At 46.4% G+C, this 56082-nt stretch carries 59 protein-coding genes (2 of these 59 only partly in view); 34 read left to right on the top strand and 25 right to left on the bottom strand.

The window, feature by feature from the left end; all coding sequences use genetic code 11:
* Nucleotides 1-959: the 3' portion of a catalase gene (locus CYJ37_RS22355; protein WP_101551979.1), read on the top strand. 1087 nt of this gene lie to the left of the window's left edge; only the last 959 of its 2046 coding nucleotides appear in the window; its start codon lies beyond the left edge, outside the window; the stop codon is at nt 957-959.
* Nucleotides 960-1002: 43 nt separating this feature from the next.
* Here the strand turns inward: CYJ37_RS22355 and CYJ37_RS22350 are convergent, their stop codons facing one another.
* Nucleotides 1003-2253, bottom strand: a complete 1251-nt coding sequence (locus CYJ37_RS22350) for a GGDEF domain-containing protein (protein ID WP_101551977.1) — start codon at nt 2251-2253, stop codon at nt 1003-1005.
* A gap of 418 nt (nt 2254-2671) precedes the next feature.
* Here CYJ37_RS22350 and CYJ37_RS22345 point away from each other — a divergent pair, with 418 nt between their 5' ends.
* The gene (locus tag CYJ37_RS22345) at nt 2672-2872 is read left to right on the top strand and encodes a cold-shock protein (RefSeq protein WP_009792392.1); all 201 of its coding nucleotides are present in this window, start codon (nt 2672-2674) and stop codon (nt 2870-2872) included.
* A 94-nt stretch (nt 2873-2966) separates the two neighbouring features.
* Here CYJ37_RS22345 and CYJ37_RS22340 read toward each other — a convergent pair whose 3' ends face one another.
* Complete coding sequence (locus CYJ37_RS22340) at nt 2967-4223, bottom strand: cytochrome P450 (protein ID WP_094768171.1); 1257 nt, start codon at nt 4221-4223, stop codon at nt 2967-2969.
* A gap of 172 nt (nt 4224-4395) precedes the next feature.
* Complete coding sequence (locus CYJ37_RS22335) at nt 4396-4905, bottom strand: SRPBCC family protein (RefSeq protein WP_101551975.1); 510 nt, start codon at nt 4903-4905, stop codon at nt 4396-4398.
* 230 nt (nt 4906-5135) lie between these two features.
* On the opposite strand from CYJ37_RS22335, the gene CYJ37_RS22330 reads away from it, so the two are divergent.
* From CYJ37_RS22330 to CYJ37_RS22320, 3 genes are all read left to right on the top strand, one after another.
* Nucleotides 5136-5762 (top strand): metal-dependent hydrolase, encoded by a 627-nt coding sequence (locus CYJ37_RS22330; protein ID WP_009792389.1) that lies wholly within the window; start codon nt 5136-5138, stop codon nt 5760-5762.
* A gap of 158 nt (nt 5763-5920) precedes the next feature.
* Nucleotides 5921-6496 (top strand): LemA family protein, encoded by a 576-nt coding sequence (locus CYJ37_RS22325; RefSeq protein WP_094768056.1) that lies wholly within the window; start codon nt 5921-5923, stop codon nt 6494-6496.
* The gene (locus tag CYJ37_RS22320; protein ID WP_101551973.1) at nt 6496-7236 is read left to right on the top strand and encodes a TPM domain-containing protein; all 741 of its coding nucleotides are present in this window, start codon (nt 6496-6498) and stop codon (nt 7234-7236) included. The genes CYJ37_RS22325 and CYJ37_RS22320 overlap by 1 nt, the downstream gene beginning before the upstream one ends.
* A 246-nt stretch (nt 7237-7482) precedes the next feature.
* On the opposite strand, the gene CYJ37_RS22315 is transcribed toward CYJ37_RS22320, so the two are convergent.
* Together CYJ37_RS22315 and CYJ37_RS22310 are read right to left on the bottom strand one after the other, a co-directional pair.
* Nucleotides 7483-8157, bottom strand: coding sequence for an AlkZ-related protein (locus tag CYJ37_RS22315; protein WP_101551971.1), 675 nt, complete (start codon nt 8155-8157; stop codon nt 7483-7485).
* Nucleotides 8154-9113 carry a DUF2268 domain-containing protein gene (locus tag CYJ37_RS22310; RefSeq protein WP_101551969.1) on the bottom strand — a complete coding sequence of 320 codons (960 nt, stop codon included), beginning with the start codon at nt 9111-9113 and terminating at the stop codon, nt 8154-8156. Before CYJ37_RS22310 ends, CYJ37_RS22315 begins: the two co-directional genes overlap by 4 nt.
* A 138-nt stretch (nt 9114-9251) precedes the next feature.
* Here CYJ37_RS22310 and CYJ37_RS22305 point away from each other — a divergent pair, with 138 nt between their 5' ends.
* Nucleotides 9252-10070: a sugar nucleotide-binding protein gene (locus CYJ37_RS22305; protein ID WP_101551967.1), complete on the top strand. Its 819-nt coding sequence runs from the start codon at nt 9252-9254 to the stop codon at nt 10068-10070.
* A 30-nt stretch (nt 10071-10100) separates the two neighbouring features.
* Here CYJ37_RS22305 and CYJ37_RS22300 read toward each other — a convergent pair whose 3' ends face one another.
* Nucleotides 10101-11537 (bottom strand): carbon starvation CstA family protein, encoded by a 1437-nt coding sequence (locus tag CYJ37_RS22300; protein WP_101551965.1) that lies wholly within the window; start codon nt 11535-11537, stop codon nt 10101-10103.
* Between the two features lie 299 nt (nt 11538-11836).
* Here CYJ37_RS22300 and CYJ37_RS22295 point away from each other — a divergent pair, with 299 nt between their 5' ends.
* From CYJ37_RS22295 to CYJ37_RS22285, 3 genes are all read left to right on the top strand, one after another.
* Entirely contained in the window at nt 11837-12397 is a 561-nt protein-coding gene (locus CYJ37_RS22295) for a CBO0543 family protein (protein ID WP_101551963.1), read from the top strand.
* A 110-nt stretch (nt 12398-12507) separates the two neighbouring features.
* On the top strand, nt 12508-13206 hold the full coding sequence (locus tag CYJ37_RS22290) for an HAD family hydrolase (protein WP_101551961.1): 699 nt from the start codon (nt 12508-12510) through the stop codon (nt 13204-13206).
* Nucleotides 13175-13636, top strand: a complete 462-nt coding sequence (locus tag CYJ37_RS22285) for a DUF4275 family protein (protein WP_257964288.1) — start codon at nt 13175-13177, stop codon at nt 13634-13636. Before CYJ37_RS22290 ends, CYJ37_RS22285 begins: the two co-directional genes overlap by 32 nt.
* 54 nt (nt 13637-13690) lie before the next feature.
* On the opposite strand, the gene CYJ37_RS22280 is transcribed toward CYJ37_RS22285, so the two are convergent.
* Nucleotides 13691-14086 (bottom strand): DUF2512 family protein, encoded by a 396-nt coding sequence (locus CYJ37_RS22280; protein WP_009792377.1) that lies wholly within the window; start codon nt 14084-14086, stop codon nt 13691-13693.
* Between the two features lie 205 nt (nt 14087-14291).
* On the opposite strand from CYJ37_RS22280, the gene CYJ37_RS22275 reads away from it, so the two are divergent.
* Both CYJ37_RS22275 and CYJ37_RS22270 read left to right on the top strand, forming a co-directional pair.
* Nucleotides 14292-14510 carry a hypothetical protein gene (locus CYJ37_RS22275; RefSeq protein ID WP_009792375.1) on the top strand — a complete coding sequence of 73 codons (219 nt, stop codon included), beginning with the start codon at nt 14292-14294 and terminating at the stop codon, nt 14508-14510.
* Nucleotides 14511-14566: 56 nt separating this feature from the next.
* Nucleotides 14567-15298, top strand: coding sequence for a ZIP family metal transporter (locus CYJ37_RS22270; protein WP_101551957.1), 732 nt, complete (start codon nt 14567-14569; stop codon nt 15296-15298).
* A gap of 81 nt (nt 15299-15379) precedes the next feature.
* On the opposite strand, the gene CYJ37_RS22265 is transcribed toward CYJ37_RS22270, so the two are convergent.
* Entirely contained in the window at nt 15380-16099 is a 720-nt protein-coding gene (locus CYJ37_RS22265) for a DUF3784 domain-containing protein (RefSeq protein ID WP_101551955.1), read from the bottom strand.
* Nucleotides 16100-16209: 110 nt separating this feature from the next.
* Nucleotides 16210-17886 carry a glycosyl hydrolase family 28-related protein gene (locus CYJ37_RS22260; protein ID WP_009792372.1) on the bottom strand — a complete coding sequence of 559 codons (1677 nt, stop codon included), beginning with the start codon at nt 17884-17886 and terminating at the stop codon, nt 16210-16212.
* A 271-nt stretch (nt 17887-18157) separates the two neighbouring features.
* Here CYJ37_RS22260 and CYJ37_RS22255 point away from each other — a divergent pair, with 271 nt between their 5' ends.
* The 6 genes from CYJ37_RS22255 (at nt 18158) to CYJ37_RS22230 (ending at nt 24260) form a co-directional block, all read left to right on the top strand.
* The gene (locus CYJ37_RS22255) at nt 18158-18991 is read left to right on the top strand and encodes an extradiol ring-cleavage dioxygenase (protein ID WP_009792371.1); all 834 of its coding nucleotides are present in this window, start codon (nt 18158-18160) and stop codon (nt 18989-18991) included.
* The gene (pepV, locus tag CYJ37_RS22250) at nt 18984-20393 is read left to right on the top strand and encodes a dipeptidase PepV (RefSeq protein WP_101551953.1); all 1410 of its coding nucleotides are present in this window, start codon (nt 18984-18986) and stop codon (nt 20391-20393) included. The genes CYJ37_RS22255 and pepV overlap by 8 nt, the downstream gene beginning before the upstream one ends.
* Before the next feature lie 212 nt (nt 20394-20605).
* Entirely contained in the window at nt 20606-22045 is a 1440-nt protein-coding gene (locus tag CYJ37_RS22245; RefSeq protein ID WP_101551950.1) for a PstS family phosphate ABC transporter substrate-binding protein, read from the top strand.
* A 110-nt stretch (nt 22046-22155) separates the two neighbouring features.
* The gene (locus CYJ37_RS22240) at nt 22156-22494 is read left to right on the top strand and encodes a DUF6054 family protein (protein ID WP_009792368.1); all 339 of its coding nucleotides are present in this window, start codon (nt 22156-22158) and stop codon (nt 22492-22494) included.
* 99 nt (nt 22495-22593) lie between these two features.
* Complete coding sequence (locus CYJ37_RS22235; protein WP_101551948.1) at nt 22594-23304, top strand: hypothetical protein; 711 nt, start codon at nt 22594-22596, stop codon at nt 23302-23304.
* Nucleotides 23305-23540: 236 nt separating this feature from the next.
* The gene (locus CYJ37_RS22230; RefSeq protein ID WP_009792366.1) at nt 23541-24260 is read left to right on the top strand and encodes a YebC/PmpR family DNA-binding transcriptional regulator; all 720 of its coding nucleotides are present in this window, start codon (nt 23541-23543) and stop codon (nt 24258-24260) included.
* A 45-nt stretch (nt 24261-24305) separates the two neighbouring features.
* Here CYJ37_RS22230 and CYJ37_RS22225 read toward each other — a convergent pair whose 3' ends face one another.
* Entirely contained in the window at nt 24306-24761 is a 456-nt protein-coding gene (locus CYJ37_RS22225; RefSeq protein ID WP_101551946.1) for a DinB family protein, read from the bottom strand.
* A 170-nt stretch (nt 24762-24931) separates the two neighbouring features.
* On the opposite strand from CYJ37_RS22225, the gene CYJ37_RS22220 reads away from it, so the two are divergent.
* Entirely contained in the window at nt 24932-25327 is a 396-nt protein-coding gene (locus tag CYJ37_RS22220; RefSeq protein ID WP_101551944.1) for a VOC family protein, read from the top strand.
* A 36-nt stretch (nt 25328-25363) separates the two neighbouring features.
* Here CYJ37_RS22220 and CYJ37_RS22215 read toward each other — a convergent pair whose 3' ends face one another.
* From CYJ37_RS22215 to corA, 3 genes are all read right to left on the bottom strand, one after another.
* Nucleotides 25364-26233, bottom strand: a complete 870-nt coding sequence (locus tag CYJ37_RS22215) for a hypothetical protein (protein WP_101551943.1) — start codon at nt 26231-26233, stop codon at nt 25364-25366.
* Between the two features lie 763 nt (nt 26234-26996).
* Nucleotides 26997-27704 carry a hypothetical protein gene (locus CYJ37_RS22210; protein ID WP_101551941.1) on the bottom strand — a complete coding sequence of 236 codons (708 nt, stop codon included), beginning with the start codon at nt 27702-27704 and terminating at the stop codon, nt 26997-26999.
* 24 nt (nt 27705-27728) lie between these two features.
* Nucleotides 27729-28679: a magnesium/cobalt transporter CorA gene (gene corA / locus CYJ37_RS22205; RefSeq protein ID WP_009792360.1), complete on the bottom strand. Its 951-nt coding sequence runs from the start codon at nt 28677-28679 to the stop codon at nt 27729-27731.
* Between the two features lie 208 nt (nt 28680-28887).
* Between corA and CYJ37_RS22200 the strand changes: the two genes are divergently transcribed.
* Nucleotides 28888-29157, top strand: a complete 270-nt coding sequence (locus tag CYJ37_RS22200) for an IDEAL domain-containing protein (protein WP_009792359.1) — start codon at nt 28888-28890, stop codon at nt 29155-29157.
* Between the two features lie 166 nt (nt 29158-29323).
* Nucleotides 29324-31558 (top strand): bifunctional diguanylate cyclase/phosphodiesterase, encoded by a 2235-nt coding sequence (locus CYJ37_RS22195; protein ID WP_101551939.1) that lies wholly within the window; start codon nt 29324-29326, stop codon nt 31556-31558.
* Between the two features lie 37 nt (nt 31559-31595).
* Here the strand turns inward: CYJ37_RS22195 and CYJ37_RS22190 are convergent, their stop codons facing one another.
* Together CYJ37_RS22190 and CYJ37_RS22185 are read right to left on the bottom strand one after the other, a co-directional pair.
* Nucleotides 31596-32339, bottom strand: coding sequence for a MerR family transcriptional regulator (locus CYJ37_RS22190; RefSeq protein ID WP_101551938.1), 744 nt, complete (start codon nt 32337-32339; stop codon nt 31596-31598).
* A 179-nt stretch (nt 32340-32518) separates the two neighbouring features.
* Nucleotides 32519-32890: a winged helix-turn-helix transcriptional regulator gene (locus CYJ37_RS22185; RefSeq protein WP_022543312.1), complete on the bottom strand. Its 372-nt coding sequence runs from the start codon at nt 32888-32890 to the stop codon at nt 32519-32521.
* A 174-nt stretch (nt 32891-33064) separates the two neighbouring features.
* Between CYJ37_RS22185 and CYJ37_RS22180 the strand changes: the two genes are divergently transcribed.
* Entirely contained in the window at nt 33065-34276 is a 1212-nt protein-coding gene (locus tag CYJ37_RS22180; RefSeq protein ID WP_009792355.1) for an MFS transporter, read from the top strand.
* A 33-nt stretch (nt 34277-34309) separates the two neighbouring features.
* Nucleotides 34310-35152: an aldo/keto reductase gene (locus CYJ37_RS22175; protein WP_165352678.1), complete on the top strand. Its 843-nt coding sequence runs from the start codon at nt 34310-34312 to the stop codon at nt 35150-35152.
* 44 nt (nt 35153-35196) lie between these two features.
* On the opposite strand, the gene CYJ37_RS22170 is transcribed toward CYJ37_RS22175, so the two are convergent.
* Complete coding sequence (locus CYJ37_RS22170; RefSeq protein ID WP_257964287.1) at nt 35197-36627, bottom strand: vWA domain-containing protein; 1431 nt, start codon at nt 36625-36627, stop codon at nt 35197-35199.
* A gap of 206 nt (nt 36628-36833) precedes the next feature.
* Here CYJ37_RS22170 and CYJ37_RS22165 point away from each other — a divergent pair, with 206 nt between their 5' ends.
* Nucleotides 36834-37382 (top strand): glutathione peroxidase, encoded by a 549-nt coding sequence (locus tag CYJ37_RS22165; protein ID WP_009792352.1) that lies wholly within the window; start codon nt 36834-36836, stop codon nt 37380-37382.
* A gap of 44 nt (nt 37383-37426) precedes the next feature.
* Here CYJ37_RS22165 and CYJ37_RS22160 read toward each other — a convergent pair whose 3' ends face one another.
* Entirely contained in the window at nt 37427-38020 is a 594-nt protein-coding gene (locus tag CYJ37_RS22160; protein WP_009792351.1) for a hypothetical protein, read from the bottom strand.
* A gap of 134 nt (nt 38021-38154) precedes the next feature.
* Between CYJ37_RS22160 and CYJ37_RS22155 the strand changes: the two genes are divergently transcribed.
* Both CYJ37_RS22155 and CYJ37_RS22150 read left to right on the top strand, forming a co-directional pair.
* Entirely contained in the window at nt 38155-38835 is a 681-nt protein-coding gene (locus CYJ37_RS22155; RefSeq protein WP_101551936.1) for a response regulator transcription factor, read from the top strand.
* Nucleotides 38832-39827, top strand: a complete 996-nt coding sequence (locus tag CYJ37_RS22150; protein ID WP_101551934.1) for a sensor histidine kinase — start codon at nt 38832-38834, stop codon at nt 39825-39827. The genes CYJ37_RS22155 and CYJ37_RS22150 overlap by 4 nt, the downstream gene beginning before the upstream one ends.
* Nucleotides 39828-39862: 35 nt before the next feature.
* On the opposite strand, the gene CYJ37_RS22145 is transcribed toward CYJ37_RS22150, so the two are convergent.
* Together CYJ37_RS22145 and CYJ37_RS22140 are read right to left on the bottom strand one after the other, a co-directional pair.
* Nucleotides 39863-41785, bottom strand: coding sequence for an FtsX-like permease family protein (locus tag CYJ37_RS22145; RefSeq protein WP_180827418.1), 1923 nt, complete (start codon nt 41783-41785; stop codon nt 39863-39865).
* The gene (locus tag CYJ37_RS22140; protein WP_101551930.1) at nt 41772-42536 is read right to left on the bottom strand and encodes an ABC transporter ATP-binding protein; all 765 of its coding nucleotides are present in this window, start codon (nt 42534-42536) and stop codon (nt 41772-41774) included. The genes CYJ37_RS22145 and CYJ37_RS22140 overlap by 14 nt, the downstream gene beginning before the upstream one ends.
* A gap of 134 nt (nt 42537-42670) precedes the next feature.
* Here CYJ37_RS22140 and CYJ37_RS22135 point away from each other — a divergent pair, with 134 nt between their 5' ends.
* Nucleotides 42671-43105 carry a DUF2383 domain-containing protein gene (locus CYJ37_RS22135; RefSeq protein ID WP_101552144.1) on the top strand — a complete coding sequence of 145 codons (435 nt, stop codon included), beginning with the start codon at nt 42671-42673 and terminating at the stop codon, nt 43103-43105.
* A 298-nt stretch (nt 43106-43403) separates the two neighbouring features.
* Here CYJ37_RS22135 and CYJ37_RS22130 read toward each other — a convergent pair whose 3' ends face one another.
* Together CYJ37_RS22130 and CYJ37_RS22125 are read right to left on the bottom strand one after the other, a co-directional pair.
* Nucleotides 43404-44897, bottom strand: a complete 1494-nt coding sequence (locus CYJ37_RS22130) for a peptide MFS transporter (RefSeq protein ID WP_009792349.1) — start codon at nt 44895-44897, stop codon at nt 43404-43406.
* Between the two features lie 363 nt (nt 44898-45260).
* Nucleotides 45261-45968: a nitroreductase family protein gene (locus CYJ37_RS22125; protein ID WP_009792347.1), complete on the bottom strand. Its 708-nt coding sequence runs from the start codon at nt 45966-45968 to the stop codon at nt 45261-45263.
* Nucleotides 45969-46191: 223 nt separating this feature from the next.
* Here CYJ37_RS22125 and CYJ37_RS22120 point away from each other — a divergent pair, with 223 nt between their 5' ends.
* Complete coding sequence (locus CYJ37_RS22120; RefSeq protein WP_094768079.1) at nt 46192-46542, top strand: hypothetical protein; 351 nt, start codon at nt 46192-46194, stop codon at nt 46540-46542.
* Nucleotides 46543-46597: 55 nt separating this feature from the next.
* Here CYJ37_RS22120 and CYJ37_RS22115 read toward each other — a convergent pair whose 3' ends face one another.
* The 3 genes from CYJ37_RS22115 to CYJ37_RS26940 form a co-directional block, all read right to left on the bottom strand.
* Nucleotides 46598-47032, bottom strand: a complete 435-nt coding sequence (locus CYJ37_RS22115) for an RrF2 family transcriptional regulator (RefSeq protein WP_374703165.1) — start codon at nt 47030-47032, stop codon at nt 46598-46600.
* Nucleotides 47033-47161: 129 nt separating this feature from the next.
* Nucleotides 47162-48820, bottom strand: a complete 1659-nt coding sequence (locus CYJ37_RS22110) for a glutamine--tRNA ligase/YqeY domain fusion protein (RefSeq protein WP_009792344.1) — start codon at nt 48818-48820, stop codon at nt 47162-47164.
* A 246-nt stretch (nt 48821-49066) separates the two neighbouring features.
* On the bottom strand, nt 49067-49387 hold the full coding sequence (locus CYJ37_RS26940) for a hypothetical protein (protein ID WP_141195024.1): 321 nt from the start codon (nt 49385-49387) through the stop codon (nt 49067-49069).
* A 52-nt stretch (nt 49388-49439) separates the two neighbouring features.
* Between CYJ37_RS26940 and CYJ37_RS22100 the strand changes: the two genes are divergently transcribed.
* Nucleotides 49440-50345 (top strand): hypothetical protein, encoded by a 906-nt coding sequence (locus tag CYJ37_RS22100; protein WP_094768081.1) that lies wholly within the window; start codon nt 49440-49442, stop codon nt 50343-50345.
* 39 nt (nt 50346-50384) lie between these two features.
* On the top strand, nt 50385-50579 hold the full coding sequence (locus CYJ37_RS22095; protein ID WP_009792341.1) for a hypothetical protein: 195 nt from the start codon (nt 50385-50387) through the stop codon (nt 50577-50579).
* A gap of 182 nt (nt 50580-50761) precedes the next feature.
* Here CYJ37_RS22095 and CYJ37_RS22090 read toward each other — a convergent pair whose 3' ends face one another.
* Nucleotides 50762-50947: a hypothetical protein gene (locus CYJ37_RS22090; RefSeq protein ID WP_009792339.1), complete on the bottom strand. Its 186-nt coding sequence runs from the start codon at nt 50945-50947 to the stop codon at nt 50762-50764.
* Nucleotides 50948-51120: 173 nt separating this feature from the next.
* Here CYJ37_RS22090 and CYJ37_RS22085 point away from each other — a divergent pair, with 173 nt between their 5' ends.
* The 5 genes from CYJ37_RS22085 to CYJ37_RS22065 form a co-directional block, all read left to right on the top strand.
* A complete protein-coding gene (locus tag CYJ37_RS22085) occupies nt 51121-51864 on the top strand; it encodes an alpha/beta hydrolase (RefSeq protein WP_101551928.1) in 744 nt (247 codons plus the stop codon).
* A 237-nt stretch (nt 51865-52101) separates the two neighbouring features.
* A complete protein-coding gene (locus CYJ37_RS22080) occupies nt 52102-53259 on the top strand; it encodes an MFS transporter (protein WP_050767264.1) in 1158 nt (385 codons plus the stop codon).
* 181 nt (nt 53260-53440) lie between these two features.
* Complete coding sequence (locus CYJ37_RS22075; RefSeq protein WP_101551927.1) at nt 53441-54637, top strand: class I SAM-dependent rRNA methyltransferase; 1197 nt, start codon at nt 53441-53443, stop codon at nt 54635-54637.
* A gap of 69 nt (nt 54638-54706) precedes the next feature.
* On the top strand, nt 54707-55228 hold the full coding sequence (locus tag CYJ37_RS22070) for a general stress protein (RefSeq protein ID WP_009792335.1): 522 nt from the start codon (nt 54707-54709) through the stop codon (nt 55226-55228).
* Between the two features lie 284 nt (nt 55229-55512).
* Nucleotides 55513-56082, top strand: partial view of a dynamin family protein gene (locus tag CYJ37_RS22065; RefSeq protein WP_101551925.1) — the 5' end (the start) only. Its footprint extends 2157 nt past the window's final position; 570 of the gene's 2727 nt are visible here — the first part of the coding sequence; it begins with the start codon at nt 55513-55515; its stop codon lies off the right edge, out of view.

The raw sequence follows: 56082 nt of genomic DNA, 5'->3' as shown, positions 1-56082 counted from the left end.
ATACTGATACACAGCTCCTTCGTCTGGGAGGGCCAAACTTCCATGAGATACCGATTAACCGCCCGGTTTGCCCTTTCCATAACAACCAGCGGGATGGTTTCCACCGGCAGACCATCAACAAGGGACCGGTGAGCTATCATAATAACTCAATCGCCAATAATACCCCTTCTCCTGCGTCAGAGGAAGAGGGCGGGTATGTTCATTACCAGGAGAAGGTCGAGGGTCGCAAGGTAAGATCGAGGAGCGATAGCTTCAAGGACCACTTTTCACAGGCGAAGCTTTTCTGGAACAGTATGAGCGGACCGGAAAAGCAGCATATCATCGATGCGTTCAGCTTTGAACTCGGCAAAGTGAAGAGCAAGTCGATCCAGCAGCAGGTTGTGGACATGTTTGCAAATGTCGATCTTGAAATGACAAGAGAATTTGCAAAAAATATCGGAGCAGTCCCTCCTGAAGAGGGCGGTTCTGCTGTAACAAAATCCTCGCCTGCACTCAGCCAGGAAAAAACGAAGAAGCTCCCTGCAACACGAAAGGTGGGAGTCATTGCCGCTGATGGATTTAATGGAGAAATCATGAAGGTACTGGAAGCCTTGAAGGCAGAAGGCATTATGCCCGTCATAATCAGCAGCAGGCTCGGGACGATTAAAGGCTCTGATGGTAGCGAGCTTGAAGTCCAAGATACATTCCTTACCACTGAATCTGTCTTGGTGGATGCCATATATGCCGCAGGAGGCAGTGGCGGGACAAAGAAATTTCAGCAGGATGCAGCCTATTTCATCCATGAGGCCTTCGCTCACTATAAGCCGATCGGAGCGACTCATGAAGGCAGGAACTGGCTTGAAAACAGAGGTAAAAACAATGCTGCAGGAATTGTACTTGGAGATGGAGCGGAAAGCTTCGCAGAGGAGTTTATCCAGGCAATTGCCCAGCACCGCTTTTGGGAGCGGGAGCTGGTATAAAAGGAAAGCAGCGGAACATGATTCCGCTGCTTTCTTTGTAATGCTAAGACCCTATAGCTTCCAGGCTGACTAAACCGTTCTTGGCCGAAACACGGTTCCTGCCAAGATCTTTTGCCTGAAAAAGCAGCTGGTCTGCCAGGATATAGGCTTTTTCCATTGGAGTTTCTGTGTTCACCTTCCCATAATAAAGACCGAAAGAGGCTGTATAGCCTATCTGAATCCTTTTTCCGTGGAAATCGGCTTCAGCCGGCTTTTCCAAAAGCCCCCGGTTAATATCTTCAATCAGCTTGCTGCATTGATTAAAGTTCCTGCCGCGGAGGAAAAGAGTGAATTCCTCTCCGCCGCTCCGGATAAGGACATCTTCCTCTGTGAGCACCCCTTTCAGGCAATCCGCAAAATGCCTGATAACGCAGTCGCCTACTGCGTGGTTATAAGAGTCATTGATCAGTTTAAATTTGTCTATATCGGCCACTATGATCCCAACCGTTTCCTGGGCCTTGTCCAATTCCTTCATTTTCTGATCCATGAAGGCGCGGTTATGGACACCTGTGAGAAAGTCGGTATATGCCATCTGCTCAAATTTATCGCGCTCATATTTATGCTGTGCACTCTGTGACTTGGAAAGGAAAGACCGGCTCACAAGATAATTCAGCAGGAACAGGCCAAGGAGCATATCCCATTTCCCTTGCTGGAGGAAAAGAAGGAGGAATCCGTTTGTAAAAGCGATCTTTCCCATATCAAGGACACTCCTGCTTTTTATAAAATCGATTGCCTCCCTGCGCGTATTGATTTCTCCAAGGAACGAGAAGAAAATGATCAAATAAAGGTCAGACAGGATGGCTGTCACGGTAATAAGCAGCAGCATCAGCAGCCAGAAGCCGAATGGGATGCCTTCCATCCTGGGATACAGAGATTGAAAGATGAAATAGGCAATGCTGTTATTCAGCGTAAAGGCACCGATATTGTAAAAGGTATGGACGAATTCATCAGGATCTGCTGTTTTGGTCTTCACTTTTGTAAAATAAACCGTAAAGCGATAGAGCGTCTCGAATATCAGCAGCCCTGCCGGCCCGGCGAAAAGTCCGAATGAAAGGCTGTAGGTAATGCCATAGTCAATGGTCGAGCTGCCCAGCTTGCTGTGTATCCTAAGATGGAAATAAGAAATAGAAAAGATCCAATAAAAAGCAAGGGCCAGGAGATATAGATTCATCTCCGGAACCGTCCAATCCGATTGGGAAGCAACAGCAAGTGAGGTGAAGAAAATAAAAAAGATAAATAATCGCGCCTTTAGCATAATTGGTATTTGGACCCCTTCCCCGCGATTGTTATAAAAAAATCGGTCTTAAAAAGTCAAACAGCTTAATTGCCACAAACCTATTTTCTAATTATATAGCAATTTAAAAATTCAGAACATAAAAAAAACAAATATTACATGATTTTCCCAACTAGAATAGAAGGGTGCCAGGCACGGCAGATGGACATTTGTCCAACTAGGGCCTGGCACATAAGAAAATTGTCGAGATTTATCGGATTGTTACCGTTTCCATTTTTTTAACGAATAAATTTGCTTATCCTTTGTTAATCTGTTATCATAAAGTGAAATTATTTTTGTTCGGTATATAAGGAAAGAACAGTTTTGATACTTTTCGCCTTGATAACTTTGAGCAAGAATAGTAATACAATGTGTGTTTACACGCAAGGAGGCAACAAACATGGCTACAGGTAAAGTTAAATGGTTTAATGCAGAAAAAGGATTCGGATTCATCGAAACTTCAGAAGGTCAAGATGTATTCGTTCACTTCTCAGCTATCCAAGGCGAAGGTTTCAAAACTCTTGACGAAGGTCAAGAAGTTTCTTTCGACATCGAAGAAGGTCAGCGCGGACCTCAAGCTTCTAACGTAGTTAAAGGCTAATACGCAAAGAATGGGCACTCAATTGAGTGCCTGTTTTTTTTCGGCAAAAAGGAAAGGACACCCGCCCTATAAACGGCGGAGTCCTCTTTAACGGTCATTTCCTTTTAATATTGCTCATAATAAAGCCGCTCTCTGGAAATGTCGGCATCCTGGAAAGGCTGAAGCTCAAGTCCTGATTCTCCGGAACAGAATAGTCGATCTCGTTCACGAGGAAGTCAAGGCTTGCTTTCATAACCTCAATCGTTATGCCTTCTCCGGGACAGCGGTGGCCTTTCGAGGCATCGCCGCCGCCTTGAGGGATCAGGTCAAAAAGGCTGCCGTCCCAATTTCCGAAACGCTCCGGCCGGAATTCGTACGGTTCCTCCCAAAGCAGCGGGTCATGGTTGGTTCCGTAAATGTCGAGAAGGACAAGCATCCCCTCTTTGAATTCCGCCTCATTCCAGATGAAGTCTTTGCGTACAATCGCTCCAAGGAACGGACCGAAAGGATAAAAGCGCCGCACTTCCTGGACAAACATTTCAAGCTCGCTGCCGCTGCGGGTCTGCAGCATCTCCTTATAGCGGGGATGACCGTGAAGGGCAAGGGCAGAAAAGGCAATGAAAGTCGAAATGGCAACAATCGGGCGGAGAACATTGATGAGCTCGACAGCGGCCATTTGTGAATCAAGATGAGTCCCATCCAGATTTTTGTGGAAGGCCATTTCATACAGGGCAGTACCTTCTTCTGCAGCCAGCTTTCCATCTCTGACATCCTCGATAAGACCCCGTATCCAGTCTTCTGAGCTGCCCCTCGCATGCCTGCCTTTCCAATGGCGGGGACCAACCGCCCCGAAGGCGTCTACCATATCGGCAAACTCTTCAGCTCTCTCTTTTTCATCCTCCTGCTTCAGCGGGACACCCGCCCATGCACAGGCTGTGCGGCAGAGAATAACCTTTGCTTCTTCCATCAGCACAACTTCACGGCCGTCTTCCTGCCATTTGGCTGCCGCTGCCTTCCATTCATTCATGACCATCCCGGCAAGCCTTTTTTGGTGGGGAGGCGTCATCAGGGACATGAACAACAGTTTCCGGTGGATATGGGCGTCACCGTCCATCGTCTGGATGGCATTTTCACCAAACAATGTTTTTTGTATCCGTTTGGGAGCTGCCCCGTTTCTTTTGAAACGGTCTGTATCATAGAATAGCCGAGCCGCTTCTTGTCCGCTCATGCAAATCACCTTTTGCCCGAGCAGCCGGGCTTCAAAAAGCTCTGTTCCGTACCGTTCTTTTCTGTTAGGAATAAATTCGTAGCCTTCCTTCATTAAAGTAAGGCTGTTATCAAGACTTTTATCATGAGGAATCTGCCCGTTCATGGCCATCAGCATCTGCTCCTTTGTATACCTGCATTTGTCTTGTATTATTTTTCACTAATTGCAGGCGGTTAAACACCGGGCTTAAGTTTCTTTAATAGAAACTTCTGAAACCCGGCAATATTGTTTGCGGGAACAAAAAAACTCCCCATCAAGTAATGGGGAGAATGACAGATTATTTAATCATCCTTAAGTATTCATCCAGCTGGCTGAAGGTGCTGGAGTATTCCTGGTGCAAACCATCAAGTGCAGCTTCAAAGCTGCGCTGCTCATGTTCTTCAGGATTTAGAGGGGACGCGAACAGCTCTATCTCGGTTTGATCCTCCGAACTGAGGAAGCCTACATGATTGACCACTTCAAGAGGCCATCCGGAATTAAAAGGAGCGCGGACAGCACTCCCTTCTTCATCTGAAAATGAATTTATAAATACGAGCTTATCCGGAGGAGAAATTTCATCAAAGATGAACCGGCCCCATATTTCATATCCTTCGGGAGACTTTTGGCTATAGTGGAACATTCCTTTTGGATGGAGTTCCAGCATGGTGACCTTCATGGCATAACCTTTTGGGCCCCACCAGTTCTTGAGGTGCTCTGCTTCTGTCCATGCTTTGAATACAAGCTCGCGCGGCGCATCGAATTTCCTTGAAACCACTAGCCCGGTTCGGGTATCTTTTAGCATTGTCATGTCCTCCTCCTTTGAAATATTCAGCCGAGGGAGGTGGGAAATAGAAGCTGCGAAGTCTGGCCCGGCCATAATTATACTATTCTAAATATACGTTAAAAGAATGAAAGCTGTAAATTTATTTATCAAAAATGAAGTTATATTTTTCCTGGAAAAGACTAATTCCCTATGCAATCATATGTTCTATTATGCTAGTATAATAAGTAACTTATAAAAAAAGACAGGATGACAGCATGAACGGAACAGCGCATATGACAGTCGGGGCCGTCATTGGATTTATGGCAGCAAATGCCGTGCAATCAAGCCCTGCGGAAACTCTTGTACTAGTGGGGATCGGCACAGCTTCAGCCCTCTTGCCGGATGCCGATATCGACGGCAAGCTCAGCAATAAAATTACGATATCACATAAAGCAATCCGCTCGATTGCCCAGACGATAGGGCTTTTGATGTGTTTGTACAGCTTTCTTGAAGGAGGAGATCAGGAGCGCTGGCTCGGAATGGGGGCTGGTGCAGCCATTGTAATCCTGGCATCCTTCATCACGAAGAGGAGGATGCTGACGGTTACAGGAATCGGGATAGCGGCCGGCGGCTTGTCTCTTCAGGAAAGCTGGCTTTTGCTTTTGGGCATATACATCATTGCAGCATCATTTGTCTCCCATAGGACCTACACGCATTCAGCGGCTGGCCTGATTTTCTTTGGGGTGATTGCCTATCAGCTCGATAGCTCCCTTGGGATAGAAGGAGTCTTTAAGACCTGCATGGCTGCCTATGCGAGCCATCTTATCACCGATATGAAGTTTTTACCTTTTAACAGGCGCGGCATTAAATTATTGCTGCCATTTTCATCAAAAGAGATATGAAGAAGCAGTCCTGAAGGGGGCTGCTTCTTTTTATAAGCTGGAAAGTTATATCCTGAAAATGCCATCTTTCATTCCCTTCTTGAAAGTTTAGCTTTCCGGAAAAGAAGGAAAAATAATGTTCAAGCAGATAAATCATCTATGAATTGGAAGTGGACAACTTGAAAAAGGGTTTTGCAGGGATAGCGATTGCCGTTGTAGCCTTAGTCATCATTTTTATGATGCTGGGATCCAGCTATAATGGATTTGTAAATGCCGAGGAAGATGTGGACAAAGCGTATTCTCAGATCGAGAACCAGCTTCAGCGAAGGCTGGATCTGATCCCAAACCTCGTTAATACAGTCAAAGGATATGCAGCACATGAGAAGGAAGTCATCCAATCCATCTCTGATGCCAGGGCGAGGCTGGCAGGCGCAAGGACGCCGGAAGAAGAAGCGACGGCCAATACCGAGCTTTCAAATGCATTGAGCAGGCTGCTCGTTGTGGTCGAGAACTACCCGAATCTGAAGGCGGACAAGCAATTTACGCAGCTGATGGATGAACTTGCCGGAACAGAGAACCGGATATCGGTGGCACGCCAGGATTATAATGAGCAGGTAGGAAGCTACAACAAAAGAATTAAAAGGTTCCCCGGTGCGATTGTTGCCAATGTGACCGGCTTTGATGAGAAAGAATACTTCCGGGCCGATCCAGCTGCCGAAGAAGCGCCTGAAGTTGATTTTGGGGGCAATGAGTAATGATCCGGCATCGGGCATTCCCTTTTGTTCTGGCCCTTCTCCTGCTGTTCATCTCTGCAGGCGCAGCACACGCTGAAGAAAACGGAATTCCCGCCCCGTCCGGGGATATATATGTCCAGGATTTTGCAGATGTCCTAAGCCTGGAGCAGGAAAATGAAATACGGGCCCTCGGGCGCTCTCTTGAAGACCGGACCACTGCCCAGGTAGCAGTCCTGACAGTGGAAACAACCGGGGGAAGGCCAATTGAGGAATACGCGAACCAGGCATTCCGGCAATATGCAATCGGCAGTGCCGAAGAAAACAATGGCGTCCTGCTTGTTCTTGCCATGAAGGACAAAAAAGCCCGGATTGAAGTCGGCTATGGGCTGGAGGGCCGGATACCTGACGGCAAAGCCGGAAGGATACTTGATGAAATGACGATTCCGCTGCTCCAGGCCGGACAGCCGGGGCAGGCTGTCCTTGACACATATAAAGCACTTGCCGGCGAAGCCGCAGCGGAGTATGGCCAGGGCCAGGGTACAGCACAGCCTGCAGGAGAGCAGGGCACAGGCATTCCTTCCTGGCTATTATTTATTATTATCGTCGGGGTCATTGTGCTGGATTTCATGTTCTTTGGCGGTACACTGACCTATATTCTTCTTTCTGTCATTTCGCGGGGCGGAGGAAGAGGCGGCGGAGGCGGACCACGCGGCGGCGGGGGAGGCTCATCCGGCGGCGGAGGTGCCAGCAGGGGCTGGTGAGAGAGAAAAGAAGGGCTGCTTGCGTGTGATTTTGCCGATTCGGTAGAAAAAGTCAGGAAATAATCAAAAAAACACCGGCTTTAAGTGAATGAATCCTTCAATCGGTAAATTCAAGCACCGCTCTGATTCTAAACCACTCACATTCAACCGCTGCAAACACGTCTTAAGGCTAACCCCGAGCTTTAGACGAACAGATTAATAAAAAGCCGGAAACTATGAATGATTAGTTTTCGGCTTTTCACCATTTTAGGATAATATTTTTGAAATCTTCTTCATCGCTTCGTCCGGGCAGAAACCGGAGAAATGCTGCAATAGTTTTTCTCTGGCATCCTCTCTGCTGATAGCGAGGCGCTCAATCCCGTTTTTCTCCAGCCAGCTTTCCATCGTTTCATAGGAGGTGCTGTTCCATCCGTTCGTTTCCCCTGCTTCATTTTGTTTTTCCTTTATTCCGGAAATGACAATATCCATGCTTCCCTGCAGTTCCTGCAATCCTTGGTCGAAAGCCTTTTTGTGCTCTTTGCCAAGCATGTTCGCCTCTTTCCGCAAAAGGCGTGTATCAATTCCTTCCTGTGAGCGGATAAGGCTGTACAGAGTCAGCGCTTCTTTTGAAAGCTCCCCCTTATGGTATCTTTCTTCAGGCCCATCGTTTTTTCCCAGAACAGCGAGAAAAAGAGGTACCCAGTCTTTTGAAATGAAAACTGCCTTTTTACTGATGAACTTTCCGTAAGCGGCAATCCCTTCCCCCGCAAACCGGGTCCGCCATGTCCAAGGGTCTGAATCTCCCCCTGCATGCCAGCTTACAGGATCCGTAATGGTATTGAGCGCCGGGTATCCCGGAATGAGGGGAGCCAGCGGCAGCAGGCCTGTCTCCTTGATGATGACTGCTGCTTCATTAAATTCCACTGCTTTGTAATCTTTCATGATTCAGCTTCCTCCTTTGGATAATATCTTTCTATGTATCTGCCTTTTTTCAATATTTCATCAGGCGAAGCGGCTGTCCACTCTTCGACGGTGCTGCCTGTTTCTTCAATGTAGGCTTTCACGATTTTGTATCCTTCGCTGTAGCCGTAATGGAGGGGAAGGGGGCCACCGCCATTAAGCACTTCAAGTGATCGGCTAAAGTCAGCCTTATGGAGGTCGTCTCTCACCTTATTCCAGAAAACTGGAGCTGCCTTTGTATCGAGGGGGAGGCTGGTCATTCCCGGATATACTGTTTCTTCAAACATGACGGCTTTTCCCTCAAAAACAAGGTTGTCCAAAACTGTATTCTGATGAGAACTCTCAAAATGCTGCTCTGTCCATGTGCTGTGATGGTATTCATGGGATATTGAACTTTTGATCATGCGATCAGAAGAATTATAATCACTATAATAAAAAATAATCCTGCCTGCACCGGTGGCCACCATGGTTTTAACCATTGTGTTGTCTGTCGGAAAAATGCACACATTGATGTCTTTAGTGGATGGGAGAATTTCAGAAGATTTTTCGAGCGCTTCTTTAATCAGGGAGTCCAAACGCTCTTTGTTCATTGAATTTATTACTTTTTTAAGGGTGCCTGGAAATTTGTTCACCTGATAATCCTGGATTTCCTCTGCCATATGAGGGTAATCAAGGTCTGTAAAACATTCCTTTTCAATAGGCTTAAGAATTTTTTCTTCATAAAGTGCCTGCCGTTCCTGGCGTGGTGTCTGTTCAAGATTATCCAGATAATCTTCATAGAGGTACTGTGCATGGACAATGTTGAAATTCTGGTTTCCGCCATCATTTTTGAAGGATGAGACGACCGGCTTAGTTGCTTCATCGGCCTCTTTTTCACATCCGGCAAGAACTGCAGAAATGAGTATGAGAGTAACCAGCGTAAGGAGGGGCTGTTTCATCACTGGTACCTGCCTTTCTGTTAAATTAGGATATAAATATTATAGTTTAATTTGGAAAAAATTACATGGTGTATCCCGTATCTCCTTTCACCTTGAAAACGTTAAGCATATGTCCAGGAAAATGATTGGAGGCCGATTATGAAAAAACTGCTCATTTTAGGAGCCAGCGGGCTTATAGGAAAAGCTTTGGCGGAACAGGTAAGGGAGGATTTTAAGATTTATGCTACTTATCATTCTGCGGTGAATAGAACTGTGTCCGAGAGGGACATTCAGCTTGATGTCGGTGACCCTGGTGCTGCAGGGAGCCTGATTTCATCCATCAGGCCGGATATCACGGTTTCCTGCTTAAGGGGGGACTTTTCCGCTCAGCTGAAGTTCCATCAGGAGCTTGCGGAAGCAATGAAGGATGGAAACTCCATGCTTTATTATTTTTCAACAGCCAATGTTTTTGATGGGGATTTTTCAAAGCACCATAACGAGAATGATATGCCTCAATCACAGACCGATTATGGCCGTTTTAAGATCCGGTGTGAAAGCATGCTGCAGGGGGTTCTGGGGGAGAGGGCAGCGATCATCCGGATTCCTGCAATATGGGGGAAGAAATCTCAAAGGTTAAGCCATCTTAAAGATGCGCTTCAGAAGAAGGAAGGGATGGAGGCTTACACTCATCTGGCATGCAATCATTTAACGGATGTGCAGCTGGCGAGGGCGGTGAGTTATATGATGGAGAACAGGCTGAAGGGAATCTTCCATTTAGGAACAAAAGATATGCTTTCGCAGTTTGCATTTGCCGCCAGGCTGGCAGAGCGTCTGCCAGGAAATCAGGAGAGTATCCGGCCTGTCATTTTCAAGGACGAACATAACAGCTATCATTTTGGCCTTGAGTCCATCAGGCAGGATATTCCTCCGCATCTGGTATTCTCTCATGACGATATGATCGAAGAATTATTGAAGTAAACAAAAAAGGGCCGAGGCCCTTTTTGTAGTTTATGCCGCGCGGAAATCCTTGCTGTTCACCCGCAGCTGGCGGTATTTGAATATCTGGCTGATATACCAGGCGAGCACGGCGGCCGCCAGCGAGAAGCCAATGATCATGGACAGCCGGTAATCCATCCCCAATCCTTCCGGTGCGTAAAAAATATACGTGCAGACGACGCCTGTCATAAACAGGGCCGGCACCCCGCAGATCCAGTGAAAGCGGCTGTTCTTCAGAAGGTATACAGTGCCTGTCCACAGCATGACGGTAGCAACCACCTGATTGGTCCAGCCCACATATCTCCAGAGGAAAGTGTAGTCAATGGTTGCCAGGAACAGAGCCGGCACTGCAACCAGCACGGTTACCAGAAGAATCTTGATTTTGCTTTCCATATTAAAGAATTTGGCAAAGATTTCAGTCAGGATCATACGGGAAGAGCGAAGTGCCGTATCTCCCGTGGTGATAGGCAGAATGATAACGCCAAGAATGGCCAGGATTCCGCCAAGTGTCCCAAGAAGGGAGGTGGAGATTTCATTCACGACTCCGGATGGGCCTCCTGCTGCGAGTGCCTCTCCCAGGCCGGCTGTTCCATTGAAAAAGGTCATGCCGGCTGCTGCCCAGATAAGGGCGATGACGCCTTCAGTAACCATGGCGCCATAAAAGATTTTGCGGCCGTCTGATTCTTTTTTCATCGTACAGGCGACAATCGGGCTTTGCGTACAGTGGAATCCTGAAATGGCTCCGCATGAAATGGTGACCATCAATAGCGGCCAGATCGGCAGCTCCCCTGGATGAAGGTTCTCCAATGTCAGGTTGGGGATGCTTTTACCGGAAAAAAGTAAGGAAATGCCGATTGCCAATGCCATGAAAAGCAGGATGCCGCCGAGCAGAGGGTAAATCTTCCCGATAACGCGGTTGATCGGCAGGATGGTTGCCAGCAGGAAATAGGCAAAAATAATCAGCAGCGAGACCGTAAAACTGAGAGGTGTCAGCTGGGCGATCAGCTGGGCGGGGCCGGCGGTGAACGCGGCTGCCACCAGCACCATCAATACAAGCGAAACGACGCTGATAATGGTTTTAACGGTTTGTCCGAGATAACGGCCGACAAGGGAAGGGTATTGTTCTCCCTGATGGCGGAGGGACATCATGCCTGAAAAATAGTCATGGACGCCTCCTGCAAAAATTGTTCCTACCACTATCCAAATAAAGGCTGCAGGACCGTATAAGGCTCCGGCCACCGCTCCGTAGATCGGCCCGAGGCCAGCTATATTTAAGAGCTGAATCAGGTTTCCCTTCCACCAGCTCATCGGTACATAATCGAGATTGTCCCTTTTCGTATATGCAGGTGTCGGAGTGCTGTCATTAATGATGAATACGCGTTCCACAAATTTAGAATAAAAAACGTAGCCGAGTACAAGCAGGACTAGTGCTCCAAAAAAAGTAGCCATTATTGTTCTCCTCCTGTTGATTGCTTTTGGAATATGAAACATTTTAACACTTTTATGCATAAAAACAACAGATTTTTCAGAAAAAATATAAAATTTGGTTTATTATCTCTGGACACCATTCTTGCACCAGAGCCTATTTAATCATAAAGAAAGCCCTTACTGCCCAGCGGACTTTTTTCCTGAATTCCAATAAGCTATGGGCTGTTGCTTCTAGAGAAATGGGGAAGATGCATGTATGATATTCCGATAGTGCGGGACACTAACGGCTATTAAGACACATGACGGCAGGAGCATTCAATATGAGCCACACAGCAGCCCATTACGCCATTTTATGGACCGTTCTGATTGCTACCGGTGCAGGCAGTCTATATTTGATAAGGTATAACACTCTCCGCTATGGGATTATGTTCATATTGAGCAGCCTCACTGCCGCACTATTCTGCGTAATGTTTTTCAGGATGGGCTTTTACCGCTATGCTCTGCCAATGAAAGAGGTTCTGCCGGCAGCAGCCGTCAGCTTCAGTTTCCTGGCAATATTATTGATTAGGTACAGACCTGAAAAAAACACTTTTCCTTTCTTTTTTATCAGTATCACAGCCGTGTTTTCCATTGAAGTCCTTTTAAAGGATTATGCGGGCTTTATAAGGTTTCGCAATGGCTGGGATTATTGGGACTCTTATTCCCTTTATTGGCTTTTCCTCCGCCTGATGGGGTTTGTGGGCGAGTTTTTTATCCCAAGAGCCTACCGGACCCCAATCAGAACAAATACAAAGGGTTATTGGCTTCTTTTTATTGCCATGTTGATTTATGCCTGCTTTGGTGTGTATATACTAAATAAAGGATGGGCGGAAATATTGTAGTTGTGCAAAAGCTGCTGCCAGGCAGCTTTTCCCAATTAATTAAAGTAAATATATCCACTTTAGAGAAAAGGATGTAAAATGGGGGAACGAAGTAATCGGGAGGAGCTGTAATGAAAGCTGTTTTCTTTGATCTGGATGGGACCCTGCTGGACCGTGATGCTTCTATAAAAGAATTCTCAATTCAGCAGTATCAGAGATATTACGATAAACTCAGCCACATCCCTCAAGCTGTGTTCACGAATAGATTCAAAGAACTGGATGCCCGGGGATATGTCTGGAAATATAAAGTCTATCAGCAGATGGAAGCGGAATTCACTTTCCAAGGGATTGCGGCTGAAGATCTTTTAATGGATTATCTTAATCATTTCCACCAAAGCTGTGTTCCGTTTCCCCATCTAATTGAAACATTGTCTGATTTGAGAGACAGGCAGATAAAGATGGGGATTATCTCGAATGGCAGATGGGGTTTTCAAATGGCGAGTATCCAGGCTCTTCAGGTTGAGGAATATTTCGGAGTGATCCTGATTTCGGAGCGGGAGGGCATCAGCAAGCCGGATCCGCAAATCTTTCACAGAGCTATGGACAGGCTCTGCGTTTCTCCATATGAGAGTGTGTTTGTCGGAGACCATCCGGTTAACGATATAGAAGGCTCAAAGAGGTGCGGAATGGAAGCTGTATGGAAGAGGGATTCAAACTGGAATAATACGGCTGTGAAGTGGAAGATTGATGATTTAAAAGAACTTCCATTGTTGATAGATAGAATGAGAGGCGGCGAAGATGATGGACTTGGTGCAAAAGCTGCTGAATAAAAATATTCGGGTGACTGAGCTTCAGGCTTGGGGCGCCTATTTGCGTTTTCAATGGGAATATAGCTTCGCAGGAGGGCTGAGCGCTGCTGAGAAGGCGGGCGTCTATCTGCACGATTCGGACGGAGCGTGCGGATATCTCTGGCATCTCTTCAGCTGGAAGAAAGCGGAGTGTCTCGAAGGGGACAGTGCGGATGCGGCATTCAGCCGGGCAGAAAAAGCAGGCTGCTATCTTTTTTACCAACATTGCGACAAGGCTCTGATTCTCGATGATGCCTTTGCCCTTCAAACCTGCGATCTGCTGGGAGAGGAAGATGTGTATATAACAGACAGGCAGTTTCGCTGGACCTATGTCAGAACACATGAGACAGGTTTGTGCGGGCCGTATTTCCATCATCTTGACAAATCTCCGGCTGTTATTAAATTCAAGTAGGCTCGGCCAGCATAAGAAAGTCCCGGGAAATGGCCCCGGGACTCTTTATTTTAATTAATATGCATCTGTTCTATGCTTTTCACCGAAAACATGGCTGTCCAGGTATTTATGGAAGAACCATTCTCCTGCTGCAATGACGATGGCGCTGATGATAGAAGCGATGATGATGTCACTGTCATTGGCAACAAGGTTATTTCCCATGAACCAGATAACCAGGAATGCGAGCACCGCATCTGAAATAGTCGCAATCAAATTTCTTTTTCCCTGGTCTGAACGGTCTCCTGTTGTACGGAAGATTAACAGGTCGCCGGCAATATAAGCCAGAATGGTCAGAACCACACTAATGAGCAGGGAATCGGTCAGACTTACATCAAAAAAGCCGGTTAAGATAATGCCCAATACAACAGCAATCATCACAAATTTAATGAGAAGTGCCTTAACATGTTCCATTGTTCATCCTCCTTCTGTGGTGTTGGTATATCCATTACTTAGCCTGGCCAGCCCGGGCATAAACCCAAATATTTTCCGGCGGGCAAGGGAATTAATACCAAAAATAATCATGCTTAAAAGGGTGGCAAGCGGGTAATGATTGGTAAAATCCTGAAAAAATTGCTTCATACTGATTCAATAAAATAGCTGTAATCCAGGGAAATATATGGCCAACATCCAACATGAAATGGAGCTGAGCAGCATGGACGGTAAAGGGACCGACCAGATCATCAAACTTCTGGAAGATGAGAAAAAGCTCTATGAAGATAAACAGATCAAGCTGGCTATCGAAAAGGGGAGCAAAGAGAAGGAAGCTTATGTAAAGGGAATTTCCGAAGGATTATCGATTGCTGCAGCCATCATTTCCGGTGCTGGTGAGAAGTAATCGACCCGGGGGAAGTAAAGGACAGCGGACATTGGTGAGGAAAGGCAAGGGCTGAAATGGACAATTCTTTCATTGGCATTATACTATCTGCAATGGCAACAGGATTGGGCGCTGTTCCAATCCTGTTTTTGGATAAAATTAACGGGAAAATGAAGTGCATCCTGCTTGGATTTGCTTCAGGGGTCATGATGGCAGCGACAGCTTTCAGCCTTATCCCTGAGGCACTTAAGGCCTCTAATTTACTGGTGCTCTCAATAGGGATGCTTGCCGGTACAATTATACTGAACTATGTGAATTCAAAGGTTTCGGAGCTGGATGCCGGCGACATACGCTTTAATCCAGGCATCGACAGAAAAACGCTTATCATCGTCATTGCAATCATGCTTCATAATTTGCCGGAAGGCCTTTCGGTGGGGGTGAGCTACGGATCGGGCGAAGATAATCTCGAAACGATCATTGCTTTGGCTATCGGTCTGCAGAATGCCCCCGAGGGGTTCCTGGTCGCCATTTATTTACTCTCAGAAAATATCTCAAGAATTAAATCCCTCCTGATTGCCGCTCTTACGGGAGCGGTCGAAATCGTTACAGGGACGATCGGCTACTTTCTGGCATCAAAGGTGGATGGCCTTGTTCCATATGGCCTGAGCTTTGCGGCCGGAGCTATGCTTTTTGTGATCTTTAAAGAGCTGATCCCTGACAGCAATGAAAGGAAGGAAGAGAAAATTCCAACTTATGCTTTTGTGCTCGGGCTCCTTGCTATGCTGTTCCTTGTCCAGGAGTTTGGATAAGGAAAGGAAAAGGCAATGGCCGCAGGTTCGGAGAAGAATCCGGAACCTGCGGCCATTGTTCTGAGAAAAAGCCGGCAGCATTTACTCGACACTGTTTGCCAGCCGTTCATGCCATTTTAAAGTCTGTTCTTCGTTCTCCCCATTGATGAAGATATGCTTTCTTCCCATTTCAATATAAATATAGGGGGCTTCTTTGTGGATAAAGAGAAGGCTGCTTCCATAACCTTCTACCGTAAACCGGCCTTTTGCAAGGGTTGACAGGCCAAAGCCGTTTTCCTTCCAGGTAACCTCCGGCATTTCCTCAAGCAGTTCTAGTTTCGTAATACTCTCAATTGGCCATTCATCCCCATACATGCCTGTTATTTCAAACGTATCTTCTGTGATTGCGAGATCCGGCTTTTGATAGCCGAGATAGGTAAGGGCGCTGATGAATCCAATCACGACGAAGGAGAGGATGCTGGTGAACCAATACATTCTTTTTCTTTTGCGGGGAATTTCGAACTTGGACAAATAGATGCTGCCGCCGAGGAGGAAAAGAAGCATAAAGCCAATTTGGACTTCCATTGCATATGTGAAGCCCGTAAAGGCAAGTGGAAGAAGGATGAGCATCCCGATTGCCGTCGCCAGCAGGAGGCCGCCCGTTTTCTGGGGCATTTTATTCTGAATGAGTTCCTCCTGCTCTGCTGTGGGACGTCCGGCAAAACCAGAAATGAGCCAGTAGTTCTTTTTATAGCGGATGGCCCATCCGAGAATAGAAAAAAGCACAATAACAAATACCTGTATACCTGCGAGGAACCACATAAAAACCACTCCTTTTTTGTTCGCTGTCTACTCTACGGATGGAGAGGGGCTTTGGATTCAGCTTTATGCGGTTCCTGAAAATAATAACCCTGAAAGATTTATTTGCTGCTTTATGCCATCCCGTGCTTTTTGCCTCCAACAGATACAGGGGTTTTGTAGCCTTCTGCGTGCACATCTTCAATACTGGCATGTTCACTGTTATCAGCCAGACCGAACCTGCCGTTCTCTCCTTCTGCCCGTACCTCCGAAACGCTGACATGCCGGATGCCTTCGCCAATCTGGATTCCCTGCTTTGCAGACCCTTGGATGGAGGCTTTGCTGATCTCTACATGATCAGCCCGCTGAGCTCCGCCGAACACTTTAATATCCACTCCTGCTTGTTTAAAGCCCTGAATGGCCAGGCGGTTCAGAACGACATTCCTCGCTCGGTATTGGATGGCAATGATGGGATTGCCGGCATAGTCATATTCAGGGTCGCCTATCAGTGTGAATTGGTTGATCACAACATTTTTATAAGCTGATACGACCAATCCCCTGGGTGCAGAGCCCGCATAAAGGTCTGTATGCACCGGGTGGATGCTCACTATCTTTGTTGCCCTGATATTGCGGGCGGTCTGCGATTCAGGATCGCCGGCTTTATGATGGCCGATGTGGCGGAAGTTAAAGGAGCGGTTATCATTAACGGAAAGGTGGCCGATGATCTGGACATCAGAGGCTGCTGAAGAATTATGATGTGCCTTGATTTCAACCCCGCCGAAGCAGCGTGCGGATGAGTTATTGACGAGCCAGACATTTCTTGAGCCATCATCCACTTCAATGCCGTTTGAATTGGAGAAGCCTTTTTTGTGGGTACGGCCGCTTGGATCGCACATATGGCAGTTGGAGATCAGTATATTGTCGCTGTGATGGGTGGTGATCCCGTCATCTCCAAATCCATAGCCGTTCAGCTTGTCCAGCCAGACATAGCGGCTGCCTCCGCGTGCGCGGTATCCATCTCCTGAGTAGTTATAGAGTGTGGACGAAATATCAAAACAGTGAAGGCCGGGATTGATGGCTTCCACATTTTTTACCCATCCATACATCACGTTTGCATACGTAAGGCAGCTGGAGTGGTTTCCCCAGGTGCTGGTTTTAGCTGCATTGCCGAGCCTTTCGACGTTCCAGTCCAGGCTCAGGTTCCGGACAAGGATATGATGGTTCCCTTTCCAGTGATTTGAATTGGTCACCAGCCTTGCCGCCTTAGGAGACTGGTCAAGAAGTTTTATGACTGTCAGGCCTTTTCCTTCCCCCTGCAAGAGAGTCCATGAAGGGAGCTGAATGCCAGACACCAGATAGGTGCCGGCCGGAATGCTGACTTTTGCCTTGCCTCTGCCGATGGCCCGCCTGAAGGCTTCTGTATCATCGGTTATCCCATCTCCAGCTGCTCCGCATTCTTTAACACAAACCTCTTTTTCTAAGGCATGGAATAGCCTGGTATATTCCTGGTCAAGCTTTTTTTTCCAGAGAGGGAAGGCAATGCCGGATTCATCGACTATGGTACTATCGGTCTCTTCATTATTCCGGTCTGCGGTCAGGATCAGGTTTTCTGCTGCTTTAATCAATTTCTTGAAAAACCCTTTGCCGTAATCAGGCGTTTTTCCGCTGTGGCCCGGGCCGGAAGGGGTTCTTCTCTCGTTAAACAGCCTGTCTGTCTCCTCGGCAAGCGTTTTTGTATCAAGCCCCGGGCTAAACTTATCTATCAGCTCTTTATTGCGGCACGGATCATGCTGCTTATCCAAAAATAGCATTTACGGATCACCTCTATTTCTTTGAGCCTGCTGGGCTATTGTATTATTCCCGTCCGGACAGGCTGCTAACCTTATTGCATCCAGAGGAGGGGAGAGAGCGGCAAATAGGAAATTAATAGACAGAAAATTGCAACTGGGTTAGTTTTATTATTAGAATACATGCGAAAAGGGGATGAGTGCAAAGAAGCTGTAAGGTTCTGTCTGAAAAAGGTTCACTTCAGAAGGATAATATCTGAATGAATTTAGATTATACACGAAGGGAAGAGACTGGATGAATCCGTTTGTATTTGCCTGCATCACTCCGCATGGTGGAGAAATCATACCTGAACTGCAAGGGGAAAAGCCGGAGCGCATGGAAAAGACGAGAAAGAGCATGGGGAGGCTTGGGGCCCTGATGGATAAAGCCCGACCTGACAGCCTGATTGTGCTCACTCCCCATGGAACGCGCATCAATGGACAATTCGCAGTGGCTGTTTCTGAAAGGCTTGAGGGGGAAGCGGCTGAAAATGGTTCCTCCTTTATGATGGAGAGAAAAACCGATCTGATGCTTGCTTCCTCTATTTTGGCGGAGGCTGAAGCGAAAGGGCTTCCTGCAGCCGGAATCAATTACGGAACAAGTGCAGGCCCGCTATCCTGCCTTCCCCTTGATTGGGGTGCAATAGTACCGCTTCGTTTTATGCCCGAGGTGCCGGTTGTGGTCATTACGCCTTCGAGAGAAATAACTTATGAGCAGCATATCGCTTTTGGCAGGGCAATCAGAAAAGCAGCAGGGGAATCAGGGAGAAAAGTCGGCCTGATCGCCAGCTGCGACTGGTCTCATACGCATGACAGCGAAGGGCCTTATGGCTATCATCCGGCTGCGGAGGAATTGGACCGCCGGACAGCAGAATTGATAGAGTCAGGGAGGCTGGAAGACCTTGCTTTGTTCGATCCGGAGCTCGTGGAGAATGCAAAGCCGGACGGGATCTGGCAGACACTGATCCTGGCGGGGGCAGTCCCGGAGGAGGAACGGCACAGCAGGCTGCTCTCTTTCGAAGCGCCCACCTATTTTGGATTGATTTGCGCCGCTTATTATCAGAACCGGGAGGCAAGGGAAAATGATTGATTGGCAAAGGGAAGCAGAGGTACGGAAAAACGATCTGATGAAGGATCTGATTGGGATATTAGAAATTGCCAGCATCAAAGATTTATCCACGGCAACTGCAGAAAGGCCGATGGGGGATAAAATCGGCGAAGCGCTGGAGTATATGCTGAAGCTTTCCGAAGAAGCAGGCTTTACAGTGAAAAATGTGGATGGAATGGCCGGGCATGCCGAGCTGGAAGGCGGCGGGGAGGGAACAATCGGCATTCTTTGCCATGTGGATGTCGTTCCGGCCCCCGGCGAATGGACAACACCGCCCTTTGAACCTGAGGTAAGGGACGGCAGACTGTATGCACGTGGAAGCATAGATGACAAAGGTCCGACACTTGCCGCTTTTTATGGATTGAAAATGGTCAGGGAACTTGGACTTGAGCTAAGGAAAAATGTCCGGATCATCTTCGGGACAGATGAGGAAAGCGGGATGAGCTGCATGCGCCATTATGCAGAAGCAGAGCTTATGCCGGAGGAAGGCTTTGCTCCTGATGCGGTTTTTCCGATCATCAATGCTGAAAAAGGCCAGATGAATGTGAAATTGGCAATTGGGACGGGCAGGAAAGAACCGGGGCAGGAGAGGGTCTTGTCACTGCTGTCCTTCCAATCGGGCAGCCGCATTAATATGGTGCCTGAAAGTGCTTCTGCCAGTGTGGCCGGTCCTGATGCAGGACAGCTGGAAAAAGACTTTATCCTTTTCTGTGATGTAAACGGTGTCCGCGGAGATGTTGCTATAACTGATGATGTTGCTACTTTCAATCTGTATGGAACTGCAGCCCATGGGATGGAGCCTTTCAAAGGTGTGAATGCCGGGACCCTGCTTGCCGTTTTCCTGGCAGATTTGGAAGTACAGCACACCGGGGCGGAATTCCTTTCTTTCTTAAAGCTTCTCCATGGGGATTTTTACGGCCACAGGCTTGGCATTTCATACAAAGATGAAGTATCCGGTCCGCTGACAGTCAATCCGGGCATCATCTCCTTTGATCAGGCTGGTGAAAGCTTTGTGCAGCTGAATATCCGCTGTCCGGTTTCCTCTGTTTATGAAGATCTGAAAAACAGGCTGGAGGAAGCGGCTGAGTCTCAGGGGTTTAACCTTGAAGATTACAGAGAGTCGCAGCCCCATTACGTGGCCCCGGGGCACCCTGTTATTGAAGCCCTTCAAAAGGCATACCAGGAAGAGACAGGAGAAGAGCCGGTCCTTTTGTCAACAGGCGGAGCCACATACGCCAGGTTCATGAAAAAAGGGGTCGCTTTTGGCGCCTGCTTCCCTGGGAAAGAAATGACTGCCCACCAGAAAGACGAATACATTGAAGTGGATGATCTGGTGAAGGCGGCAGCCATCTATGCAAGGGCTATTTATGAGCTTGCAAAATAAAAACAGGCTGTTTGATCAACTTTTATTCAGGTGGCGGCAGCCGGTCTGGCATAGATGATCCCTCTCAATTTTAAGAGGTTAAACTAAATCGATTTAAGCAAAGAAGCTCAGCATGAAGCTGAGTTTTTTTGCTGTTCATCTTTATTTGTTATTGTAAATATCTAGTCAAAAGTGTAAAATTACACTAATTATAAAATAAAGGAGGTGCTGGAATGCCTGGTAAATGGATTCTGTATTTTGGGATTGCCCCGTTCCTTCTATCTATGCTGTCTTTCCTTTTCCTGGGGGCCTGGCCGGACTATGCCTTTCTCCTGCAGATTATTGTGCTGGCGGCAGGCGGACTGCTGATTGGTACATTTAAAAGCAGGAAGCTAAACGAGAACGATTGGCTTCTTGCCTGTGGACCGCTGGTATATACAGCAGTCATCTGGGCGGTTTTTATGATACTGACAGGAGGGTTTTCCGGCCACGAATCCTGGCTGTTTTATGGTATCCTCCATATTCCCTTTGCCCCGATCTTCATCTTCTCTTCCCTCATGGGCGAAGGGCGGACTTTCTTATGGGCTCCGATGGCATTTGAGCTGGCGTTCCTGGTGCCTATTGCAGTTTCAATGATTAAGAGGAAGAATGCCATTCGGATGATTCCCAAAAAGAAGGCTATCATTCTATCTTTAGTATTTGCGCTCTCGATAGGCAGCGGAGCCTTCATCCATTGGGAGCGGAGCAGAACCGTCCTCCCTTCTTATGGTTTCGATTATGCTGGCGGCTACTCAAGCACAGATCTGACACCCTATGATATAACCAATACGAACAACCGGCTTCCGAAACTTGAGGGAGGAGCTGATTTTTCAATTTCGGATGCTGATTCCATGCCTGTGCTGGATGGAGCAGAAGCGGCATTCCCTGTATATTCAGCCTTTGCGAATGCCGTTTATAAAAATGTACGGGAAGTTTCCCTTGAAAAGGAAGTGGTCAGCTTCACCAATACCATCTACGCTTATGAACGCCTTCTGTCAGGAGAGGCGGATATTTACTTCGGTGCTGAGCCCTCCGCTGAGCAGCGGAAAATGGCCGAAGATGCAGGGAAGGAACTGGTGATGACCCCCATTGGAAAAGAGGCATTCGTATTCTTCGCCAACCCGGAAAACAGCATTAAAAGCCTTACTGTTGAACAGATAAAAGACATTTATTCAGGAAAAATAAAAAACTGGTCGGAGGTAGGCGGAAGCAGCGGCAAAATCATTGCGTTTCAGCGGCCAAAAAATTCAGGAAGCCAGACGCTCCTGGAAAAAATCATGGGTGATACACCAATCATGGAACCGTTGAAGGAAGAGGTCCCTGAGGGCATGGGCGGTATAATTGAGCAGGTTGCGGATTACCGGAACTATGACAATTCCCTCGGATTTTCCTTTCGCTTCTTCGCCACAGGAATGAACCGAAGCACGGACATCAGGCTTTTAGCGATAGATGGCGTGGACCCAAGCCCGGAGAACATTGCCTCTGGAACATATCCATTTACTGCTTCCCTGTACGCCATAACTCTCAAATCCAATCCCAACAAAAACATCCCTCCGTTCCTGGAATGGATGCAGGGTGAGCAAGGGCAGCAAATAGTGGAAGAAATCGGGTATATAAAGGAATTTGAAAGCTGAGCCGGGTTACTATAGAAGGGGAAAACCAGGGGACTAAACGGTCCCTTTTTCCAATGGCTGGAACCTTTTCATGCTCCAATCCGTAATACAGACAGACAGGAGGAGACACTATGAATCATTTATCGGATTTGAAAACTTCTATAACCCCTTTTGAATGTGCTATCAAACTGCTGGAATCGGAATCATTGAACACAGATAAAATCCACGAAGAGTACCATACGCCTGCCGAAGGAATTGAGTTCTGTGTCCTTGTGTTTGAGAGATTTTATTTCCGCACGGGTGGAAGAGCGTCGCTGACGGTCATCATGGAAAATGTAAGAGGAGACAACAAAGTGAGATGCATTTCTGCGGGAAGTGCGGAAAGCTTGATCAGCTTTGATTGGGGAGCAGGCAAAAGCTTTGTCAATAAGGTGAGGGAAATTCTGGTTCCTTATACATTGGGAAAATAATTTAAAAAGGAAAACTTATGATAGAAACTCACCTGATAACAAATTCCTTAATATGGTAAACTATTAAATAGAACAATAATAGATTAAGAGGTGTGTTTCGTGCTGAAAAAGAAAAAGCTGGTTATAGGGATAGGAATTCTTGCAGCCCTGGCCATTATGCTGCTGATGGACGCTGTTAAAATCTCAAATGAGAAGCGACCTTCAAATCCGGTGGTCATGGTTGACGGGGAGAAAGTAGATGCCGATCTGCGGGGCTATACCTGGCATGGTGAGACACAGGCAGTGAAAAGGGCGAATGCAGCTTCTGTAACAGAAGTAAAACCCCGTTCTGAAATAACGGTACAATTTGGGACAAAGGACGAGCCTGAATCCGTTGCACTGGACACGATTTATGGAAGTGACCGCAAGAAGCCGGTGTATACAGGCACATATACGTTATCCAACAAGCCCGGCCCCATCACGATAAGAATAAAGGCAAAATGGGAAGGCAAAGGCCAGGCAGAATATACAGTGAGCCTGGACGTTGAAGAGGAATCGTCATACCAGGAACTGCTGGCTGAAGAAGCTGGTGAATATACTGTCCTGGCTATAAGGGAAAATGACCAGTCAGACCTGGGCGTTACTGAGGATGTTTATCAAGCTGGCGCCAACCGTGTGGAATATAGAAATCTGGATACAGTTCAACGAATATATACTGACCTGGAAGTCCGGCAGGCCCCGTATTTTATTGTGTTTAGCTTTGAAAAGCCTGTCCTGGGAACGAGCGATCCAGGTGAAGCTGCTGAGTACATAAGAACTCATGCTGACTGAAAATCGTCTGGCTTAAAAAGGGTCAGGCTGCTGCCCCTTCATCAGAAGTCTCTTTTCAGCATAGCTTGAAGCGCATTAATATAAAGCCGGGGTTTGAGTTTCCTCATATTCATTTAACTCGAAATAGCTGCCCTGTTTCATGTATAATAGTGGATGAGACTTACTATTTTCTGCAGGCATGGAAAGGTTTTTCCATGCAGCCATAGATCAGATATAAGTGAAAGAGAGTGGAACAGATGGGCCGTAAATGGAATAATATCAAAGAAAAAAAGGCATCCAAGGATGCAAATACAAGCCGTGTGTACTCTAAATTCGCATTGGAAATATATGTAGCGGCAAAGCAGGGGGAGCCGGATCCGGAATCCAATCAGGCTCTTAAATTTGTGCTCGAGCGTGCCAAAACCTATAATGTGCCAAGAGTCATCATCGACCGTGCGATTGATAAAGCAAAGGGCGGCGGAGAAGAGAGCTATGACAACCTCCGCTATGAAGGCTTTGGGCCGAGCGGTTCCATGGTCATCGTGGATGCTCTCACCAATAATGTGAACAGGACCGCATCCAATGTCCGCGCGGCATTCGGAAAAAATGGCGGAAACATGGGCGTCAGCGGCTCTGTATCCTATATGTTTGATGCAACGGCTGTTTTCGGTCTTGAAGGCAAATCAGCTGATGAAGTGCTGGAAATCCTGATGGAAGCAGATGTTGATGCACGTGATATCCTTGAAGAAGAGGATACAGTCATCGTTTATGCCGAGCCAGATCAATTCCATGCCGTTCAGGAAGCTTTAAAGGCTGCCGGGGTTGATGAGTTTACAGTGGCAGAGCAAACGATGCTTGCCCAGAATGAGCTTTCCTTATCAGAGGAAGACCTTGCCCAGTTCGAAAAACTGGTCGACGCCCTTGAGGATCTGGAAGATGTCCAGCGTGTGTACCACAACGTGGATTTGGGAGAATAATTAAAAAGCAGGCTTTCCTTGTTGGGGAGCCTGCTTTTTTCTTATTTATCTGCTCACAAAGAAAGGCAGTTTCTCGATGCCTGCGAGACGGGCATATGTAAACAGCTGTCCTTTATGGTGGATTTCATGGTCTTTGGCATTTTCAAGGAGTACGATCCCCGGCATGGCCATGCCGTAGAAATCCACTGTTTTCCCAAGCTGGTCCTGGGTCAGCTCTTCAAGTGCTGCTTTTGTTTTAGAAGTTTCCTCCTGGACAAGTGCTTTTAGCTGCTCCAATGTTTCAATGGCCGGATACTCAGGCGGCGGCGTAAATTCGCCTTTCTTCACTGTCTGCACAAACATCTCCATAGAGGCTGCTATATGTACTGTCAGCTCAGAAACAGACATCCCCTGCTCCCATGCTTTGAACTCCTGCTGCCCTTCTTCAAATGTGCCGAGCAGTTCGATCAGCGCCTTTCTGTGGCCGAGCCAGCCTTGGATGAATCCATTCCATTTATCCATTAAGATCTTCCTCTCTTCTTATGAAAAATTCAGGCTGTGCCTCCACATCCTGCTGCCATCAGTATAATTCACTTTCCCGGGGCATTCAAAGGTGGTGCCTGCATATAAGAGCGTTCACTCAAAGGGGGCCTTTGGTAGAATGGAATGTATAGATTCGAAAGGGGGGCAGGATTATGCCTGGACATATCCATCATATTGAAATCAACGTATCTGATTTGCAGAAAACCATTCAATTCTGGGGCTGGTTTTTAGAAGAGCTTGGCTATGAATCTTTTCAGGAATGGGAAAAGGGGCGGAGCTGGAGGCTGGATGAAGCCTACATCGTATTTGTGCAGACAGAGGAAAAATATATTCATTTCCCTTATCACCGCTCGGGAACGGGCCTCAATCATATTGCCTTTCATGCTGATTCCCGCATCCAGGTCGACCGGATGGCAGAACAGCTAAAAAAGAAGAGGGTCAGCCTCCTTTATGAGGACAGATACCCATATGCCGGCGGAGAGGGTCATTATGCTGTATTTTTCGAGGATCCGGACCGGATAAAGGTTGAGCTTGCCGCACCATAAAACAGGCCGGAAGAATAGACTCCGGCCTGTTTTGCTTTATTTTATACTTACAGCCATTTCCAGAGCTTCAAGCGGTACCTCCTTTGTTTGAAGCTCGTAGATTCTTTCTCCATCTTCCCAGTAAATATCATTTTCGACCTCATTGCCGCCCTGCCTGTAATGAACCTTGATGCGCCCATCATCGTGTGGTGCAGGGAGGTAATGGGATTCAAGATAATCAACCATCTGGCGTGCAATTGCCTGATCATCCATTTGATCTTCTGAGACTGAGCTGATCTGGAGAATCCAGTTGCCTTCTTTCCAGTTTAAATATTTATGGCCTGCCGCTCCTTCTCCCATACCCTTGATGCCATGACCGAGATCAATGGCCATTTCTGCCGGTATATCGTCGAGTGACATCGGCGGGAACAATTCCTGCTCATTGTATGCTGCCGTTTTGTTATGTGCCTTAAAGACAGCGACAACAGGGGCGCTTCCATCAGGTGTTAATGAAGGGTCGTTGACAGGCACCATTTCATTCGTCTGATAGAAGGTGACCTGATAGGAATCTGTCTTATCCTCCTCGATTGAGGCTGAAAGATGGGTGCCTTCCTTCAGAGGGAATGAAGCGGGCAGGATAGCGTTCTCCATCTTCAGCTGCTCTTTTATCTTCCCGATAACATCCTCTGCTGTCTCGGTGCTGCCAGACTGGCTGTTATCTTCCTCTGTGCTGTTTTCTTCTGTCCCATCTGCTTCGGCTTCATTTTCTTCTGTACCGGTTTCTGCATTCTGATCATCAGGTACAGTAGTCTGTTCCTGCTGGGAATCTTCCGGAGCAGGAGAACCCGCGTCATCCGTCCCCGAACAGCCTGCTGCAGATATGGCAAAGGCAAGTGAAACCGGAAGCATCAGTCTTTTTTTATACATTGAAAATCCTCCTATTAGAATGATACTAGATGTTTTCCCTATCTTTGCTGGAGGAAACGGTAGGTCAGCGCTGGAAAATTGAGAGACTGAATACAAAGATATATAAATACTATGCAATAAATAATTACCGATGAATTTACCGACGTAGTAAATACTTTTGCTGGTACTACGAGAATAGGATGGATTTTCGGATGGGGCGGCTAATTTCCGTTCCAGGCACTTCGCTTTCCGCGGGGCGAAGTTGAGCCTCCTCGCGCTGCGCGCTGTGGGGTCTCAACATTTTCGCTGCAATCCCGCAGGAGTCTGCGTGCCTTGCACTCCAATTAGCAGGTTTTCCAAAAATTTTTGGGCAAGGAAACAGGCAAGGATTCTATGTTTATCCATTACTACACAAACATTGCTGTTTTCCGGCAGTATCATACAGAACTATTTTATTCTGGGGTATAAGGATAGCTATCAGGATGGGGCTGCTAATTTCCGTTCCAGGCACTTCGCTTTCCGCGGGGCGAAGTTGAGCCTCCTCGCGCTGCGCGCTGTGGGGTCTCAACATTTCCGCTGCAATCCCGCAGGAGTCTGCGTGCCTTGCACTCCAATTAGCAGGTTTTCCAAAAAATTTTGGGCAAGGAAACAGGCAAGGCATTGTATGTTTATCCATTTTCATACCAACAGTGTTTAATGTATATCTACGTAAAAATTAAAGGAAGGACAGAAGGTTTCTTCTGTCCTCTTTATCTGTCAATCGTCACTGAAACAGCTGCCGTCCTTAATCCTCCTGCTTCTTAATCTTGGAAGGATTATTGATCTTATAGCGCACATCCTTATTCAGCTTCCGGTCGACGATTTTGGCTTCGAAGGTCAGCCTGTTCCCTTCAGTGAGCTCTGCCTTTTTCAGTGTTTTGCTGTAGCTGCACCAGGCTTCGCCAACTTCGAGCGGGCTTTCTCCTGTAATCTGCACCTGCTCAAAGACGATGATTTCTTCATCGGTCTCGTTAAAATGGTTATATTTTGTGGTGAATTCTTTAATGGCCGCCTCAAATGGAACCTTATCTGCCGGAAGGTCAAGGGCAGGAGCTTTTCTCGTTTTCTTCTCTGCCGGCTTTTTGTCATCGTCTGCCTTTGCCGGGGCCTTCACCGGCTCTCCTGCTTCCGGAAGCCCGGTATCCTGCGGGGAATCTCCCGTTTCAAGGGCACTGCCTTTGCCAAAGGAAGAGCTCTGCATTTCTTTTAAGTATGCAGGATGGACGCAGTGAAGGGCGTCATTGGAAAACGCCACTACAGCCGTTTCATGAGTGCCTGTCTGCAAAAATCCTTTTATGATGACAGTATAAGCGGAAGCACCGCGTTTATAAGAAAATTCCTGTTTAGCATTTTTGGCGGAGGCCGTAATCAATCCCCACTCCCTTAATTTAGCCGCATAGTCATTTTCATCGGCAAAGGTGAAAAATTCGCCGGGTGGTATCGTTTTAAACATAAGTGATCCTCCGATCTTTATTTTCTACTTGAACCAGCCTTTTTTCTTGAACCAGGCAAACATGGCAAGCCCGATAGTGAGCATGACCAGCAGGGTGGCAAAATAGCCGCTGTCCCATTCCAGCTCTGGCATGTGCTCAAAATTCATCCCGTATATCCCTGCGATGAAGGTGAGTGGCATGAATATGGTCGTAATGACCGTCAGCACCTTCATGACCCTGTTTGTCTGATGGGCATTCAATGATAAATAGCTGTCCCTGATATCGGTAGTCAGCTCCCTATTCTCTTCAATCATCTCGGCAAGCTTCAGGAGATGATCATGGATATCGGAAAAATATTTGATTTTTTCCTGAAAGCCAGCGAGCCGCTGGGAGTTCAGCATCCTGTAGATTAAATCCCTCATCGGAGCGACAGTGTGCCTCAGGGCCAGAAGATCGTGCCTGGCATCAAAGAGATCCTCAAGCAGAAGCTCCATCGGCCTGTCCTTTGAATTTTCGTCAATATCATTCAGCGTGTCCTCCAGCTGGTAGACGAGCGGAAAGTAGTTGTCCACAATTTTATCAAGAATATGGTATAGAACCAAGAGCGGCTCCCATTTATCAGGCGAGTTGGACAGCCTGAGCCTTTCCCTGACATCTTCTATTTCAGTGGAGGGATGGTGATGGAAAGTAATCACATAATTCTGCCCGAGGAAAAAGTTAACTTCTTCACGGTCAATCGTATCCGGATTGACACTATGCGTAACAAAAAATGCATAGTCTTCATAATAGTCGAGCTTTGGGCGCTGAAGCACATGGATACAGTCCTCGATGGCCAGAGGATGGAAATTCAGCGGTTTTCTCAGCAGTTCGATTTCTGCATCGGAAGGATTGCTGAAATCCGCCCAATACCAGAGAATATCCTCTTCGAGCAGCCTGGTGATATCCCAATTGCTCTTAATTTCATGATTCTTAGTAACCGCAATCGTTCTGATCATATTATCTCCTTTTAACAGTGCATCCTCTTTATAATAAACGAAATAATCGCTTTAATAAAATTTGAAAATAGGTTGATGATACAGGCTTTTTAAGTGAAATAAAGACATAAGACCGATTGACCCGTTATTTTTTAGGAAATTCGGGTAATAAATAAGTACTAACACAATTGAATGATAATATCTTATAAAAACAGGAGGCAGGAACGATATGAATTCCGAGTACAAACCGAACCAATTCAACCAGGATCAGTATTTATCATCCATCCATGACCTAGCGGATAAAGACAGCTGGAAGACAAGAAAGATTCTGTCTCAGGAAACAACAGAATATACAGATGCAGTGAACGAAGTCATTGGAAAAGTGCAGGGCGAGTGGCTTGAAGCCAAACGATATGATGAAATAGACAAAGCTTTGGATAATAAAGATGAAGAGCGTTTTCAGGCCCTTACATCAGAAAACTGGGAAGCGGTGTTATAAAACAGGATGAATAGAGGAAAGAATATATTTATATTTCCGAGATCGGGCCCATCTTTTCAATTTGGAAATGAGCCCGATTTTTTTTTGTTTACCCGTTATTTATGGGATAATAGTGGGAATAACGGATATTTCCTTTTAAAAGCATATACATAGGAGCTTGCCATAAATGAGATTTTTCGCCAGGAATTATACCATACTGGTATGGATTATTATATTATGTTTCATATTTTTAGTGGATGAGGCTATTAAAACAGCTCTTGCCTATTATTTTCCTCCCCGGAACTTGTGGGTGTTCGAATTGATCCATACAGTGATCAGCGTAGGGCTCCTGATTGTATTGTTCCTCGTTTTTATCCAAAAAGGCATCCAGAAAACAACAGCCGAACTGAGAAAAAGCAATCAAAGGCTTAACAATATCTTTGATACCCTGGACGTCGCCATATGGCATCATAATATGAAGAGCGGCAGGCTGATGATTACCTCAGGAATTGAAAAGCTGTATGGCTTTCCTCGGGAATCATTTTATAGGGATCCTGATTTGTGGAGAAAAGTGATCCATCCGAATGATGTGTCTGTCCTGAATGAACGGGAACAAAAAGTCAAACAGGGAGAACCGGTCGTAAGCATATACCGAATCATACGCCCTGAAGGGGGAATCCGGTGGATACAGGATAGAGGAATCCCCGTCCTTGATAAAAAAGGCAGGCTGATTGAATTTTCGAGCGTCCTGTTTGATATAACAGATAGACAAGAAAGTGAAGACCGGTACCGGGGCCTTGTTGAGCTGTCTCCTGACTTTATCGGTGTTATTTCCGGGAATGTCATTGTATATATCAATGAAGCAGGATGCAGGCTGATCGGCGCTTCCAGTAAAGAACAGCTTCTTGGGAAGCCTATTATTAACTTTGTCAATAAAGAGGCAACCTCTGAAATTTATAATACGCTGCTGGCAGCAGACAGTGACCTGGCTGGGAAGAGGCGCTTTGAGGTACAGGCGAAAAGGCTTGATGGCGTCCTTGTTGATGTGGAAGTATCGTCCATGCCGATCCGGTACGGCGGCAGAGAAGCTGTACAGGTGATTGGCCGGGATATTACGGAACGGAAAAAGTCTGAAAAGACCATGGAGTATATGGCGTTTTATGACACATTGACAGGACTGCCAAACCGGAATGAAATCATGAGGCGGCTGCAGGGAATTCTGAACAGCGGAAAAGAGAAAGCAGCGGTTTTATTCCTGGACTTGGACCGCTTCAAAATTATCAATGACACAAAAGGCCATTCTACCGGCGATCTGCTCCTTAAAAAGGCAGGGATCCGTTTGGAGGATACTGTAGGAAGCCTCGGGCTTGTAGCCAGGCAGGGCGGCGATGAATTCATCATCCTTTTTGAAGAAAAGGAAAAACAGCAGATAGAAGGGGCGGCACGGGCAATCCTCGAGCAGTTCAACAAGCCTTTCATCCTGGAAGGAGAAGAGTTTTATATTACACCAAGTATCGGCATCAGCCTGTATCCTGAGCATGGGACTGATCAGGAAACGCTGATCAAGCATGCAGATACAGCCATGTATCTGGCCAAGGAAAGAGGAAAGAATAATTTTCAATTTTACACCTCTTCCCTTGAGGGGCTGGCCTCCCGGAAAATGGCTTTGGAGAATGGACTGCGTAAAGCGCTTGACCGCGGAGAGCTTCTTCTTCATTACCAGCCGCAGATAGATCTGAAGACAGGGAAGCTGAAAGGGACGGAGGCGCTCGTGCGCTGGCAGCGTCCAGATGGAGGGCTTGTTCCTCCCGGGGAATTCATACCGCTGGCAGAAGAGACCGGTCTGATTGTGCCGATGGGAAAATGGATTCTGCGGACAGCATGTGAACAGCATAAGCGCTGGAAATCGGAGGGAGCCGGATCGGTTCCGATAGCAGTCAATATATCAGTCCGGCAGCTGGAGGATCCTGAATTCATCATGTATGTAAAATCTGTTCTGTCTTCCTGCGATATTGAGCCTGGCTGCCTTGAATTGGAGATTACAGAAAGCATCATGCAGAACATCGAAAAGGCGACCATTGCCCTGAATGAATTAAAAAAGATAGGCATCCGGCTTTCCATTGATGATTTCGGAAAAGGATATTCCTCATTAAGCTATTTGAAGCACCTGCCGATCGACACCATCAAGATTGATAAGTCGTTTGTAGACGATATACTGGATCCTGCCCAAAATGGATCGCTTGTGAAGGCCATAATCGATATGGGCTTAAATCTGAATTTCAGTGTAGTCGCTGAAGGCATTGAACATAAAGAACAGGCAGAGTTCCTGCTGGAAAACAATTGCCCGGTTGGCCAGGGATATTACTTCAGCAGGCCTGTAACAGGGGAAGTATTTAAGGAGTTCATTAAAAGTTTACAATAAGGAAAACCCAAGCCGCAGAAGGGCTTGGGTTTTCTCTTTATTTATTTTTGTCTGCATATACGGCCATCGTGTCACGCATGAAGATAGCGAGGCCTTCCCCGAATTGATCAATATTTTTGGTGAAGCGCTCATCATCGACATACAGCTGCCCAAGCCCCTTGAAGGCATCCAGTGAGTAGCTGCCCATTTTGTTCAGGAATTTAAACCAATCTCCTATTGCCTCTTGGGCTTCATCAGAGTCAGGGGCCATATGCCGCACTTCCGCGAGGCTCCGGTAAATCCCGTTCATGGAATCCCCCAGTTTTTGCTGCTCTTCTTTTGTCATATTGGAAATCTTTTTATTTGAGGCATCTACAGCTTCATCCCCCCAGCGTTCACGGGCCTCCTGCTCATAGGGGTTGGAGCTGAAGTCAAAGCCTTCAAATCTTTCTTTATTCGACATGTGTATCTCTCCTTTTGCATGCCTGATCGTTTTATCCAGCGATGCAATCATCTTATCCAGGCGGCTGCGCTTTTCGAGCAGCATTTCCCGATGCAGCTCGAAGGCCTTCTGCTGGTCAAACGAAGGGCTGCTGATAATTTCCTTGATTTTCTTTAAAGGGAAGCCGAGCTCTTTGAAAAAGAGGATCTGCTGCAGGGTTTGCAGGTTGTCATCTGAGTACAGCCGGTAGCCTGCCTCTGAGAGCTCATCAGGGACGAGGAGCCCGATTTCATCATAATGATGCAGTGTGCGCACACTGATGCCGGCCAGATCGGCGGCTTCTTTCACTTTCATGGCCATTGTTCCGGCCTCCCTTCAACCATTACTTTAAAGTATTACGCAGCGTGAGAGTCAACATGTAAAATAGAAGAATTTATAAAAAGGCACAATAAAAAAGAAAGCCCGCGGAGGTGCAGGCCGGGAGGGGGACAAGGTGTCATTACCTGCGTTCCTTATATGAGCAAGCGCCCTCCGCATTTCTATTTCAATTTATCGTTCAGTACACTTTCTTCCAGAACGGAAAATTTATCGCCATAGACTTTGGTGATATGGCGTTCGCCCCAGGCACAGAGTGCGTCAAGGATGCTTTCCAGAGATTTGCCGTAGTCGCTGAGCTCGTATTCGACTTTGGGAGGCACCTGATTGTATACAATCCTATTGATGACACCGTCCTCCTCAAGCTCGCGAAGCTGCTGGGTGAGCATTTTCTGTGTGATATTCGGCATGAGCCGTTTCAGCTCGCTCGTCCGTTTCTTCCCGTGGGTCAGGTGGCAGAGGATCACTGTCTTCCATTTCCCGCCGATTACTTCAAGGGTGGCTTCCACCGATATATTGTATTTCTTTTTCTCCATCATGATCACTCCTGTTTCATAGGAACTAAAAGGTGCCTATAGAACTTTTCGGTGCCTATAGCACTATAAAGTACGTACTTTTCAAAAGAAACGCTATATCCCATAATAGCATTTGCCGGCAGGAAATTGCTATACTCATAAAATTTTCATAGATAGGAATAGGAGGAGAAAAATATGCCATCTGGCAAACAAACAAGTTTGCTTCCGCTGCTTGCGCTTGCAGTCAGTGCGTTTGCAATCGGAACAACTGAGTTCATTTCAGTCGGGCTACTGCCGATGATCGCGGAAGATTTGAATATTCCCGTCACCACAGCAGGACTGACTGTTTCTATATATGCACTGGGAGTCATGTTCGGAGCGCCTGTCCTTACCTCGCTCACAGCTAAAATGTCCCGCAAATCACTTTTGCTTTGGATCATGGTGGTATTCATTGCAGGGAATATCATTGCTGCATCATCAGGCAGCATAGGTATTCTCCTTGCAGCGCGGATTATTTCGGCCTTGAGCCACGGGGTGTTCATGTCCATCGGCTCTACCATTGCCGCCGATTTAGTGCCGAAGGATAAGAGGGCAAGCGCCATTTCCATCATGTTCACAGGCCTGACTGTTGCCACAGTAACAGGCGTTCCGTTTGGGACATTCCTCGGCCAGCAGTTTGGCTGGAGATTTGCTTTTGTGGCCATTGTCGTAATCGGCGTCATTGCCTTTATTGCCAACAGCATCCTTGTGCCAAAAAATCTTTCAAAAGGGTCGAAAGCTGCATTTGCCGATCAGATCAGACTAATTACGAACGGCAGGCTGCTGCTGGTTTTTATCATTACTGCGCTTGGCTACGGCGGCACATTCGTTGTATTTACGTATCTGTCACCGCTGCTGCAGGAAGTGACCGGCTTTAAAGCTGGTACAGTGGCTGCCATTTTGCTTTTATATGGAATTGCCATTGCGATAGGAAATATGGCCGGCGGCCGGCTGGCGAACAAAAATCCGATCAGGGCACTCTTTTATATGTTCATCATTCAGGCCGTGGTGCTGCTGCTGCTCACATTTGCAGCACCCTATAAGACTGCAGGCTTGATTGTCATCCTGCTGATGGGGCTGTTTGCATTCATGAACGTCCCAGGGCTGCAGGTATATGTGGTCATGCTGGCAGAACGGTTTGTCCCTGGAGCGGTGGATGTTGCTTCTGCTATTAATATTGCCGCCTTCAACGCCGGAATTGCGATTGGCTCTTACTTGGGCGGCCTCGTCACAGACTCTATCGGGCTGATCCATACACCATGGATCGGTGCCGCAATGGTGCTTGGCGCTGTCATTCTAACAGGCTGGAGCATGAAGCTGGAAAACCAGGATATGAAAACAACAAGCATCAATGGGGGAGCTGCGTAAAGCAGCTTCCGGAAAAATAAAGGAGGAACAGTGATGATAAAAAGCATTCAAGATAAAACAGTTTTAAATAATGGTGTGGAAATGCCATGGATGGGATTGGGCGTTTTCAAAGTAGAAGAAGGGCCGGAGCTTGTTAACGCCGTAAAATCAGCCATTAAGCTGGGTTACCGGAGCATAGACACGGCAGCTATCTATGGAAATGAAGAGGGTGTCGGACAGGGAATCAGGGAGGGAATTGCGGAAGCAGGCATATCCCGCGAGGACCTTTTTATTACATCAAAGGTGTGGAACAGCGATTTAGGCTTTGAATCAGCAATCCAGGCGTATGAAACAAGCCTGCAGAAGCTTGGGCTTGAATATCTGGATCTGTATCTTATCCATTGGCCGGTGGAAGGGAAGTATAAAGACGCATGGCGTGCGCTTGAAGCTCTTTATAAAGAAGAAAAAGTAAGAGCTATAGGCGTGAGCAACTTCCAAGTGCACCACCTGGAGGAATTGTTGAAGGATGCAGAGGTCAAGCCGGTGATCAATCAGGTAGAATACCATCCGCGTCTTACCCAGCAGGAATTAAAAGCATTCTGCAGGGAAAATGGAATCCAGCTTGAGGCATGGAGCCCGCTTATGCAGGGGCAGCTATTGGACAATGAAATCATTGCTGCCATTGCTGAAAAGCATGGCAAATCTGCAGCCCAGGTCATCCTGCGCTGGGATCTGCAGAATGGTGTCATTACAATCCCTAAATCAACGAAAGAGCACAGAATTGCTGCCAATGCTTCTATTTTTGATTTTGAACTGTCAAGCGATGAAATGGAGCAGATCAGTTCACTGAATCAAAACCTGCGTGTAGGGCCGGACCCGGATCATTTTGATTTTTAATAGGAAAACGAAAAAGCCCCGGCAATGTCCGGGGCTTTTTCACATTAGTTTTCGTCCTTTAATACCTCATACCATTTATCCTTCCAGGCTTCTACTTTACCGTTGATTTCATCTCTTGCCTTTTGTGCTTCTTCTTCTTTTTGTTCGTATAAGTCCTTGAAATGCGAGTCGCGGATTTCATGCCTGGTTTCCGCCAGTTCCTCCGCTTCTTCTGCCGCCTCAGGACTGATCAGCTCTTCGCTCTCCAGGAAAGACACTGCACTTTTAATCCTGTCTTTCTCTCTATCTGATATTAATCTGATCGGGTTCGATATATCAAGGAGCCTTTCTTTCTGGTCTACCGTCTCATGCAATGGTACTCCCAGCTGGGAAAATATCTGGCCCAGGCTCGGCTTCCATTTTTTCAGCACCTGGTCCTCCAGCTCATCTTTATCCCTTACAGTTGCATAAGTTCCGCCGCCCGCCTCCGCAACCTCCTTCAGCTGTTTTTGCCCTTCGTCATCAACATCGAAGCCAATGATATTGACCTTTGCCTCAATATTACTGCCCTGAAGCTGCTGTGCTGCTTCTACAGGGTCTCCGTCACAGGTCTCGACCCCATCGCTGACAATATAGATGGTGTTTTTATAATCCGTGCTGTTATAGGCGGACAAAAGCTCCCGTGCTTTGTCAATCGCTCCAGCCAGCGGGGTCCAGCCGCTTGCCTCAAATGAATCCATGGATTTGTTGAAGGCAGTTTTCTCATAGGCCCCCAAAGGGAATACCTCATCAATGCGGCTGCAGGATTCAGCTTTATCTTCATCGTTCCCTGTTCCTACATGGCCGTAAGCCATTAAGGAAACACTGGCATCATCCTCCAGAGAACTTGTAAATTCCTTGATGGTTTCTTTGGCAAGCATCATTTTATTGCCGCCGCTGACATCAGCTTTCATGCTTCCGCTTGCATCCATTAAAATGACTATATTAGATTTCTGGTTCTTTGCCTGCTGGATTTCATCTTCTCCATCAGGGAGTTCTGGCATCTCATGACCATGCTCAAAGGAAACAAGTTCCTCATAGTAGGACTGGTATAAACCTGAGCCCAGCTGATAGACCAGATAGTCGTATACCTGGCTGCCGGATAAATCCTTCCGCTCAGAGAAATATGCTTTTATTTCTTTCTCTGCTGCCGGCTGGAGTGTCTGCTCATTAAAGCCGGTATATTTTTTTGCGTCCCATAGATCGGCAATCTCCACCTCAGGTTCCAGTTTGCCTTCAAGTATCTTTCCGGGCTTTTGTGCAACCATGCCCTCAATATCGTCCGCTGCTTCTGGTATCTTTTCATCGGAGAATGTTTCCTGTTCCCGGGCTTCCTCCTGGGGCGGATCATTTTTCTTTTCGCCTGAAGCCTTTTCATCTTCCCCGCTGCAGCCTGCCAGAACCATGATGCATAGAAGTGCGAGTAATCTCGCAAGAATATGTATTTTTCTTTTCATTGTTCTGCCCTCCTCTTTAGAGATTTTACAATATTTACTAAGCTGTTGCCCTTTTTTACCCGAAATCAGGCATTTAGTAACCCGCTTAATTAAAAATATAGGAAAAAAGAGGTCCAGAGAGTTTAAACTTTCTAAACAAGGGAAATGTCTTTATAGTTATAAAGAACTATTACATAAAGACTATAGAAATAGATGGGGGAATTACAATGAGTGTTTATCAATTTTCAGCTCCGGCCATGAACGGAAGACAAATCTCTCTGGAGGAATACAGGGGGAAGGTAATGCTGATTGTCAATACAGCAAGCCAGTGCGGCTTTACTTTTCAATATCAGGATCTGCAGAAGCTTTACGACCGCTACAAAGAAAAAGGGCTGGTGGTATTAGGTTTCCCGTGCAATCAATTTGATAATCAGGAGCCTGGGAGTGATGAGGAAGTCCAATCCTTCTGTGAGCTCCGCTATGGTGTATCATTCCCGATGTTTCAAAAAATGGATGTGCGCGACGGAAATGCCCATCCTTTATTCAATTACCTGACTGCACAGAAGCCATTCGAAGGATTCAATGAGAATCATCCGGTTGCAAGAGTCCTCATTCCTCTGTTGAAGGAAAAGCATCCTGAATACCTGTTCGGCGACTCAATCAAATGGAACTTCACAAAGTTTTTGATAGATGCAGAGGGAAATGTAATACGGAGGTTTGAGGCTACGACAGATCCGTTCGAGATGGAAGCGGACATAGAACAGCTGCTGGGCTGATAGCAAAAAGGAGCTCCATTGCCGGAGCTCCTTTTTGTCTGCAGTTATTCCGGGAACTCCCTGGTCACCTGGATGCCTTTTTCCTGGAGCTTCACATTAAAGATAGGATAAGCCTTCCGTACGGTTTCTGTAATGAGGAAGCTGTACTGTTCCCCGTCCTTAAACACAAATGTCAGATTCTTATCCTTCAGTCCATTTTTTTCTTCAACAGCAATCTGCTTCGCTTCCTCTACATCCGCCCACAGAAATTCCTTCTCGCCAAAGCCGAAGAAGGGATTGATATAAATGCCATTGCCGTTCATATAGTGATAATGGTCTACACTCAAGACGGACAGCAGGATGCTTGCAAAGATGCCCGCAGCAATCAATCCCTTGGCCATTTTATTTTTTGCCAAGCCGGAAATCATCAGGAGCAGGCTGAGGCTCAATAAAATAAGGGAGCCGGTGAAAATAAAGTAGGCTGATCTCGGCGGTTCCAGAAACCAGTATCCGAATGGATGATACAGGGCCTGCTGAAGAGGGAGCAGCACCACCAGCGGTATAAAGAATGATCCCAGCAGAAGAACAAAGGAAATGCCGAGGATATATTGATTTTTGTCCCGTTTCTTTTTTTTAGTAATGGTATAGCTGCTGGACATTGTTGAACCACCTCTGATTTGATAATACCAGACTGCCTGATGTGGAATATATAAAAATTTCAGTCTATTGAAAATCCTACCATGAAAATGGGGAGTTTTGTATACTTAAGGAAAAAGAAAAGGATAAAATTCCGATGCAGAAAATCATGATCATAGAAGATGACAGCAAAATGAGAGGGCTTATCGGGCAATTTTTAAAAAACTGGGGCTTTTCAGTGCTGCCAGTCGATGATTTCAGCATGATAGCTGAGCAGTTCAGCGCCTGCAGCCCGGATCTGGTCCTCCTTGATATCAATCTTCCTGAACGGGATGGCTATTATTGGTGCGGGAGAATAAGAGAGATGTCTGATGTGCCTGTTATATTCATTTCCTCGCGCTCGCAGAATATGGATATTATCATGGCCATGAATATGGGGGGCGATGATTATATCCAGAAGCCTTTTTCGCTGGAAGTGCTGGTCGCTAAAATCAATGCGGTTCTAAGAAGGGCCGGCAGGGGAAAGGGAGATGAAAAGGAAACCGATCTCATTACTGCAGGGCCAATATCGCTTAATTTGGGAACTGCGGCTTTTATTTACGAGGGGACGGAGGTTTCTTTGACCAAGAATGAGTTCCTGATATTATATACGCTGATGAAAAAGCCTGAACAAATTGTTTCCCGTGATGAAATCATGCGGGCGCTTTGGCAGGATGAACAATTCATAGATGATAATACTTTGACTGTCAATGTAGGGAGATTACGGAAAAAGCTTGAATCAGCAGGATTGAAGGACAGGATTTCTACGAAAAAGGGATTGGGGTATATGCTTTTATGAGCTGGGGGAAGTATCTGCTGGACCAAAGGGCGCTCCTGGCTGCCATCTGTACTATATTAGCTTTCAATTGGATAATCGTCTGGCTTGAGCCCGGTTCAGCCCTGCGGCTCTCCAGTCTGCTCTATCTGGCAGCCATTTCTCTTATTGTGACAGCTGTATATCTGGCAGCCGGCTATTTTTCCAAGAGGAGGTTTTATAGTCATTTGGCGCCTGCAGTTGAACAGGACAGCCTGCCTGGCGAGTGGCGGGGCATGTCTCAGGAAGAGCTCCTGATATTGCAGCTTTTCCGGAGCCAGTTTATGAACCAGCACGAAAGAGAAGATGCTTTGGCGAGGAACCAAAAGGACTGGCTAGAGTATATGGCACTCTGGTTCCATGAGATAAAAACACCGATATCTGTCAGCAGGATGCATTACGAAACAGACGGAGATATTGATAGTCTTGCAGAGGAAATGCACAAGATCGAGCATTTTGCGGAGCAGGCACTGTACGTATCCCGGCTGAGCCATTTTAATAAAGATTATTTGATCCAGGAGATTGATATCCAGCAGACAATCAAGGATGCCGCCAAGCAGCATATGAAGCCGTTTCTTTCTAAAAAGATCAAACTGGAGCTGTCCCTTGAGCCTTTTTCTGTTTTAACAGACAGAAAAGCATTGTTGTTCATTGTCAGCCAGATTATCGGTAATGCACTGAAGTATACAGGAGACCGGGGCATGATCAGTATCTGCATCCAGCCTGCTGAGAGGAAGCTCACGATCCGTGATAACGGGATTGGTATACCGCAGGAGGATATTCCCCGTGTTTTTGAAAAAGGATTTACAGGGAAAAACGGCAGGCAGATGACTGCTTCTACAGGGATGGGGCTGTATCTCGCCAATGAATTGGCCGGGAAGCTGGGGCATAAGCTTGTCTGCCGATCAGAAAAAGGTCAGTTCTGCTCGTTTGAGATCATATTCCCTGAGAGAGATCCTTATATAGAAAAACTATGAAAGCAGCCTTATGACGGGCTGCTTTCATTATTCATTCATTCATTAACGATGCGGCTATATGTTCTTGCTGTAGCGAAATAGTAAACAAAGTAAATCAGTGCATACAAAGCCGCTGCTAAAATGAAGGGAATCAGCGTGTCTATCTTCAGGAACCGCGTCAATGCCAGCATAATGACAGAACTGTGCAGGACAGCGCCCAGGAACGGAAGAGCGAAGATAAGGAACAGCTGCTTCAGGATGGCGGCATTGATCTGCTTCCTGCCCATTCCGATTTTCTTTAAGACTCTATATCTGTCCTGGTCGGCAACAGCCTCTGACAGCTGTTTGTAGTGAAGCATGCTGCCGGTTGCGAGCAGGAATGTCAATCCGAGAAAGCTGCTTATGAAAATAAGGATTCCATATATTTGCATCAGCTTCTCGTGCTGGTGGAAGAAGGTCGAAAAAATGACTGTCTCCAGATCCGGCATCTCACTATCATAATAGGCCTGGATCTGGCTGGCGATTGTTCCGGCATTCTTATCATTTTTCCAGCTGACAGCCTGTAAAGTGTTTTCCGGGTAAACCGCTCTTAGCTCACTATAGAGTTTATCGGTTATCACCACGGGGAAGGAATACAAGCCCTGGTTAAGGAGTGATTTTTTTTCGTATGAAGAAAAGCGGATGTCCTGTCCCCCAGGCAGCACCATATTTTTTCCTGTATAAGGATCTTCATCCTGCTTCAGGTTTCCGTCATAAAAGGCAATAGCGAAATTTTCGCCGGATATGTCTGAGGTACTATGGCCGAGTTCTCCCGCGAGTTTTTTATATGCAGTCTCTGGAATGAGGAGAGCCGGGTAGTCATCGGGAAACCTGCCTGTTGCAGACAAGTCTGCATTAACAGCAAGGTAAGGGATTTCCGCGGTAAATTTAATGGGATTTTTTTGATTTTTTCTGATCATCTCCATAATATGCTCTTTCTGTTGTTCATTTTCAACGGTGTACAGAAGGCTGAGCGGGTAATTCTTATTAGCAAGTGCATTCATATTGTAATAAAGGCTGCCAGCGGTTCCGATTGTGAATAATGTAAAGGTGCTGAGCAGAGAAATGATGGTCAGCGCCAGAATATTGCCTTTGATTCTGAATAATAAATGGGAAAGGCTGATTAAATTGATGCCTTTATAATAGATCCTCTGAACGGCTTTAAGACGTTTTAGCAGAATAACAATAAAACAGTTTAGGAATAAGTAGGTTCCAAGAGCGATTGCTCCAAGAGATGCTAAGATAGTCAAAAAGCCAAAGTCTTTCCAAATAGCGGAGCTTGAAGGCTGCAAAAGAAGAAAGTAGCCTGAACCAGCCAGCAGCAATGAGAGTGCAGCGCCAAAGGCAGAGCCCTTGGGCTGTTTTTCGGCTTTCTTTTCAGCCTGAAACAGCTCGAGCAGTGTATGCTTGTACACAAGCCTGTAATTATAAATTGAAGTGAGCAAGATGATCAATGAAAAGACAGCAATGGTCTGCAGGATGGCAGCCCCGGAAAAAGCAAAGCCGGTGATAGTCGACAGGCCCATTACTTTGATGAGCAGCATAGCAAAAAACTTAGACATCAGCATACCTGATAAAATGCCTCCAGACAGGGCGAGAACGCCCATCATCATCTGCTCCAGGAAGAGCAGGCGGCCGATCTGTTTCTTTTTAAGTCCATATAAGGCGTAAAGGGCAATTTCCTTTTTCCTTTTTTTCATAAAGTATGCGTTTGAATACCATATAAAAACAGCAGCGAAAGCCAGCAGCATAATGGAGGCCGCAGCAAAGGCGGGTTCAAGCTTGCCCAGTGCTGTCACGGATGATGACAGGCTATGATTATACTGCAGAGATACAAATGTAAAGTAAATGAGAATGCTGAAAACCATAGGGTAGAAATACAGCAGATATTGGCTCCTGTTGCCTTTGAAACTGCGTCTGGCAAGCTCAAATAACGTCATGGCGGCCTCCGCCTCCCAAAGCAGCAAGAATATCGATGATCTGCTGGAAGAATTGTTTTCTATCAGACTCACCTTTGCGGATTTCTGTAAAGATATGCCCATCCTTGATAAAAAGCACTCTGCTGCAAAAGCTGGCTGCAAGTGGATCGTGTGTGACCATTAAGATGGTTGCCTGCTGTTCAGCGTTCAGCTTTTGGAGCGCTTGAAGCAGGCCGAAAGCAGACTTGGAGTCAAGGGCGCCTGTAGGCTCATCGGCCAGAAGGAGGGAAGGCTTTGTAATAAGCGCCCGTGCAGCAGCGGTCCGCTGCTTTTGGCCACCTGATATTTCTCTTGGGTATTGCTCTAATATCCTTTCAATTTCAAACCATTCGGCAAGCTTTTGGATCCTTGCGTCGATCTGATTAGATGCCATTCCTGACAAAGCAAGGGGGAGTGCGATATTTTCCCTTACATTCAAAGTATCCAGCAGGTTAAAATCCTGAAAAATGAAGCCGAGCTGCTCTCTCCGGAAACGGGACAGCTCTTCTTCCTCCATCCGCAGGATATCATGATCTTTAATATGGATGCTGCCTGCAGTGGGGCTGTCGATCGAAGCCAGAATATTGAGAAGTGTAGATTTCCCGGCACCGGATGGCCCCATTATGCCTGTAAATTCCCCTCTTTCAACCTCGAGATCAATATGCTCAAGAGCATTAAATAAGTTATTCTTAGTTCCATATGTTTTCCTGATTCCCTTTGCACGAAGAAGCATGGCGGAATTCCTCCTGAATTTTCTGTTTCTAAGCTAACTATATGAGAAATGATGTATGCCAGCCATAGCTTAAGCTTACAATATTAAGGCTAAAGATGACATTTTTGTCAGAAACAGAAAATGGAGGAAGCAAGGTGGACAATCACTCAGTTGCCAAGGAGCTGAATAAGTTCCTGAAAGGGATGTACATGGGCATCCATGCCTACGAGCATTTTATTGGAAAACTTGAAGATGAAGGTGTCAGAGCCGAATTCCAGAGAATGCAGCAGGAGCACAAACATAATGCGGCCCTGATTGCGGAAAGAATCCAAAACCTTGGGGCTGTACCTGCTGACGATGAAGGCATAGCCGGTTCCATTCAAGGATATATCAGCAGTCTCTTCCTGCCGGACAGCCAGGATGCCATAGTCGATAAAACCCTTACCGGCGAAGACTATTATGCCATCCAAATGTCCGAAGAAAACGTAAGAGGCGACCTCGACCCAGAAAGCCGCCGACTGGTTGAAACTGTCCTCGACACAGACCGGAAGCATGTGGAATATTTGAATACATTGAAGGGGAGAGTCTGAAGCCTTGTCTAAGAGCAAGGGTACTAAAGGGGTCAGCCAAACAAATTATTAAACCCTGCTGATTGGAGTGGAAGGCACGAAGACTCCTCATAAAATGCAGCGCGCAGCGTAAGAAGGCTCAGCGTCGCCCCGCGGAAAGCGAAGTGCCTGGAACGGAAATCAGCAGACTACATTTGAGGAAGTATCCAGGTAACTGATCAAAGAACTACATAAAATTAGAATCGGATTGCAAAAAAAGTATCAAACCCATTTATAAGCAAAACAAAGGCAGTGCACTCAAAATGCACTGCCTTTGCGATTATTTAATACCCTTCATCAATCTCTGAATAGAAGGTGACATGAAAATCAGGACGCCGCCTAAAACGACAGCCAAAAGTCCAAGCGTACCAAAATACATAATCTCATTATTAGGATCATACAGCTTAACAAGCTGAGCATTTACCGCCTGTGCCGCTGCATTGGATAAGAACCATAAGCTCATCGTCTGAGCCGAGAATGCCGCCGGCGCAAGCTTTGTTGTAGCTGACAGCCCTACAGGGGACAGGCACAGCTCACCGATAACGACAAGGAAGAAGCTCAGTACAAGCCATAATGGATTAACCAAAGATTCCCCGCCGCTCATATAAGCAGGGATAATCAGGACAAGGAAAGACAAGCCCGCGAAAATCAAGCCAAGTGAGAACTTCTTAGGCGTTGATGGCTGCCTGTTTCCTAACTTAACCCATAGCCACGCAAACAATGGTGCGAGTGCAATAATGAACAATGGATTAAGGGACTGGAACCATGAAGCCTGCAGGTGGATGCCTGCAAAATCCAGGTCAGTACGCTTGTCCGCATATTGAGCAAGGATGATGGAACCTTGTTCCTGGATCGCCCAGAACATAACCGATGCTATAAACAGCGGGATGTAGGCGATAATTCTTGACCGCTCATCTGAAGTTGTTTTCGGACTGCGGTACATCACAATAAAGTATGCGGTCGGAATGGCAATCCCGAGGATACTGATCAGTACCGTGAAGCGGTTAATCGTTAAGAATCCGGTTGAAATACTGATAAAAGCAATAATAGCAATAATAACTGCGGCAATGGCAATGCGGCCGAATACTTTTTTGCGCTCTTCAGGGAGCAGCGGGTTTGGTACATAGCTGCCTGCAAGCCCCAGGTTTTTCTTTCTTGTAGCAAGATAAGTGATCAATCCAATCAGCATACCGATTGCTGCAATGCCGAAGCCCCAATGGAAGTTATACTTTTCACCGATTGTTCCGACAATTAACGGCGCAATGAAAGCACCAGCGTTGATTCCCATATAGAAAATCGAGAAACCTGAATCACGGCGGACATCTTCCTTGCTGTAAAGGTCGCCGACAACGCTTGAAACGTTAGGCTTTAATAGACCTGTACCAATGACAATCAATGCCATGGAGATGAACAGGGCTGTAATGCCTCCAGGGAATGCAAGGGCAATATGGCCAAGCATAATCAGGACCCCGCCGTAGAATACGGTCCTGGCAGTTCCGAGTATACGGTCGGCAATCCAGCCTCCGATTACCCCGGACATATATACGAGTGAGCCGTACACGGCCATTACAGAAGCGGCTGTCGTTTCATCGATCCCAAGTCCGCCCTTAGAAACTTCGTAATACATATAGTATAGTAGGATAGCTTTCATCCCATAGTAGGAGAAGCGTTCCCAGAACTCTGTGAAGAAGAGCGTGAACAAGCCCTTAGGGTGGCCGAAAAAGCCTTTCTGCGGCACACTATTCACAATTTTCTGTTTATCAAAAGCTGTCATTTTTCTGCCTCCTTTAGTACAAAAACCATCATACTAAAATTGAATTGCGATTGTCAAAAAATTTTGGGGATATAATAAAAAAGTACCAGGTATCTATACCATATATCTACTCCTTTTTCTTTATTTGGAAACAATTGTGAGTTTACCCTATAATCCTTGCCTGAAACCAGGATAAATGAATCATTAATGGTATGGTATTTCAGGCGCTGGGTCTTGCCAGTCCTGCAGCTTTTCGGGCTTTCTGTTTATAAGATGCCCTTTTAGAGAATAAAACTAATCCCTATAGGTATAAATAACTCCCGCTCCTATCCTCACGATTCAAGCCGCAAAAAATACCCGGGCATCCTGGCCCGGGCAAGTTGATTAGAATCTGTTCCAGTTTAAAACATCATCCAAAGGCAGGCGGTTTTTCTCAAAGCCGGCCTTTTTGCCTTTTCCTAAGGAAATAAGCATTACTGGCTTGAAGTTTTCCGGCACATTAAAGGCTTCAATAAATTGCCCTTCGTCATAGCCGCCCATAGGAACCGTGTCATAGCCTTTTGCTTTAGCTGCCAGCATCAGCTGCATAGAGACAAGGCCGCCGTCGATCATAGCAGTCTTAAGTGCTCTCTCATCAGAGAAACCGCCATAGGTCTTCATAATGGATGCTACATAGGAATCTTTGATTTCTTCCGTCATGCGGCCCATCTTTACAAGGCCTCCGTAAATTTCACCTGCATTCTTATACGCGTCTACATCCGCAAGTACTGCAACTACGACAGAAGCATCTGTGATCTGCTGCTGGTTGTTTGCGATTGGCAGCAGTTCTTTTTTCGCTTCCTGGTCCTTGATGACTAGGAATCTCCATGGCTGGAGGTTAGAAGAAGACGGTGCCAGGATGGCTGCTTCAAGGATTTCACGGATTTCACTGTCTTCCATCATATAATCGGCATCATACTGGCGGACAGAGCGGCGCTCTTTTGCCACCGTGAAGAAATCTGTATCTTCCAGCTCCTTTGGCGCTTCAGTGGTTTGGTCAAGATCTTTTACTTTATTTAAATACTCTTCTTTGCTCATTGTATTATCACTCATCTATGCCATCTCCCTTTAACTGTGGTTATTACAAGAACAGTATATGGCGTTACTGTTCTTTTGTCAAACACAGTTTATTTTCCAATAAATAATAGGCATGAAAAGGGAGGACAGTCTATTTGCCGGTGAAAAGTCTTTTGTAAGGATAGGATTACCTTCCTGACTCAGAAAGCTGAAACCAATTGTATCCCGGCCCGTAGATGTTATAAAAGGAGGGATGGTTTTGCAGGTTGATTATAAGCCGGCTTCAGAGCAGGTGCTGAAAGCTAATAAAGGAATATCTGTTCAAAAACTGCTCAACATTGCCGGGAGCTTCATGCTGCTAGGCCTGCTGATCAGCATTTTTACTGTACCATTTTCATTAAATGAAGAGCTGCAGCTGTATTATGATAACAGGCTGGTCTTGAAGGGAGAAAAGCTGGAGGAATTTCTGTCTTTTGTTGTTGCAGCAGGCTTTGCCTACTTCATGCTGGTCCGGCTGTATTTTACACAGCGGAGACTTTTCTATATTTTTTTGTGGTTGATACTGATCGACTCCATCATCATGGTATTTCTATTATACGGATCTCATTAACATCCGCTGCGTGAATATAAAAAAGGAAACGAAACACAATGATGTCCCGTTTCCTTTATTTTTTACCCATCAGGTCTTTAAGGGTCTTTTCTTCTAATCCGTTCAGGATCCATTGCTCCATTTCATTCTTCAGGCCGGATAAGGCACTGCGGGTGCATGGTTCAAAGCACTCTTTGCTGCTGACATCCAGGAAACCTTTTGAGAATGGCTCTGCGCGCATTCCCGCATATACATCAGAGAGCCTGATATCCTCCGGCGGTTTTGCGAGAAAATAGCCGCCGTCCCGGCCTTCCTTGGCCTGGACAAGGCCTTCCTTAACCAAATTCCGCAAAATCTTCCGCAGAAACCCTGATTCTGAACCGATTTTGTCCGCTAGCCTTGCGCTCGGGCACAGGCCTTCATTGTCTGCCATAATAAGCAAAGCCTGCAGGGCCAGGCTGAACCATCTTATGCTGGAGGCAGAGGATGTTTTCTCGTTCAATATACTCACCTCTGCTTTAACTGTATCGTATTTTCTGCTAAAAAGACAATCCCCTTGAAAAAATTGTTAGAAAAAAGAGAACGGCTCTGCGGCCGTTCTCCTCCTGAAAATAGCACCCACTGGCTGGTGGCTTTGCTTTTATAATTTAAATGAGCTCTTCAGCGAAACGATCCGGTTAAATACAATGTGATCTTCTGCTGTATGCTTTGGATCGACATTGAAATAGCCGTGGCGGAAGAACTGGAACTTATCTTGAGGCTTGACATCCTTCATGTTCGGCTCGATGAAGCCGTTGACGATTTCCAGAGAATTTTCATTCACATGGTCAAGGAAGGTCTTGCCTTCATTTTCTTCACTGTTCAATTCTTCGTCAAGGATCAGCGGCTCATACAGGCGGAATTCAGCCGGAACTGCCTGGGATGCCTCGACCCAGTGGATGGTCCCTTTTACCTTCCGTCCGGTAAAGCCGGTGCCGCTCTTGGTTTCCGGATCATATGTGCAATGGATTTCAACCACTTCACCGTTTTCATCCTTGATGACATCTTCACATTTAATGAAGTATGCATGCTTCAGACGCACTTCATTTCCAGGGAAGAGGCGGAAATATTTCTTTGGCGGATCTTCCATGAAATCATCCTGCTCGATATAAATTTCTCTTGAAAACGGAATCTGGCGGCTGCCCATTTCCGGGTTCTCCGGATTGATTTCCGCTTCGAGCATTTCTGTCTGTCCTTCAGGATAATTGGTAATCACAACCTTCAGCGGCTTCAGGATTCCCATTGTCCGAGGGGAAGACAGCTTAAGGTCTTCACGGACAAAATGCTCAAGCATCGCAGTATCAACGGCTCCGGATCCTTTTGAGACGCCTGTCGCTTCAACAAATTCACGGATGGCGCCAGGTGTAAAGCCTTTTCTTCTCAGCCCTGAAACGGTCGGCATGCGCGGATCATCCCAGCCATCCACATACTTTTCGTCGACCAACTGCTTCAGCTTTCTTTTGCTCATGACTGTGTTGATCAGGTTCAGGCGCCCGAACTCAATCTGCTGAGGCTTGCTTTCCATCTCACAGGCTTCAATGACCCAGTTATACAGCGGTCTTTGATCCTCGAATTCTGTTGTGCAGAGAGAGTGGGTGACGCCCTCGATTGCATCCTCGATCGGATGGGCAAATGCATACATCGGATAAATGCACCATTTGTCGCCTGTGTTATGGTGATGGGCATGTGATACACGGTAAATGACCGGATCCCTCAGGTTAATATTAGGTGAGCTCATATCAATTTTTGCTCTGAGCACCTTTTCTCCATTCTGGAATTCTCCTGCACGCATACGCTTGAAGAGATCAAGATTTTCCTCGACAGAACGGCTGCGGTATGGGCTTTCCTTTCCGGGCTCTGTCAAAGTTCCGCGATATTCCCTGATTTCATCTGCATTCAGGTCATCAACATAAGCAAGGTCTTTTTTGATCAGCAGGACTGCACGCTCGTACATTTCCTCAAAATAATCGGAAGCAAAGCGAAGCTCCTCCCATTCAAACCCCAGCCATTTGACATCTTCTTTAATGGCATCCACATACTCCTGGTCTTCTTTCAGCGGATTGGTATCATCAAAGCGCAGATTGGTTTTGCCGTTAAAATCATCGGCGAGTCCAAAGTTGATGATGATTGACTTTGCGTGTCCAATATGAAGATAGCCGTTCGGCTCTGGAGGGAAGCGGGTAACGACTTCATTCCTTTTTCCGGATTCCAGGTCCTCCTTAATGATCGTGCGAATAAAATTGGATGAGTTTTGTTCCAAACCAGTATCAGCCTTTCTTTTATATACTTTAGGAAATTATAGAATTTTTTTGCCTGAAGCTCAATCGGCTCCAAACATTTTTTATTAAAATAGCCCTTTTTTAAAATGGCTGTGTTGAACATTGTCGGTGATTTTAGCCTCATGTGTGTGAAACCCTGTTTCACACGCATTTCAGCATAGCTGAATGAGCCCAAAATCAACATGCAGTTACAATAGTCTAAAAAACTGGGCTCGTTCACTTATAGTCTAATGGAATCTGAAAAGATATGCCATGAACTTAATACTACTCATTAAGGAGGATAAAAACAAGGAGCAGGTAAGCAAAATAAGGAAAGCGGAGGGGCTGGGCGGGAAAAAACTTTTGGGCAAAGCTGCCTGCCGGCCTGCGGCTGCATACAATAGCTTTATGTACCCATCTTCATTGCTCTTGAGCCAGGCTGCTGCTCCAATTGAAGCGAAAGAACTAGGGGAGAAATCTTCCTGGTATGATAAACTGTTAAGGTAATATAATGGATCATATGGTTTTTTTACCCACAGGCTAATATCGTTTCCGAATCTTTCAATCACACCATGAACCTCCAACATTGCTGAATGACGAACAGGCTAAAGGGGGATGAAAATGGAAAGGATGATGGTTAAAGATCTGCCTGTCATTGAAGATAAGGTAAGGAAATGGTCTGCGATCGTGTATTGGACGGGAGTAGGGATCATCATATTGCTTGCAGCTATCAGCTTATATCATGCTGCACAGCTGCCGGATGGCGCGGGCCAGCCGGATGCAGGCGGCCAGGCCGCTGCACAGGATACGGTCACAAGCCTGATTATCAAGCCGATTGCCGAGTCGCCGAAATTCCAGGTCATTTTTGAATATCTTTTCTACCTGCTTTTATGGCTGCTGCTCTGGCTTTTAGTGCCTTCCGCATCCAGGAGGATCATCCGCTTCAAGCTCGGAAATCTGGAGTTTGACCTGGACCAGAGCCAGAAGGAAGTCATATCCATCATTGATGACCAGATGAGAAAGTTTAAATTCCTGACGTATTTAATGAAGGAAGAAAACAAGAATGTCCTGAAAACGAGCTTTGATTCAGAGCATCCCAGATTCCATGATGCCCTCGATTTTGCACTTGCCAAAATGCAGGAATTCTATTTAAGTGAATGGGATGAACATCTTACCTTTGAAGTAATGACGCTTGCCGAGTTTCATCAGGCATCATTTCCTTCGGCTGTAAAGAGGTCGCTCGAGCTTGTGGACTTATACAAAACAGGGATCCCGATCAACAAGGAAAATCCGGAAGTTATCCATGATAAAAATTATCTGGTTTATACCACCTCAGAAGAGGAAAATATTTATACAAGCGGTACAGAAGTCGTCGACTATGTCATTTGTGTTTCAAGCTACAGATCTGAATTCAATGAAAATGACGGCTATCTGGTCGCAGGCATTACTTCCCTTGTTTCGGAGCTCCATAAACGGGCATGGGAGAACTTGGGGCTTACAAAGCTTCGGGAAAGATTGAATCTTTAGCCCTAATGAGGTAAACTTATAGTAAAGAGGTGGTTAAAAATGTCAGCCAAAAAGCATGTGTTAAAAGTCCAGAAGCCAAGTGGCGAGGAAGACATTTTTGATTTTGATCGGTTATTCAAAGATGCTGCCAATTATAATAAAAAAGCAGACCAGCAGGATATTCAATATCCTCGCGGAGCATCAATATCAAGGAAAAGCTCCATCGTGAAAGGACTTTTCGCTGCCAAGGCCTGATGAATCGGCAAGGCTGGTCCAAAGAGGACCGGCTGCAGGCATTTGGCAGGGCTGAAATAAAAAACGCCCGATTCACGGGCGGCAAGCAGTATCTTAGGATTCTGGAAAAGATCCGCTGATTCCGGCCTGATAGTTTTTTAGATGGACAAGCCATAAGGGCTCTTGTAACTTGCGTATGCAGGTTATTTTTTTATGCCCAGATATTTGGACAAGAACTGCTGCATATTGTGGCTGTTTCCAACGATTTGGGAAGACCGGTGCACCTTATTGATCGGGCTGCCTTTTGGGTATTGGATCTCCCGCTGTCCCTTTTTATGAAAAAAGCTTTCTGCATTGGCAAATAGCTTTGAGAAATTAAATTCATCCATTTCTGTTTTCCGCCTCCAACTCGACTGCTCTCCTTATTGTATTCTATGCAGGCAGTACTATACGGGAAATGAAATTTGTGTGTATAGAGAAAAACGGGCTTTTTTCCGGAGCTGGCAGGGTTTGCGGCATAGGGAGTCGAACTTTTTCAAAGTGAGAAAGAGGAGGGAAAGAAATGGCGGATAACTATCCAGTATTAAACGGAGCAGAACCCTTTTATTTTGAAGGCGGCAGGACAGGCATCCTGGTTTCGCACGGTTTTACAGGCTCGACACAAAGCATGCGGCCGCTCGGGGAGGCATATGCGAAAGCAGGGTATACGGTCTGCGGCCCAAGGCTTAAAGGTCATGGGACCCATTATGAGGAAATGGAGCAAACGCAGTACAGCGACTGGATTGCAAGCATTGAAGAAGGCTTTCAATGGCTGAAAGAACGGTGCGACGATATTTTCGTCACAGGCTTATCCATGGGAGGGACACTTACTCTTTATATGGCTGAGAAGCATTCCGAAATCAAGGCCATTATCCCAATTAATGCTGCCGTAGAGATTTCGGATATGGAAGGTGCTGCAGCCCTTCAGGACGTCCGCTTCCTCGATGCCATCGGCTCAGATATAAAGAAAGCTGATGTAAAAGAGCTGGCCTATGAGAAGACCCCGGTCAAATCCATCGGTGAAATCGTCCAGTTAATGGAGCTGGTAAAAGGAGGGCTGGCTGACATACAGTGCCCGGCATTGATTTTTGTTTCCAGCGAAGACCATGTTGTCCCGCCTGATAATTCCCGGCTCATCCTTGACCGCATCTCAAGCAAAGACAAAAAACTGATTACGATGGAAAACAGCTATCATGTTGCCACGCTCGATAATGATCAGCAGCTGATCATTGATGAGACCTTGGCGTTTATAAAAAAATATCAATAAGAACGGGGGGCTGCGGCCTCCCTTTTTTTGTGGGAGCAGGACAAAAATACAGCATTGCCATCAATTAAATAACTGTGTTAACATTTAGTGAATCGAAATATATTCTCTATAGAAGATCTGTTCGAGCCTTTTATATGCTCGTAAAAGTTAAATACTGCACAAGTTTTTATTTTTTTGAAAAGGGGGCTTTACCGCTTGAGTGAACAAAAAGAAAAGCTTTGGACGAAATCCTTCGTCATGCTGATGGCAGGGAATCTGTTTGTCTTTATGTCCTTTCAAATGCTGATCCCGACAATGCCGCCATACATAAAATCAATAGGCGCCTCAGGCTTGGAAATCGGCCTGGTCACAACTCTATTCTCTGCTGGCGCAATTCTGTGCAGGCCCTTTATCGGCTATATGCTTGAGTACAGGACAAGAAAGCCCCTCGTCCTGGCCGGTGCAGCCGCCCTGCTGCTGATTACTTTGGTTTACCCGCTTTCCAGCGTGGTTGTTATGTTTCTTCTCTTCAGGCTAGTGCACGGGCTTGCCTGGGGCTGGTCGACGACTGTCAACGGGACGGCAGCGGTAGATGTTGTTCCGAACTCCCGCCTCGGCGAGGGGATGGGCTATTATGGGCTGTCTGTGACTCTCGGGATGATCATAGCCCCCAGCCTGGGCATTTATTTATTCCAGGTTACGACCTTTGAAAATCTGGTTTATATATCGGCCGGTCTTGGCATTATCAGCATCATACTCCTGTCGCTGGTGAGCTACAGAACGCCCCAGTCGGTTAAGGAAGCGAAAAAAGAGGAATTAGCTTTCTCTTATTTAGGGTCACTGATTGAAAAAACGAGCTGGTACCCGGCACTTATCACGGTCATCGTTACCTTCGGCTATGGATCCATTGTCACGTTCATTGTCATTTTTGGGGAAGAGCGGGGAATAGAGCAGATTTTCCTTTTCTACCTGTTCAATGCCGTACTGGCATCGGCCTCGCGTCCTGCAGCTGGAAAATGGTTTGACAGAAATGGGCCGAGAGGGCTCGTCCTGTTCTGTACACTCATTACATTCGCCGGGATGTGGGTGCTGTCCTTTGCCCATTCTAATGTTTTGATTGCTGCAGCCGGAGTTCTTTTCGGGATCGGCTTCGGATCACTGATTCCGACGCTTCAGTCGTGGACATTGTCCCTTACGCCGCCAAACCGCAGAGGTGTTGCCAATGGCATGTTCTTTTCAGCCATCGACCTTGGCATCGGATTGAGCGGACTGGTATTCGGCGTCATAGCCCAGTACGTGGAAACAGGCAGGCTGTTCCAAATCTCGAGTATCTTCCTGCTGATTGCCATCGCCATGATCATGGCCGAAGGGCGGAGGCGAAAAAACAGCATAAAAAAACAGGCTGCTGCCGTATAAGGCCGGGGATGCTTCCCTGGTCTTTTCTTTGCTGGGCTGGTGGCTGCGGGATTTTTGACACCCTTCTTCTTTAGAATTTTCTCAGCGATTGGCTTCTCCTGCGGCTGGAATGATAAGATAGAACCAAAAGATACAGCTGGCAAACAGGGCAGCTGATCTCAGGATATAGAAGGGTGATAATATGGCACAGGAAATAAAGCTGCGTCTGAAGGCGCGTTCTGATGAAGAGTATAGAAAAGGGCTGCCCCTTGTTTATAAAGATAGAATAGAGAATCTTGCGGATCTGAAGGAGGAGGGGGCAATCTTCCGCCTTGCAGACAGCAGGAACAAATTCATCGGCAAAGGCTATTATGGCCTGCAGAATAAAGGCTGCGGCTGGATCCTGACGCGTGATGAGCAAGAAGTGATCGACCAGGGATTTTTTGAGAAAAAACTTCAGAAGGCTCTTAAGCATCGGGAATCTTTCTTCAACAGCTCTGATACGACTGCTTTCCGCGTTTTCAATGGCGAAGGCGACGGGATCGGCGGGCTGACAATCGATTATTTTGCCGGCTATTATCTGCTGACTTGGTACAGTGAAGGCATATACCGGTTTAAGGAAGAAATCCTGCAGTCTTTAAGGAATCTTGCTGATTTTAAAGGGATCTACGAAAAGAAACGCTTTGATGCGAAAGGCTCTTATATGGAGGATGATGACTTTGTTGAAGGAGAGCGCGGAGAGTTCCCGCTCATTGTCAAAGAAAATGGCGAAAACTTTGCCATCTACCTGAACGATGGAGCAATGACAGGCGTGTTCCTTGACCAGCGCGATGTCAGAAAAACAATCAGGGATGTATATGCAAAGGGCAGGACAGTCCTCAATACGTTTTCCTATACAGGGGCCTTCTCCATTTTTGCGGCAAAAGGCGGAGCAGTGAAAACGACAAGCGTGGACCTTGCGAACAGGAGCAAAAGCAAAACGATTGAACAGTTCAGCATCAATGGGATCGACTATGAGGCACAGGATATCATTGTAGAGGATGTTTTCAATTATTTTAAATATGCCGTAAGGAAAAAGCTTCTTTTTGATATGGTGATCCTCGATCCTCCAAGCTTTGCCCGCTCCAAGAAGCATACCTTCAGTGCAAGCAAGGATTATAAGAACCTGCTGAAGGAAGCGATTGCGATTACGGAAAAGGATGGCATCATCGTCGCCTCTACCAACTGCAGCACCTTTGGAATGAGCAAGTTCAAAGGATTTATTGAAGCCGCCTTTAAGGAAAGCGGCGGAAAGTACAAGCTGCTGGAGGAATTCTCCCTGCCAAAGGATTTTCGGACCATCAGTGAGTTCAAGGAAGGGAATTATTTAAAAGTGGCATTCATTCGTAAACTGTCTTGAGTATGCTGCGTTTTGCCTGCAGCACTAAAGGGTAAACAGCCTATATATGATTTTCATATAGGAGGCATAATGATGAAACGCGATATTATCGGTGTATACAGTTCAATAGATGAAACGATCGAGGCAATCAGGGAGCTGACGGCGAAAGGCTATGATTCAAAGGATTTGGCTGTCATTTCAAAGCGGCAGGATATTTACACCCTTGATTCGTACACAAATGCAGATGTGGAAAAGGCTGCCGGCTCAGCGCCGAAAGAGCATGATGATGAATCGTTCTGGGATAAACTGAAAGAAGCCTTCTCGCTGGACGGCGACTTTGGCGAATCCCATGAAAGGCTGACAAAGTATGGAATTGCTGAGGAAAATGTAGAGTCATATGCAGCAGATATGGATAATGACAAAATTCTCCTGGCTGTGAACGCAGATTCTGCTTTTGCCAACGCTGAAACCGGTGCTGATGAGTGGTATGGCGCAGGCCAGATCGAGAGCGGAGATGAAGGGGAAGGCACGTCAGGCAGCCCATCATTATCCGGGGAGCCAACCGTCTATACAACAGATGAACAAAACAACCTGAGAAGAGGCTCCCGCTAAGGGCTTCCATCCTTCGTCAGAGCGAACCCGCCTTCTCTAGAGGCGGGTTTTGCTTGATTAACGGTGTTTCAGGCAGTACAGAAAGAAGTTCCTGCGTAAAATTTACCATATCTGAAGGTTGCTGTTAGAATTATTACAGAAGGAAACATTTCTGTATCAAAAATGAAAGTAAAATGAAATTTGTTGCATTCCATTCTTTGCTAGAATACAAGGATAGAGAGCGCAGAATAATAGGAATCTCTTTAGCATATAGTAGGTCAATCTATTTACATAAGGGGATAACAATGACGATAGAACAACAATTAATCGATAAATCATATTACGAAATGTTTATGGAAGGCCATAGCGGGGAGCAGCCTGCACAGGTGCTCGGCGAGGCATATTTCCTGGAGCAGAAAAAAGAAATACCGGAGCTTTCGGTCATCAGGTTTGCACAGGGTGAAATCTATTTCCACCATAAAGACTATGAAGCAGCCATTTTCAAATGGGAAAACATACATAACGATTTGGGGGAGTGGGCCAAAAAAAATACCGCAGACGCCTATATGGAACTGGAGCTGCATGCAACAGCCGAAGAAATATACAAGGCCATCAGGACAGAGTCACTTGTGCTCCAGACTGAGGTCCTGCTCCAGCTGTTTTCCTTATATGTCCATCAGGGCAAGCTTGATAAGGCCGTGCAGACAATAAAGGAAGCTGTTCTCCTCAATCCGGATTATCCGGATGTAACAGAGCTGGCAAGAGCCTTTTTCGAAAAGCATCAGGATTGGGGCAATGCCATTGAACTCGCTGTCAACGAAGGAGTCCGCACAAGCTCGCTCAAATGGTTTGAGGTCCTGAATGGCTATATTGAT

The organism is Bacillus sp. UMB0728 (assembly GCF_002858875.1).
Taxonomy (GTDB): domain Bacteria; phylum Bacillota; class Bacilli; order Bacillales; family Cytobacillaceae; genus Bacillus_AB; species Bacillus_AB infantis.
Note: the sequence above shows the minus strand (reverse complement) of the source record. Positions and strands in the feature narration are given on the sequence as shown.

Excerpts from the sequence above, each read along its gene's own strand:
- CYJ37_RS22350 (WP_101551977.1), bottom strand. The coding sequence starts at position 2,253 with ATGCTAAAGGCGCGATTATTTATCTTTTTTATTTTCTTCACCTCACTT.
- CYJ37_RS22345 (WP_009792392.1), top strand. The coding sequence starts at position 2,672 with ATGGCTACAGGTAAAGTTAAATGGTTTAATGCAGAAAAAGGATTCGGA.
- CYJ37_RS22340 (WP_094768171.1), bottom strand. The coding sequence starts at position 4,223 with ATGAACGGGCAGATTCCTCATGATAAAAGTCTTGATAACAGCCTTACT.
- CYJ37_RS22335 (WP_101551975.1), bottom strand. The coding sequence starts at position 4,905 with ATGACAATGCTAAAAGATACCCGAACCGGGCTAGTGGTTTCAAGGAAA.
- CYJ37_RS22330 (WP_009792389.1), top strand. The coding sequence starts at position 5,136 with ATGAACGGAACAGCGCATATGACAGTCGGGGCCGTCATTGGATTTATG.
- CYJ37_RS22320 (WP_101551973.1), top strand. The coding sequence starts at position 6,496 with ATGATCCGGCATCGGGCATTCCCTTTTGTTCTGGCCCTTCTCCTGCTG.
- CYJ37_RS22315 (WP_101551971.1), bottom strand. The coding sequence starts at position 8,157 with ATGAAAGATTACAAAGCAGTGGAATTTAATGAAGCAGCAGTCATCATC.
- CYJ37_RS22310 (WP_101551969.1), bottom strand. The coding sequence starts at position 9,113 with ATGAAACAGCCCCTCCTTACGCTGGTTACTCTCATACTCATTTCTGCA.
- CYJ37_RS22305 (WP_101551967.1), top strand. The coding sequence starts at position 9,252 with ATGAAAAAACTGCTCATTTTAGGAGCCAGCGGGCTTATAGGAAAAGCT.
- CYJ37_RS22300 (WP_101551965.1), bottom strand. The coding sequence starts at position 11,537 with ATGGCTACTTTTTTTGGAGCACTAGTCCTGCTTGTACTCGGCTACGTT.
- CYJ37_RS22295 (WP_101551963.1), top strand. The coding sequence starts at position 11,837 with ATGAGCCACACAGCAGCCCATTACGCCATTTTATGGACCGTTCTGATT.
- CYJ37_RS22290 (WP_101551961.1), top strand. The coding sequence starts at position 12,508 with ATGAAAGCTGTTTTCTTTGATCTGGATGGGACCCTGCTGGACCGTGAT.
- CYJ37_RS22285 (WP_257964288.1), top strand. The coding sequence starts at position 13,175 with ATGATGGACTTGGTGCAAAAGCTGCTGAATAAAAATATTCGGGTGACT.
- CYJ37_RS22280 (WP_009792377.1), bottom strand. The coding sequence starts at position 14,086 with ATGGAACATGTTAAGGCACTTCTCATTAAATTTGTGATGATTGCTGTT.
- CYJ37_RS22275 (WP_009792375.1), top strand. The coding sequence starts at position 14,292 with ATGGCCAACATCCAACATGAAATGGAGCTGAGCAGCATGGACGGTAAA.
- CYJ37_RS22270 (WP_101551957.1), top strand. The coding sequence starts at position 14,567 with ATGGACAATTCTTTCATTGGCATTATACTATCTGCAATGGCAACAGGA.
- CYJ37_RS22265 (WP_101551955.1), bottom strand. The coding sequence starts at position 16,099 with ATGTGGTTCCTCGCAGGTATACAGGTATTTGTTATTGTGCTTTTTTCT.
- CYJ37_RS22260 (WP_009792372.1), bottom strand. The coding sequence starts at position 17,886 with ATGCTATTTTTGGATAAGCAGCATGATCCGTGCCGCAATAAAGAGCTG.
- CYJ37_RS22255 (WP_009792371.1), top strand. The coding sequence starts at position 18,158 with ATGAATCCGTTTGTATTTGCCTGCATCACTCCGCATGGTGGAGAAATC.
- pepV (WP_101551953.1), top strand. The coding sequence starts at position 18,984 with ATGATTGATTGGCAAAGGGAAGCAGAGGTACGGAAAAACGATCTGATG.
- CYJ37_RS22245 (WP_101551950.1), top strand. The coding sequence starts at position 20,606 with ATGCCTGGTAAATGGATTCTGTATTTTGGGATTGCCCCGTTCCTTCTA.
- CYJ37_RS22240 (WP_009792368.1), top strand. The coding sequence starts at position 22,156 with ATGAATCATTTATCGGATTTGAAAACTTCTATAACCCCTTTTGAATGT.
- CYJ37_RS22230 (WP_009792366.1), top strand. The coding sequence starts at position 23,541 with ATGGGCCGTAAATGGAATAATATCAAAGAAAAAAAGGCATCCAAGGAT.
- CYJ37_RS22225 (WP_101551946.1), bottom strand. The coding sequence starts at position 24,761 with ATGGATAAATGGAATGGATTCATCCAAGGCTGGCTCGGCCACAGAAAG.
- CYJ37_RS22215 (WP_101551943.1), bottom strand. The coding sequence starts at position 26,233 with ATGTATAAAAAAAGACTGATGCTTCCGGTTTCACTTGCCTTTGCCATA.
- CYJ37_RS22210 (WP_101551941.1), bottom strand. The coding sequence starts at position 27,704 with ATGTTTAAAACGATACCACCCGGCGAATTTTTCACCTTTGCCGATGAA.
- corA (WP_009792360.1), bottom strand. The coding sequence starts at position 28,679 with ATGATCAGAACGATTGCGGTTACTAAGAATCATGAAATTAAGAGCAAT.
- CYJ37_RS22200 (WP_009792359.1), top strand. The coding sequence starts at position 28,888 with ATGAATTCCGAGTACAAACCGAACCAATTCAACCAGGATCAGTATTTA.
- CYJ37_RS22195 (WP_101551939.1), top strand. The coding sequence starts at position 29,324 with ATGAGATTTTTCGCCAGGAATTATACCATACTGGTATGGATTATTATA.
- CYJ37_RS22190 (WP_101551938.1), bottom strand. The coding sequence starts at position 32,339 with ATGGCCATGAAAGTGAAAGAAGCCGCCGATCTGGCCGGCATCAGTGTG.
- CYJ37_RS22185 (WP_022543312.1), bottom strand. The coding sequence starts at position 32,890 with ATGGAGAAAAAGAAATACAATATATCGGTGGAAGCCACCCTTGAAGTA.
- CYJ37_RS22180 (WP_009792355.1), top strand. The coding sequence starts at position 33,065 with ATGCCATCTGGCAAACAAACAAGTTTGCTTCCGCTGCTTGCGCTTGCA.
- CYJ37_RS22175 (WP_165352678.1), top strand. The coding sequence starts at position 34,310 with ATGATAAAAAGCATTCAAGATAAAACAGTTTTAAATAATGGTGTGGAA.
- CYJ37_RS22170 (WP_257964287.1), bottom strand. The coding sequence starts at position 36,627 with ATGAAAAGAAAAATACATATTCTTGCGAGATTACTCGCACTTCTATGC.
- CYJ37_RS22165 (WP_009792352.1), top strand. The coding sequence starts at position 36,834 with ATGAGTGTTTATCAATTTTCAGCTCCGGCCATGAACGGAAGACAAATC.
- CYJ37_RS22160 (WP_009792351.1), bottom strand. The coding sequence starts at position 38,020 with ATGTCCAGCAGCTATACCATTACTAAAAAAAAGAAACGGGACAAAAAT.
- CYJ37_RS22155 (WP_101551936.1), top strand. The coding sequence starts at position 38,155 with ATGCAGAAAATCATGATCATAGAAGATGACAGCAAAATGAGAGGGCTT.
- CYJ37_RS22150 (WP_101551934.1), top strand. The coding sequence starts at position 38,832 with ATGAGCTGGGGGAAGTATCTGCTGGACCAAAGGGCGCTCCTGGCTGCC.
- CYJ37_RS22145 (WP_180827418.1), bottom strand. The coding sequence starts at position 41,785 with ATGACGTTATTTGAGCTTGCCAGACGCAGTTTCAAAGGCAACAGGAGC.
- CYJ37_RS22140 (WP_101551930.1), bottom strand. The coding sequence starts at position 42,536 with ATGCTTCTTCGTGCAAAGGGAATCAGGAAAACATATGGAACTAAGAAT.
- CYJ37_RS22130 (WP_009792349.1), bottom strand. The coding sequence starts at position 44,897 with ATGACAGCTTTTGATAAACAGAAAATTGTGAATAGTGTGCCGCAGAAA.
- CYJ37_RS22125 (WP_009792347.1), bottom strand. The coding sequence starts at position 45,968 with ATGAGTGATAATACAATGAGCAAAGAAGAGTATTTAAATAAAGTAAAA.
- CYJ37_RS22100 (WP_094768081.1), top strand. The coding sequence starts at position 49,440 with ATGGAAAGGATGATGGTTAAAGATCTGCCTGTCATTGAAGATAAGGTA.
- CYJ37_RS22095 (WP_009792341.1), top strand. The coding sequence starts at position 50,385 with ATGTCAGCCAAAAAGCATGTGTTAAAAGTCCAGAAGCCAAGTGGCGAG.
- CYJ37_RS22090 (WP_009792339.1), bottom strand. The coding sequence starts at position 50,947 with ATGGATGAATTTAATTTCTCAAAGCTATTTGCCAATGCAGAAAGCTTT.
- CYJ37_RS22085 (WP_101551928.1), top strand. The coding sequence starts at position 51,121 with ATGGCGGATAACTATCCAGTATTAAACGGAGCAGAACCCTTTTATTTT.
- CYJ37_RS22080 (WP_050767264.1), top strand. The coding sequence starts at position 52,102 with ATGCTGATGGCAGGGAATCTGTTTGTCTTTATGTCCTTTCAAATGCTG.
- CYJ37_RS22075 (WP_101551927.1), top strand. The coding sequence starts at position 53,441 with ATGGCACAGGAAATAAAGCTGCGTCTGAAGGCGCGTTCTGATGAAGAG.
- CYJ37_RS22070 (WP_009792335.1), top strand. The coding sequence starts at position 54,707 with ATGATGAAACGCGATATTATCGGTGTATACAGTTCAATAGATGAAACG.